This is a genomic window from Planctomycetaceae bacterium (assembly GCA_039680605.1).
Classification (GTDB): domain Bacteria; phylum Planctomycetota; class Phycisphaerae; order SM23-33; family SM23-33; genus JAJFUU01.
On the sequence record JBDKTA010000049.1, the window covers coordinates 115,344 to 171,687 of the forward strand.

Consider the following 56,344-nt stretch of genomic DNA (forward strand, 5'->3'; position numbering starts at 1 on the left):
ACGGAATGATGGAATATTGGAAGAGTGGAAGAATGGGTTCCAGTCGTAGCCAGAGGCTGCGGCGCGACCTCATTCTTCCATCATTCCATCTTTCCATTCTTCCGGTTTCGGGTGGCGGATTGGCGTAGAGAAAAGCAGTCTCCTTCCAGCCGGCGGCGGCTGGACATGAGGTATGAAAATGCTGAGATTCAACAAAGTCAGAAATTTCTGCAGGGTGGGCGACGCGGCCCCGGTGCCGAACCTGAACGAAATCCAGGTCAAGAGCTATGCCCGGTTTCTTCAGGAAGACGTCGAGCCGACCAAGCGCAAGAACACCGGGCTCGAGGCCCTGCTGCGCGAGGTGTTCCCCATCGTCAGCTATGACGAGAACAGCCGCCTGGAATACCTCTACTACGAGCTGAACCCGCCGCGGTACACGCCGCAGGAATGCCGCGACCTGCGCCTGACTTTCGGGACGCCCTTCAAAGTCCACTGCCGCATGGTCCGCAAGGACTCCAAGGAAGTGGTCGAAGAGGGCATCTACATCGGTGAAATCCCCCGCATGCTCGGCGGCGGCGAGTTCATCATCAATGGCGCCGAACGCGTCATCGTCTCGCAGCTCCACCGCAGCCCGGGCGTCGACTTCACCGTCGAGACGCAGGAAACCGACCGCCCGCTGCATGGCGCCCGCATCATCCCCGAACGCGGAAGCTGGATCGAGCTGATCGTCACCAAGAAAGACTCGTTGACGATGCGCATCGACCAGTCCAGCAAGATCCCGGCTACCACATTCCTGCGGGCCATGGACGAACGCTACGGCACCGACTCGCAGATCATCCGCGAGTTCTACCCGACGCGCAACGTGCCTACCGATGAGCTTCGCCCTCAGATGTACCTCGTCGAGGCCTTCGTCGACGCCGACAGCGGCGAGGAGATCGTCCCCGCCGGCGGTCAGATCGGCGAAGCGCTGACCAAGATCGTCGCCAGCAGCGTCAAGAAGATCGAAGTCATCGACGCCGCGGTCGACCCGCTGGTCCTCAACACGCTGTCGGAAGACGCGGCCGATTCGCACGAGTCGGCGCTGCTGCGCATCTACGCCCGCCTGCGTCCGGGCAACCCGCCCCAGCTTGAAAAAGCCAAGACGCTGTTCAACGAAAAATTCTACGACGAGAACCGCTACCGCCTGGGCAAGGTCGGCCGCTTCCGCACGAACCGCAAGTTCCACCAGGACGTGCCCGAGAGCGACATGACGTTGCGTCCGGAAGACTTCCTCAACACCCTCAAGTACATGCTCAAGCTGCGCAGCGGCGCCGGCGGCGTCGACGACATCGACCATCTGGGCAACCGTCGCCTGCGCACCATCGACGAACTGGCCAGCGACGAGCTGCGCAAGGGCCTGCTCAAGCTGCGCCGCACCGTCCAGGAGCGCATGAGCCTCAAGGACCCGCAGGAACTGACCAAGATCGCCGAGCTGATTAACTCCAAGAGCGTCTCGTCGAGCGTGGACTTCTTCTTCGGCCGCGGCGAACTGTCGCAGGTCGTCGACCAGCAGAACCCGCTGGCCATGCTCACGCACGAGCGTCGCCTCTCGGCACTGGGACCGGGCGGCCTGAACCGCAAACGCGCGGGCTTCGAAGTGCGCGACGTGCATATTTCGCACTACGGCCGCATCTGCCCGATCGAAACTCCCGAAGGCAACAACATCGGTCTGATCAGTTCGCTGAGCATCTACGCCAACGTGGACGAGTACGGTTTCCTGACCACGCCGTACCGCAAGGTGTTGCGCGGGCGAGCGACCGGCGAAGTGGCCGATCTGCGGGCTGACGAAGAAATGGAAAGCGTTCTGGCCCCGCCGGACGCCCTGGAAGTCGATTCCAAGGGCGAGCGGGTTCGCCTGCCGGCCGAACACGTGCTGGCCAGGGAAAAGGGCGAAGTGGCCATGGTCAGCGGCGGCGACGTCGGATACGTCGATATCTCGCCCAAGCAGACCGTCGGCATCAGCGCGGCGCTGATCCCGTTCCTGGAGCACGACGACGCCAACCGCGCCCTGATGGGCTCGAACATGCAGCGACAAGCCGTTCCGCTGCTGCGGACCGAGCCGCCGGTGGTGGCCACGGGCATGGAAAGGCCCGTCGCCGAGAACAGCGGCATGGTCGTCCGAGCGCACAGCGCCGGGACGGTGACGTACCTCGACGCGACGCGCATCGTCATCGACAACACCGAAGAGTACGACCTGCGCAAGTTCGACAAGCTCAACGAACGCGCCTGCCTCAACCAGAAGCCCATCGTCGTCGAAGGGCAGAAGGTCAAGCGCGGGCAGATCCTGGCCGACGGCTCGGGCTGCAGCCACGGCGAATTGGCCTTGGGACGCAACGTCCTGGTGGCGTTCATGCCCTTCGACGGCTACAACTTCGAAGACGCCATCCTGATCTCGGAGCGCCTGGTCAAGCAGGACGTGTTCACGTCGGTCCACCTGGAGAACTACGACGTCGAGGTTCGCGAGACGAAGCTCGGCCGCGAAGAGTTCACCCGCGACATTCCCAACGTTTCCGAGCGAGCCCTGCGCAACCTCGACGAGTACGGCATTGTCCGCGTCGGGACGCGCGTCGGCCCCGGCGACATCCTGGTGGGCAAAGTGGCCCCTAAGAGCAAGAGCGAACTGTCGCCCGAGGAAAAGCTGCTGCACGCGATCTTCGGCCGCGCCGGCGAGGACGTCAAGAACGACTCGCTCGAACTGCCCGCCGGCGAAGAGGGCGTGGTCATCGAGACCAAGCGGTTCAGCCGCCGCACGCACCTGTCGGAAGATCGCAAGAAAGAGATCACTCGCCAGACCAAGGATTACAAAGAGGCGATGGAATCTCGCATGGCGAAGATCTTCCGCATGATGGCCGTCGAGATCAACGCCGTGGCGGGCAAGGAAATGATCGACCCGACCACCCGCCAGAAGGTCGGACAGTCTGAACGCGACGACGTCATCCTCGAGCAGATCGAGAACTTCAAGCCCAAGTGGATCAAGGCCGACAAGCCCGCCCAGCAGGCCGCGGCCGAGGAAGTCTACGGCAAGTTCTGGGCCCTGATCGGCGACGTGCGGGCCGAAATGGAACGCAAGCTCGACCACCTCAAGCGCGGCGATGAACTGCCCAGCGGCGTGCTGGAGATGGTCAAGGTCACCGTGGCCACCAAGCGTGCCCTGGGCGTCGGCGACAAGATGGCAGGTCGCCACGGAAACAAGGGCGTCATCGCCCGAATCCTGCCCGAAGAGGACATGCCGTTCCTGTCCGACGGCACGCCGGTTGACATCGTGCTCAACCCCCTGGGCGTGCCTGGACGTATGAACCTGGGCCAGATTCTCGAAACGCACCTGGGTTGGGCCGCGGCGATCCTGGGATTCCAGGCCGTCACCCCGGTCTTCGACGGCGCCAAGGAAGCGGAAATCATCCAGTGCGTCCGCGAGGCCAACGAGTACGTTCGCCAGCGGGCGCAGGACCTGGAAGTGGTCCGCAAGGCCGGCGACACCCGCGAACTGCTGGTGGAGATGCCCGAGGACTGCAAGACGCGCGTCTACGACGGGCGCACCGGCGAGGCCTTCGAGCAGAAGGTCACGGTCGGCTACATCTATATGAACAAGCTCCACCACCTGGTGGACGAGAAGATCCACGCCCGCGCGACGGGGCCGTACTCGCTGATCACGCAGCAGCCCCTGGGCGGCAAGGCCCGCACCGGCGGTCAGCGCTTCGGCGAGATGGAAGTGTGGGGTCTGGAGGCCTACGGCGCCAGCTATACCCTGCAGGAACTGCTGACCGTCAAGAGCGACGACGTGGAAGGGCGCACGAAGATCTACGAGTCGATGGTCAAGGGCACCAACACCCTCGAGGCCGGAACGCCCGTCAGCTTCGACGTGCTGTGCAACGAACTTCGCGGGCTGGGCCTCAACATCCAGCTCGAGAAGAAGCGCCTGATTTAGAACTGTGGAACTTACTCCTTACCGGGAGCATGAATAATGATGCAGGAAAGCGTTTACGATCGCATCAATGACTACGGTGCGGTGACGATCAAGCTGGCTTCGCCCAACGACATCCGAAGCTGGTCGTTCGGCGAAGTCAAGAAGCCCGAGACGATCAACTACCGCACGTACCGCCCGGAAAAAGACGGTCTGTTCTGCGAACGGATCTTCGGACCCGAGCGCGACTGGGAGTGCGCCTGCGGCAAGTACAAGGGCACCAAGCACAAGGGCATCATCTGCGACCGCTGCGGCGTGAAAGTCACCCACAGCCGCGTGCGCCGCAAACGCATGGGCCACATCAACCTGGCCGCGCCCATCGTGCATATCTGGTATTTCAAGGCCCTGCCCAGCCGCCTGGGCACGCTGCTGGCGATGAAGACGGCCGACCTGGAAAAGATCATCCTCTTCCAGGACTACGTCGTGATCGACCCGGGGCAGACGCCGCTGAAGTACAAGCAGCTTCTGACCGAGGACGAATATCGCAGCGCCGTCGAAACCTACGGCGACGCCTTCAAGGCCATCATGGGCGCCGACGCCATCAAGTTCCTGCTGGAGAAGCTGGACCTGGTCGTCGAGGCCGCCACCATCCGCGACGAACTGCAGAAGACCGCCTCCAAGCAGAAGACCAAGGACCTGTCCAAGCGTCTGAAGCTTATCGAGTCGATCCGCAACTCGGGCAACCGCCCCGAGTGGATCGTCATGGAAGTGATCCCCGTGATTCCGCCGGACCTGCGCCCGCTGGTCCTGCTCGAAAGCGGCAACTTCGCCACCAGCGATCTCAACGACCTGTACCGCCGCATCATCAACCGGAACAACCGCCTGAAAAAGCTGATGGACCTCAACGCCCCCGAGGTCATCATCCGCAACGAAAAGCGCATGCTGCAGCAGGCCGTCGACGCCCTGTTCGACAACAGCCGCTGCCGCCGCCCCGTGCAGGGCACGGCCAACCGCCCGCTCAAGAGCCTCACCGACATGATCAAGGGCAAGCAGGGACGCTTCCGCGAGAACCTGCTGGGCAAGCGCGTCGACTATTCCGCCCGCTCGGTCATCGTCGTCGGTCCCGAGCTCAAGCTCAACCAGTGCGGTCTGCCCAAGAAGATCGCCCTGGAACTGTTCCAGCCCTTTATCATCCGCAAGCTCAAGGACCGCGGGCTGGCCGACACCATTAAGAGCGCCAAGCGCATGCTCGAGCGGCGCGACCGCGAGATCTGGGACGTGCTGGAAGAAGTCATCTACCAGCACCCGGTCCTGCTCAACCGCGCCCCGACGCTGCACCGCATGGGCATCCAGGCCTTCGAGCCGGTGCTGGTGGAGGGCAACGCCCTGAAGATCCACCCGCTGGTCTGCAAAGGCTTCAACGCCGACTTCGACGGCGACCAGATGGCCGTCCACCTGCCCCTGTCCGTCGAGGCGCAGGCGGAAGCCCACTGCCTGATGTTGTCGACGAACAACATCTTCTCGCCCAGCAACGGCGCGCCCAACACCATGCCCATGCAGGACATCGTCCTGGGCTGCTACTACCTCACCAGCGACCAGGGCGCCACGTTTGTCAGCGATGCGGTCAAGAAGATCAAGTTCGGCAAGGCCGGCGATTATGCGATGTTTGCCAGCCCCTACGACGCGATCACCGCCTACGAACTTGGCCGCATCGGCATGCAGGCCAAGGTGGTCGTGCGGCTGGACCGCGACTGCGACGTGATCGACATCGATCGCCGCTACACGCCCGAGAACCGGCGCATCATCACCACGGCCGGGCGCTGCATCTTCAACGACATCCTTCCGCCGCAGATGGCGTTCTACAACTACGCCCTGGGTTCCAAGGGCGCCAACCGCGTCATCAGCGACTGCTACCAGGTGATGGGTCGCGCCGCGACGCTGCAGTTGCTCGACGACATGAAGGAACTGGGCTTCAAGTACTCCACGCTGGCAGGCCTGTCGTTCGGGATCACCGACGCGAAGGTGCCCGAGGAGAAGAAGAAAATCCTCGATGACGCGCAGGTCCGCGTCGATGCCATCGAGAAAGATTTCCACGCCGACGCCATCACCGAGGGCGAGCGCAACAACCAGATCGTCGACATCTGGATTCACGCCCGCGAGCAGGTCACCAAGAGTCTGCTGACGGCTTTGCAGACCGACAAGCGCAGCTACGACCCGAACTACCTCAACCCGATCTGGCTGATGTTCCACTCCAACGCCCGCGGCAACATCGACCAGATCCGCCAGCTCGCCGGCATGCGCGGCCTGATGTCCAAGCCGTCGGGCGAGATCATCGAGACGCCCATCAAAGCCAACTTCCGCGAAGGCCTGACGGTGCTGGAATATTTCTCCTCCACGCACGGCGCCCGCAAGGGTCTGGCCGACACGGCGCTGAAGACCGCCGACTCGGGCTACCTGACGCGCAAACTCGCCGACGTGGCTCAGAACGTGGTGATCACCGGTCACGACTGCGGCACCAAGCGCGGCGTGCCCAAGAGCGCCATCTACAAGGGCGAGCAGGTCGACGTGCCGCTTCGCGAAGTCATCGTCGGGCGCATCGCCCGAGAGAACATCGTCAACCCGATCACCGACACGACGATCGTCAAGGAAAACGAAGTCATCAGCGACGTCATGGCCCGCCAGATCGAAGAGCTGGGCATGGAGTCCATCCGCGTTCGCAGCCCGCTGATGTGCGATGCCTCGCTGGGACTTTGCGCCAAGTGCTACGGTCTTGACCTCTCGACGCAGGCGCTGGTCGAGGAAGGGATGGCCGTGGGCATCATCGCCGCCCAGTCGATCGGCGAGCCGGGCACGCAGTTGACCATGCGGACGTTCCACACCGGCGGCGTGGCCACCCGCGCGGTCGTGGCCTCGGACGTCGTCGCCACGGCAGGGGGCACGGTTCACTACCGCGAGCTCAACGCCGTCGAGGCCGGCAGCGGCAAAGATCGCCGCATCGTCGCCCTGAAGCGCAACGGCGAACTGGCCATCCTCGACGACAAGGACCGCGAGCTCGACAAGTACAAGGTGCCCTACGGCGCCACGATCCTGGTCAAGGACGGAGAGAAGGTCAAGATCGGCCAGCAACTGGTGGTCTGGGACCCGCACCGCACGCCGATCCTGGCCGAGGCCGCCGGCGCCGTCAAGTTCCAGGACGTCGAAGAAGGCGAGACCGTCCGCATCGAGAGCGAGAAGGCCGGAACCCGCCGCCTGATCGTCATCGAGCACAAAGGCGAGATGCACCCGCGAATCGTCATTGAGGACAAGGACGGCAAGGTGCTGGACTTCCACTACCTGCCCGCCAAGGCCCGCATTGAGGTCGAAGAAGGGCAGAACGTCAAGCCCGGCGAGCTGCTGGCCCGCCAGCCCCGAGAGGTCAGTGGAACCGAAGACATCACCGCCGGTCTGCCGCGCGTGACCGAAGTCTTCGAGGCGCGCCAACCGAAAGACCCTGCCGCCATGGCGGAAATCTCCGGACGCGTGGAACTGCGCACCGACAAGCGCCGCGGAAAGATGACCATCATCGTCCGCAGCGAGTCGGGCATGGAGCGCGAGCACCACGTCCCGCACGACCGGCACCTGCTGGTGCATACCGGCGACTACGTCGAGGCCGGCGACCCGCTGACTGAAGGCCCCCTGGTGCTTCACGACATCCTCGCCATCCGCGGCGAAGAAGCCCTGCAGCAGTACCTGCTGGGCGAAGTGCAAGCCGTCTACCGCACCAGCGGCGTGACCATCAACGACAAGCACGTTGAGGTCATCCTCGCCCAGATGCTCCGCAAGGTCATGGTCGAGACCGTCGGCGATAGTAATCTCCTTCCTGGAGACGTTGTTGACAAGTTCCAGTTTATCGGAGAGAATAAGCGGCTCGCCTCGTGCCTGAAGATTGTCGATGCCGGCGACACCAAGCTTGTCGTTGACACGACCGTCGTGCGGGAAGAGGTCGAGGTGGCCAACGCGGCTGCCAAGGAAAACGGCGGTCAACCGGCCAAGAGCAAGAAGTGCCGACCGGCCACCGCCAAGACGCTGCTGCTGGGTATTACCAAAGCGTCGCTGCAGAGCGAGAGTTTCCTCTCGGCGGCCAGCTTCCAGGAGAGCACCAAGGTGTTCACGGAAGCGTCGCTGGCCGGGCGTATCGACGAGCTTCGCGGGCTGAAGGAAAACGTGATCCTTGGGCACTTGATCCCGGCGGGCACGAGCTTCCGCCCGTACCTCGAGATGCGGATGAAGCGTGCGGTGGATATCTCCGAGCTCAGCGGTCGCGAGGAAGACACGGCCATGAGCCAGGACGAGATCGCCCGCGCCGTGCAGCAGGCGCTGACCGGGCAAGATTGAGAAAAGCAGTAACCAGTAACCAGTAAAGGCTGGGTGACATGGTGCCCCGGCAAGACTGATAACCGATTACTGATTACCGATTACGGATTACTGATTCCTGATTACGGAAAACCGTTTACGAGGTTTGATAGATGCCGACGATTAACCAGTTGGTGCGGAGGCCGCGGCGAAAGCAATCGGCCAAGAAGAAGAACCTGGCGCTGGAGCATTGCCCGCAGCGGCGCGGCGTGTGTCTGCTGGTCAAGACCGTCACGCCCAAGAAGCCCAACTCGGCGCTGCGGAAGGTGGCCCGCGTGCGGTTGTCTAACGGCAAGGAAGTGACGGCCTACATTCCCGGCGTCGATCATAACCTGCAGGAACACAGCATCGTGCTGGTTCGCGGCGGTCGTGTGCGCGACTTGCCTGGCGTCCGGTACCATATAGTTCGCGGTTCGCTGGACTCGCTGGGCGTGGAAGCCCGCCGCCAGAGTCGCAGCAAGTACGGCGCGAAGAGGCCCAAATAAGCCATGGCATACAAACGATTCACAGCGTCATCGAAGCAGTTGTCACCGGACCCCCGCTACGGCAGCAAGCTGGCCAGCAAGTTCATCAACTGCTTCATGCTGGACGGCAGGAAGTCCACCGCCCAGAGCATGTTCTACGGCGCCCTGGACATCATTGCCAAGAAGATCAAGGACGCCCCGCCGATCGAGGTGTTCGAGAAGGCCCTCGACAACGTCAAGCCGCGCATCGAGGTGCGGTCCAAACGCGTCGGCGGCGCCAACTACCAGGTGCCCATGCAGGTCAGCTCCAAGCGGCAATTGTCGCTGAGCATCCGATGGATGCGCGAAGCGGTGCGGTCCGGCAAAGGCCGCCCCACCTGCGTCCGCCTTGCGGACGAGCTGATGGCCGCGTATCGCGGCGAAGGCGCCGCCATGCAGACGCGCGAGAACGTGCATCGCATGGCCGACGCGAACAAGGCCTTCGCCCACTTTGCCTGGTAAGCTTTTGCAGGGGGCGGCATGGCGACACGGGTTCGTGTTTAGTCCGGTTGCCATGGAGAAGCGTATGTGCGGTGAAGCAGGGCGACGCGCTTAAGCTATCGCCAGGCCAACCGTTTGAAACGTATTATTGTTTTTGTTGCAGTGCAGAGTTTGACACACCCGAAGCCGGGTGGCACAGCCTTTCCAGGCTGTGTGGACACGGGCTGGAAAGCCTGTGTCACTGTCCCGGCCGAAAACGGTGGTAGTTGAATCGCCCGCCGCCGGCGGATGTTCCCCTGGAACCGCTGGCCGAGACGCGACGGGCGACCCCGGCTGGGACGGACCTCGCGAGAGGACGCCCGAGGCCGGGGCTCAGAGAAGGCGACGATGGTTCCAGGACGATCGTCGGCCGGCAGTGCCGGCAAGCGGGCGGCACAGCCTTTCCAGGCTGTGCAAGACACAGGCTGGAAAGCCTGTGCCACCGTATCCGCCTCCGCATGAGATAGGACAACCGGGCCGATCTGCCTGAAGATCGGCGCCTGCCGCCACCTGCGGCAGTGCTTTGGAACGGTCCCCTTGGGGCTTTCCGGCATCGACTTTGAATCGAGTCTGCGCAGGGCAACCTGTCGTCGACCGGTGCAGTTGTGCGCGGCGAGCCACTGAAAGATACAGAACGATACATGGCCAAGAACCTGACAAAACTTAGAAACATCGGCATCATGGCCCACATCGATGCCGGCAAGACCACCGTCAGCGAACGGATCCTCTTCTTCGCCGGTCGCACGCACAAGATCGGCGAGGTCCATGAGGGCACCGCTGTCATGGATTACCTGCCCGAAGAGCAGGAACGCGGGATCACGATCACCTCCGCGGCCACCACGCTCGAATGGGACGACTGCGCGATCAACCTCATCGACACGCCCGGTCACGTCGACTTCACCATCGAGGTCGAGCGCTCGCTGCGCGTGCTGGACGGGGCGGTGGCGGTCTTCTGCGCCGTCGGCGGCGTCGAGGCCCAGACGGAGACCGTCTGGCACCAGGCCGACCGCTACCGCGTGCCGCGCCTGTGCTTCATCAACAAGCTCGATCGCGCCGGCGCCGATTTCGAAAACGTCATGGGCGAGATCGTCTCCCGCCTGCCCAGCAATCCTATCGTCATGCAACTGCCCATCGGCAGCGGCGACGACTTTCTCGGACAGATCGACCTGGTCCGCCGCAAGGCGTACTACTACGACGCCGCCGAGGTGGCCACAGTCATCCGCGAGGAAGACGTTCCCCCGCAATATCATGACGCCGTTGAGAAGGCCCGTCACGACCTGCTGGAAAAGGCCGCCGATTTCGACGAGGTCGTCATGGAGAAGTATCTCCACGACCAACCCGTCAGCGAAGCCGAGATCAAACGCGCTGTCCGCAAGGGCACCGTCGCGGGCAAACTGCACCCGGTATTCTGCGGCAGCGCGCTGCAGCACATCGGCGTGCGCAAGCTGCTCGACGGCGTGGTGGACTATCTGCCCAGCCCGATGGACGTCCCTGCCGTCAGCGGCCTGGCGTCGATGCGCGGCCAGGAAGAAATCGTCCAGCGCAAGCCTGACCCCGCCGAACCGTTCTCGGCGCTGGTGTTCAAGATCACCTCGGACCAGCATGGCGACCTGAACTTCGCCCGGATTTACAGCGGCACGCTCACCAGCGGTACGCGCGTGCTCAACAGCACGCAGGACCGCAAGGAAATCGTCTCGCGCATCTGGGAGATGCACGCCAAGCAGCGCATCCGCCGCGACGAAGCCCTCCCCGGCGACATCGTCGCCCTCGTCGGACTCAAGAACAGCATCACCGGCGACACGCTGTGCGACCCCAAGAACCCCATCGTTCTGGAGAAGCTCGATTTTCCCGACCCGGTCATCACGCTGTCGATCGAGCCGGAAACCAACGCCGACAAGCAGCGCATGGGCACGGCCCTGGAGACGCTGCGGCGCGAGGATCCCAGCTTCAGCTACCGCTACGACGCCGAGACCGGTCAGACGACCATCTCGGGCATGGGCGAGCTGCACCTGGAAATCATCACGCACAAGCTCACGCGCGACATGGGCCTCAAGGTGCGCGTCGGTCGCCCGTCGGTGGCGTACAAAGAAACGATTCTCGGCGCCGCCGAGGCGGAAGGGCGGTTCATCCGCCAGACGGGCGGGCACGGGCAGTATGCCGTGGCGGTGGTTCGCGTGGAGCCCCTGGGCGGCGAGGTGCGCGATCACGAAGAGACGATCGAGTACGTCGACGAGACCAAAGGCGGAAGCGTTCCGCGCGAATATATTCCGTCGGTCGGCAAGGGCGTCAAGGACGCCGCCGGCAGCGGACCGCTGGCCGGATACCCGATGCTCAACGTTCGCGCGGCGCTGACGGACGGAAAGTATCACCCCGTCGACAGCAGCGACATCGCCTTCCAGCAGGCCGGGGCCATGGCGTTCAACGCCGCCGTGCTCAAGGCCACCCCGGTGTTCCTCGAGCCGATCATGCGATTGAGCGTGACGACGCCCGAGGAGTTTCTCGGGGCGGTGACGGCCGACCTCAACCGCCGGCGGGCGGAGATCAAAGAGATGAATCAGCGAGGGAAATTCCGTATTTTGACGGTCTACGCGCCGCTGGCGGAGATGTTCGGATACGCGACGCAACTTCGCTCGCTGACGCAGGGACGGGCCAGCCAGACCATGGAGCCGCACACGTATTCGCCCGTGCCGGCAAGCGTGGCGACCCAAATTTTGAAATCTTATTGTTGAAAAAATAAATTTCCTGAATAAACGAGTTGACAATGAGAAAAATATGCTTAGATTTAGACGACTCTGCACCTTGGTCGGTATCTTCCGCCCATAGAAGGTTCCGGCAGTAGTCCGCCTGCGCCGGTAGACAGGCATTGGAGCAAGCGATCGATGGTTCACGACAAGATACGCATTCGGATGGAAGCATACGACCACCGGGCCCTGGATTCCTCGGCCAAGGAAATCGTCGACCACGCCGAGCGCACGGGCGCCCGGGTCTGCGGTCCGGTGCCGCTGCCGACGCGCATCGAGCGCTATACGGTGCTGCGCAGCCCACACGTGGATAAGAAGTCGCGCGAGCAGTTCGAGATGCGCACCCACAAGCGGATCATCGACATCTACGAGCCGACCGTTCGTACCGTCGAGGCGCTCAACCGCCTGGTGGTTCCGGCCGGCGTGTTCATCAAGATTAAGGCATGACGTGACGCTTACGGCGCTCACGCGAGTTGAGGCATAACCATGATAGCGGCACTGTTAGGAAAAAAAATCGGCATGACCCAGGTCTACGACGACCAGGGCGTGCTGCATCCGGTGACGGTGGTGCAGGCTGGACCCTGCAGCGTGCTGCAGATCAAGAACGCCCAGCGGGAAGGTTACGAAGCCGTCCAGATCGGTTTTGACGACTTCAAGAACCATCGCGAGACCAAGCCCGCCGCCGGGCACGCCGCCAAGGCCGGAACCTCCGCCAAGCGGTTCGTGAAGGAATATCGCCTGGCCGCCGCCGACGCCGACGTCGCCGCCGGCGCCACGCTGACGGTAGAAGTGTTTGAAGGCGTCGGCAAGATCGACGTCATCGGCACCAGCAAGGGCAAAGGGTTTCAGGGCCCCATGGTCCGACACCACTTCAAAGGCATGCCCGCCAGCCACGGTTGCGAACGCAAACACCGCAGCCCCGGCTCCATCTGCTCGCATGCCACGCAGGCCGGCACCGGCCCCAAGCCCAAAAAAGGCAAGCGGATGGGCGGTCACATGGGCTCGGTGCGCTGCACCAGCCGCAACCACCGCATCATCCGCATCGACAAGGAAAACAATCTGCTGCTGATCAAGGGACCGCTGCCCGGACCGGCTGGGGGATACCTGTTCCTCCGTGCCAGCAAAACCGCCGCCGCGGCCCCGGCCTGAACTGGATAATCGACCATGCTGGAAGTACCCGTATACAACATGAAGGGCGAGAAGACTCGCACGCTGGAGATTGACGAGGCGCTGTTCGGGCGCCATGTCAACACGGCGCTGCTCAAGCAGGCGGTGGTCGCTTATCACGCCAACCGTCGCCAGGGCACCGTGGCCACCCGCTCGCGCGGAATGGTCGCCGGTTCGACTCGCAAACTTTACCGTCAGAAGGGCACTGGCAACGCCCGCCGCGGAAACGTCCGCACCAACGTGATGCGCGGCGGCGGCGTGGCCTTCGCCAAGCAGCCCCGAGAGTACCGCCAGAAACTGCCCCGCCAGATGCGCAAGGCCGCTCTTGACTCGGCCATCCTGGCCAAGATCCAGGGCAACAACCTGATGGTGGTCGAGGGCTTGGCCATGGAGAAGCCCAGCACCAAGACGATGGCCGGCGTCCTCAAGAGCCTCCAGATCAACCGCTCTTGCCTGCTGACCATCCCTCAGCGAGACAACTCGCTGTATCTGTCCAGCCGCAACATCGCCGACCTGACTGTCCGGATCACCGAAGAGCTCAACGCCTTCGACGTGGCCACCCGCCAGAAGATGCTGGTGACGGTCGAGGCCATGACCGCCCTGACCAGCCGGGAGGTGCAGGCGTGAAGACTGAAATCCACAGCGTGATTATCCGCCCGCTGGTGACCGAAAAGGGTACCCACCAGAGCGAGACCCGAAACGCCTACGCGTTTGAAGTCGAAGCCACGGCCAACAAGGCGCAGATCCGCCAGGCCGTCGAGCAACTGTACAACGTGAAGGTCGATGAGGTGCGAACGGCCAACCGCAAGGGCAAGCCGCGCCGCACGAAGTTCCGCGTCGGACGCACCCGCCACTGGAAGAAAGCCGTGGTCGTGCTCAAAGACGAATACCGCATCGACCTGTTCTAGCCCAACCAGGATTACCTGACGATGCCTATTAAGATCTACAATCGAACGTCCGCCGGCCGACGAAACAGCTCGGTCAATACGTACTCGGACGTGACCTGCACGAAGCCGACGAAATCGCTGCTGGTCCCGGCCAAGAAGACCGGCGGGCGAAACAACCAGGGCTTTATCACCTGCCGCCACCACGGCGGCGGGCACAAGCGGATGTACCGCATCATCGACTTCAAGCGCAACCGCGACGGTCAGGCGGCCGAAGTCATGACCGTCGAGTACGATCCCAACCGAAGCTGCAACATTGCCCTGGTCAAGTACGAAGACGCGACCGTGACATACATTCTGGCCCCGGCGGGGCTCAAGGTCGGGCAGAAGCTATACTCCGGTCCGGCCAGCGAACCGCGCGTGGGCAACTGCCTGCCTCTGGCGAATATTCCCCTGGGTCTGGAAGTGCACAATATCGAGATGCAGCCCGGGCAGGGCGGCAAGATGGTGCGATCGGCCGGCGGCGTCGCCCGCCTGCAGGCCCGCGAGGGCAAGATGGCCCACCTGATCCTGCCTTCGGGCGAAATGCGAATGGTCAACGTCCAGTGCCGCGCCACCATCGGGCAACTGGGCAACATCGAGCACCAGGGCATCCGCTGGGGCAAGGCCGGACGCAAGCGCCACATGGGCATCCGTCCGACGGTTCGCGGCAGCGCGATGAACCCGGTCGCTCACCCGATGGGCGGCGGCGAAGGGCGGCGCAGCGGCGGACGCCACCCGGTCAGCCCGACGGGCAAGCTGTCCAAGGGCGGCAAGACGCGCCGCCGCCGCAAGACGACGAGCAAGATGATCCTGCGCCGGAGGCGCAACGTCCGCAACGGCCAACTGGTTCTCTAGATTGCGAGATAGACGGCGATGACTCGAAGCGCAAAAAAAGGTCCTTACGTAGACGCCACGCTGTTCGGGAAGGTCCAGAAAGCCCTGGACAGCGGCAGCACCGAGCCCATCAAGACCTGGGCGCGGTCCTGCACCATCGTTCCCGAGTTCATCGGGCGCACGTTCATGGTGCATAACGGCAAGGCGTTCAATAAGGTCTTCGTGACAGAAGACATGGTCGGGCACAAGCTCGGCGAGTTCAGCCCCACGCGTATCTTCCGTGGGCATAGCGGCGGCCGCAGCAAAGAAGCAGCGGCTGCAGCGGGATCGTAATTCCCCCGGAGTTGTGAGATGGCCTGGAAGGCAAAACATCGATTCGCTCGGATCAGCGCCCGCAAGGCGAGGCTGGTGGTCGACGTCATCCGCGGGCGCGAAGTGCAGGAGGCGATGAACCTCCTGGAGTTCATGCCCCACCGCGCGGCGGTGATGATCCGCAAAGTGCTGGCCAGCGCCATCGCCAGCGCCAACGAGGGCGAGGCCGACACCGAGGCGCTGTTCGTCTCCGAAGCGCGGATCGACGAAGGTCCGACGATGAAGCGTTGGCAGCCCAAGGATCGCGGGCGGGCGCATCCGATTCTGAAACGCACCAGTCACATTGTCGTGACGGTCGAGCAACACGCTGCCGCGCAGGCGGCCAGGTAAGGCGAGGCACGCATGGGTCAAAAGGTTAATCCTACCGGTTTTCGAACCGGAGTCACCCTGGGCTGGAAGAGCCGCTGGTTCGCTCCCAAGAGCAACTACGGCGAGTTCCTGGTCGAGGATGAGCGGCTGCGACGGTTCGTCGACAAGATGCTCAACCGTCAGCCGCCATACGCCGGCATCAGCTCGATCGAGATCGAGCGGACGCGGGAAGAGGTCAAGATCATCCTCAAGACCGCCCGTCCCGGCCTGGTCATCGGACCCAAGGGCGCCGAGGTGGACAAGCTGCGCGAGTCGCTGGAAGAGCTCACCGACCGCCGCGTCAACATCAACATCGTCGAGATCCGCTCGCCGGACCTGGACGCGATGCTGGTGGCCGAGGCGATCAGCGACCAGCTCCGCCGCCGCGCCAGCTTCCGCCGCACCATGAAGCAGCGGGCTGAGCAGACGATGCAGGCCGGCGCTCGCGGCATCAAGATCGCCGTCAGCGGACGTCTCGGCGGCGCTGAGATCGCCCGTCGCGAGACGAAGGTGATGGGCAGCGTTCCGCTGCATACGCTTGACGCCGACGTGGACTACGGTTTTACGACGAGTTTCACCACCTACGGCGCCATCGGCGTCAAGGTGTGGGTGTATCGCGGACGATTCGGCGAAGCGCCCCTGGAGCCTCAGCCCGGCGCCGAAGACGCTATGCGTCGTCGTCGTCGCCCCGGTGGCGGCGGACCCGGTGGTGGCGGTGGCGGCGGCGGGCGCGGCGGACGGCCTCGAGGCCCAGGCCAAGGCCGTGGCGGCGAACAGCAGGGCCGAGGCCAGGCGCCCGCTCAGGACCAACCCAAGCAGGACCAGCAATAAAGATCAGGTGTACCCATGGCATTGATGCCCAAACGTATTAAGCACCGCAAGCAGATGCGCGGGAAGATGACCGGAAAGGCCACTCGCGGCCATACCGTGTCGTTTGGCGACGTGGGTGTCCAGTCGATGGACACCTGCTGGGTGACGGCCAGGCAGCTCGAAGCCGGGCGCGTGGCGGCCACCCACTATCTGCACCGCGAAGGGCGCGTATACATCCGGGTGTTCCCGGACAAGCCCATCAGCGCCAAACCGCTCGAGACCCGCATGGGCAAGGGCAAAGGCGAGACGAAAGAATGGGTCGCCCGGGTCAAGCCCGGAACGATCCTCTTTGAGATCGGCGGCGTGGACGAAGAGACGGCCAAGAGCGCCCTGCGGCGCATCGCCCACAAGATGCCCGTCCGCTGCCGCCTGGTTCACCGTCGGCGAATGTAGAGCAGGATACTGTCCCCATGAAGATCAATGATATTCGAGCTTTGAACGGCGAAGAACTCCAGACGGAACTGGCGCGCCTGAGACGGCACGTGTTCGACCTGCATGCCCAGGCCGTCACCGAGAAACTGGAAGACCCGACCCTGGTCACCAAGGCCAAGCGGGACATCGCGCGGATCCTGATGGTGCAGCGGGAGCGCGAGCTTCTGAACACCGCCGGAACCGCTCAGGAGGCCAAGGCGTAGCCATGACCAGTCTTGAACAATCCAACACGCCCACCCTGCATTCGCCCAAGACCGGCAAGGTCCGCACCATCAGCGGAAAGCAGACCATCAGCGTCCTGCTGGAGCAGATGGTGCAGCATCCGGTTTACGGTAAATACGTCCGGCGGCGCACGAAGCTGGCTGTCCATGACGCCGCCAATGCCGCCAAAGTCGGCGACACGGTCGAGATCGTGCCCTGCCGGCGGCTCAGCAAGACCAAGAGTTGGCGCCTGGTGCGCATTATCAGCAGCAGCGCTGCGGCCCAATCGTAGCGGCGAGGTTAACAGACGTGATCCAGCAACAGACACGAATGAGTGTGGCCGACAACAGCGGCGCGCAGGTGGTGGGCACCATCAAGGTGCTGGGCGGTTCCACGCGGCGCGGCGGATTTACCCGCCGCACGGCCAGCCTGGGCGACATCATCATCTGCTCGGTGAAGAAGGCCCTGCCGGGCTCGGACGTCAAGGCCGGAACCGTGGTGCGGTGCGTGATCGTCCGCACGACGTTCCCCGTCCGCCGCAGCGACGGCAGCTACGTCAAGTTCGACGAGAACGCGGCCGTGCTCATCGATGAGGAAGGCAACCCCAAAGGCACGCGCATCTTCGGGGCCGTCGCCCGTGAACTGCGCGAGAAGAATTTCATGAAGATCGTCTCACTGGCGGCTGAGGTGGTGTAGAGCGATGGCATTGCATGTAAAAAAAGGCGACATGGTGTCCGTCATTGCCGGCGACGACCGCGGCAAGAGCGGCGAAGTGCTGCGCGTGCTGCCCGAGTCGCAGCGCGTGATCGTGCAGGGCGTCAACCGGGTGTACCGACACCTCAAGCCCTCGCGCCAGCATCCCAAGGGCGGGCGCATCCAGAAGGAAATGCCCATTCACATTTCCAACGTGCTGCCCATCGACCCCAAGACCAACCAGCCCACGCGCGTGGGATACACCGTTAACCCCGATGGCGCCAAAGACCGCGTCGCTCGCAAGAGCGGGCAGTCGCTCGGCGCCGTCAAGAAGGCGACCAAATAGGTGGTCACGATGACTCCAAGGCTTCTGGAACAATACAGCCAGCACGTGGCAGGGGCATTGACCGAGCAGTTCGGTTACAAGAACCGCATGGCCATCCCGCGCCTCGAAAAGATCGTGGTCTCGATGGGCATCGGCCAGGCCAGCACCGACCAGGCCCACCTGGACACGGCGCTGCAGCAGTTGGCCGACATCACCGGTCAGCGTCCGGTGGTGACGCTGGCGAAGGTCTCGATCAGCAACTTCAAACTCCGCCAGGGCATGAAGGTGGGTCTGAAGGTGACGCTGCGGCGCGAGCGGATGTGGGAATTCCTCGACCGCCTGGTGTCGCTGGCGATCCCGCGCGTGAAGGACTTCCGCGGGCTCAACCCTTCGGCCTTCGACGGACGCGGCAACTACAACATGGGTCTGGTGGAGCAGTCGGTCTTTCCGGAGATCGATCCGGCCAAGCTGACCTTCACGCAGGGCATGAATATCGCGATGCATACTTCGGCCAAGACCGACGAAGAGGCCCGGGCGCTGTTGAGCCTGCTAGGGCTGCCGTTCCGTACCGAAGACCAGTAACAAGGGACCGATTGCATGGCTACCAAGGGACAAGTGGAAAAGTCGAAGCGCCCGCCGAAGTTCAGCACGCGGATCGTGCGGCGGTGTCAGTTGTGCGGCCGGCCCCGAGCGGTCTACCGCAAGTTCCGCATCTGCCGCATCTGCCTGCGGAGCCTGGCCCACCAGGGCAAGATCCCGGGCATGAAAAAATCAAGCTGGTAAAGGGAACGCGAGATGAGTCTTCAGGATCCAATAGCCGACATGCTGACCCGAATCCGCAACGCATTGCGGGCGGGACAGAAAGTCACCAACATCAAGGCCTCGGGAGTCTGCCAGGGCATCGCCCAGACGCTCAAGGACGAAGGGTACATCGACGACTTTCAGTGCGTCGAGGACAATACCCCCCAGGGCCTGTTGCGGGTGTACCTCAAGTACGGCCCCAACGGCGAGGAAGTGGTCACGGAAATCAAGCGCGTCAGCAAACCCGGTCGCCGCGTGTACAGCGGCGTGGGCGAGCTGCCCAAGCCGATGAACGGCATGGGAATCGTCATCGTCTCGACCTCCAAGGGCGTGATGAGCGATCGGCGCTGTCGCAGTGAAAAAATCGGCGGCGAAGTGCTCTGCACCGTCTGCTAAGCGAGTAGTGTTATGTCACGCATCGGAATGAAACCAATAGCGATTCCCAAGGGCGTCAAGATCGCCCTGTCCGGACGCACCGTCAGCGTCGAGGGCCCGGTGGGCAAGCTCTCCTGGGAGCACCGCCCGGAGGTGTCCGTGACGGTCGACGAAGCCGCCAAGGTCGTCACCGTCGCCCGTGCCAACGACGAGCGCCTCAGTCGGGCTTTGCACGGCCTGACCCGCAGCCTTGTCGCCAACATGGTCGAAGGCTGCTTCAAGGGCTACAGCAAGAGCCTTGAGGTCTACGGCGTGGGCTACGGTCTGCAGATGGCCGGGACGAAGCTGACGGTCAACTGCGGCAAGAGCCACCCGGTGGTGTTCAACATCCCCCAGGGTCTGAAGGTGGACGTGACGGTCCCGCAGGCCCGCGGCGACAACGAGCCCGCTCGCGTCACCGTCAGCGGGCCCGACAAGCAGATGGTCGGCGAGTTTGCAGCGCGGGTGCGAAAAGCCCGCAAGCCCGAACCGTACAAGGGCAAGGGCATCCGTTACGCCGGAGAGCACGTGCGGCGCAAGGTCGGCAAGGCCTTTGCCGGCGCCGGGGCCGGCGGCTAGTCCGTCCGTGGGCACAGCCTTTCCCCGCTGTGCCGGTCACAGGCTGGAAGGCCTGTGCCACGAAGGATTCATCAAGCAAGGCATAGACAACCATGAAGGCGATGAAAAAGAAGATAGTTCGGCAGCAGCGGCGCAAGCGTCACGTCCGCAAGCTCGTCAGCGGATCGGCCCAGAGGCCCCGCCTGACGGTCTTCCGCAGCCACAAGAACATCTACGCCCAACTGATCGACGACGCGGCAGGAAACACGCTGGTGGCCGCCTCTTCGCTGGAAGAGGCCCTGATCGAACAGGCCATTGGCGGAAACCGCAAAGCCGCTCAGGTCGTCGGGGCGGCCCTGGCGGCCAAGGCCGTTCAGGCAGGCATCAAAAAGGTCGTATTCGACCGCAACGGTTACGCCTTTCACGGGCGTATCAAAGAACTGGCCGACGCCGCCCGCAAGGGCGGGCTGGAGTTCTAAGTAGACAGGAGCAACCCTAGTGGCGTTCCAAAAACGACAAGGCGGCCGTGACGAGATGGAAGGCGGAATGGAAGATTCCGTCGTCCAGATCTATCGCTGCAGCAAAGTGGTCAAAGGCGGACGGCGGTTCAGCTTCGCCGCCCTGGTGGTCGTCGGCGACCGCCGCGGGCAGATCGGCATCGGCTACGGCAAGGCCAACGAAGTGCCCCAGGCCGTCGAAAAGGCCATCGCCGAAGCCCGCAAGGAGATGTTCACCGTCTCCCTCAACGGGCGCACCATCCCCCATGAAGTCTGGGGGCACAGCGGCGCCAGCCGCGTGATCCTGGTTCCGGCTTCCGACGGTACCGGCGTCATCGCCGGAAAGAAGATTCGCCCCCTGCTCGAACTAGCGGGAATCAGCGACGTACTGACCAAGGCCTACGGTTCGACTTCGCCCAAGAACCTGCTTAAGGCCGGGCTCGACGCGCTGCTGAAGCTGCGCACGCAGGCGACCATCAAGGCCCTGCGAGGAGTGGAACTGTGAAACTCGACGATATCATGAAGACTGCCGGCAAGCACAAGAGCCGTAAGCGCCTCGGGCGCGGCAACGGCAGCGGGCACGGCGGCACGTGCTGCCGCGGACACAAGGGTTATTACTCCCGCGCCGGAAACAAGCTCAACCTGGGCTTCGAGGGCGGCTCGAACCCGATGCTCAAACGCATCCCCAAACGCGGGTTCTCCAACGACCCGTTCAGAAAGAACTTCCAGGTCGTCAATATCGAGGCCCTGGACCGGTTCGAAGATGGCGCCACCGTCGATGCCGCCGCGCTTCTGGCGGCCGGGTTGATCAGTGACGCCGCCCTGCCCATCAAGGTGCTTGGCAGCGGCCAGATGAAGAAGAAACTGACCGTGGTGGCTTCGAAGTTTTCGGCCGCCGCTTCAGAAAAGATCGCCCAGGCGGGCGGGACGGTGCAGGCAGTCTAAGAGCAGCAGGCGAAACCCAATGGCATTCAAATTCTTCAGATTGGCGGTAGGTGTGGTTCTGGCGGTAACGGGCCTATGGCTCATTGCCGGCGGGATCGACACGATCTATCAGTCTCTCACTCGCCAGGCGGGTGCGGAGGTGCTGGTCAGGCCCATTCTGCGGATCGTTGCCGGTTTGGGTGTCTTTGCCGCCTACTACTACTTCCTGTGGTCCTCTTCTCGCATCCGACAGGTGATGGAGAACATCTTTGCCATCCCCGAGCTGATCCGAAAGATCGCCTTCACGATCGGGCTGCTGTGCATCTACCGCATCGGGTTCTACGTGCCGCTGCCGGGTCTGAATCAAGAAGCTCTTGCCGAGTGGTCGAAGAACCTCGGCGGCGGGATCTACGGTCAGGCCATGGCCATCGCAGGCATGCTCACCGGCGGCAACCTCAGCCAGTCGACGCTGTTCGGTCTGGGCATCATGCCGTATATTTCGGCCTCGATTATCATGCAACTGCTGGGCACGGTGGTCCCGAGCCTGGCCAAGCTGCAGAAGGAAGGCCCCGCCGGATATAAGAAGATCCAGGAATACACCCGCTACGGCACGGTGCTGCTGTGCGTGATCCAGGCGATCGTCTGGATGCGCATCATGGTGGCCCCCGGTTCAGCGGGCAGCGAATCGCTGGTGTACGGGCAGTACGAAGGCAGCATCCAGATCTTCATCATGGGCGTGATCGGTCTGACAGCCGGCACGATCTTCCTGATGTGGCTGGGCGAGCAGATCGACGAATACGGCATCGGCAGCGGCATCAGCCTGCTGATCATGGCGGGCATTCTCGCCCGCCTGCCCAGGGCCATCGAGATGCTGATCACGCAGGCGGACCTGAGCCTGACCGGAAGCTCCGGGGCGGGCAAGATCGACCTGATCCGCCTGCTGTTCCTGATCTTCTCGTTCGTGTTCGTCGTCGCCGGTGCGATCCTGATTACCCAGGCGCAGCGTCGCATTCCGGTGCAGCAGGCCAAGCATGCCCGCGGGCGGCGGGTTTACGGCGGACAGCGCCAGCATCTGCCCCTCCGCGTCAACCATGGCGGCGTGATGCCCATCATCTTCGCCTCGTCGTTGATGATCTTCCCCGGAATCATCTTCAAGTCGATCGCGCAGTCATGGCCTCACCCGGTGACGCAGGCGCTGGCATCGGCGTTCGAGAGCCATAGCTATGTCTATGCCGTGGTGGAAGTGGCGCTGATCTTCTTCTTCGCGTACTTCTGGACGACCGTGCAGTTCAAGCCCAAGGAAATGGCCGAGCAACTGCGCGACTACGGCAGCTTCATTCCGGGCATGCGTCCGGGCAAGCGGACGGCGGAGTACCTCGAGAAGGTCATGGAACGCATCACCTACTGCGGCGCCGCATTCCTGGCGGTCATCGCGGTGTTGCCCACGACCATCGCGGCCGTGCTGGACATCGACTATCAGATTGCCGCCTTTCTGGGCGGCACGGGTCTTCTGATCATGGTCTCGGTGGCGCTGGACCTGGTGCAGCGCATCGAGGCGCAGTTGGTGATGCGAAACTACGGCGGCTTCCTGGGCGGCAGCACCCGCATCAAGGGAGCGTACTCATGAGGATCGTCCTGATGGGGCCCCCTGGAAGCGGTAAAGGCACGCAGGCCAAGCGCCTGGCCGACCGCTACGGGATGAAGCACTTGTCCAGCGGCGACATCTTCCGGGCCGAGAAGTCCTCGGGCTCGGAACTGGGCAAGGCGCTGGCGAAGTACATGGATGCCGGGCAACTGGTGCCCGATGATGTCGTCGTCGAGATCATGGCCAAGGCCATCACCGCCGTCGACAGCAAGCGGGGCCTGCTGCTGGACGGGTTCCCCCGGACGGTCGCCCAGGCCGAGGCGCTGGACCGGACGCTGGCCAAGGCCGGTTCGCCGCTGGACGCGGTGGTGGAGATCCAGGCCGACGATAACGCCATCGTGCGGCGGATCGTCGGGCGGCGAAGCTGCCCGGCGTGCAACAAGGTGTACCACACCGAGTTCATGCCGCCCAAGGATGACAAGAAGTGTGACGCCTGCGGCGCCGAACTGGTGCAGCGGGATGATGATACCGAACCGGTTGTCGCCAAGCGGCTGGATACGTACCACCAGCAGACCGAACCGGTGATGGGTTACTATCGCAGCCGCGGCGAGCTGCCAGTGCTGACCGTCGATGGGAACAAGGACGTCAAAGACGTTACCGCGGACCTGACGGACGCTCTGGAGTCGCTGGGGAACGTGTAGAAAGGTGCGCATGGCGATCCGGCTCAAGACTGCCGAGCAGATCGAGAAGATGCGCCGCGCCGGGCGAATTGTCCGGCAAGTGCTCAAGGCCCTGGGCGAGCGAGTCGCTCCGGGCGTGACAACTAAAGAGTTGGACGACCAGGCCGAGCGGATCATGCGCCAGGCCGGTGCGGAAGGGCTCTTCAAGGGCGTCCCCGGAAAAGACGGGGCCGGTCCTTTTCCGGGCTACATCTGCGCCTCGATCAATGACGAGGTCGTCCACGGGATACCTTCGACGCGGGCCATCCGCTCGGGCGACATCGTCAGCATCGACTTCGGCGTGCGCCTGGACGGTTGGTGTGCCGACGCGGCTGAGACGTTTGTCGTCGGCCCGGTGCCCCCCGACGTGCAGCGCCTGGTGGATGTGACGCGGAACACGCTGGCGATGGCGCGGGAGATGGTTCGTCCGGGGCGGCGCTGGTCGGACGTGGCGGCCGTCATGCAGCAGTATGTCGAAGACGAAGGTTTCTCGGTGGTTCAGGAGTTTGTCGGTCATGGGATCGGCGAGGCGATGTGGGAGGACCCCAAGGTTCCGAACTTCGTCTCGGGCGATTTGCGGCGTCGGGACATCGACCTGGTGGAGGGGCTGGTGCTGGCGGTGGAACCGATGGTGAATCTGGGGCGTCGCACAGTGCAGTACGCCCGGGACGGGTGGACTGTGGTGACGCGTGACGGGAAACCGTCGGCTCACTTTGAAGACACGCTGGCAGTGACGGCAACGGGCTGCCGGGTGTTGACGGCGGAGTGACGGAAAGAGCGGTACGAGGTTAATCATGAAAGTGAAATCGTCAGTGAAGCGGATGTGTGAGAATTGTCGCGTCGTGCGCCGCAAGGGCGTGGTGCGCGTCATCTGCAGCAATCCCAAGCATAAACAGCGCCAGGGCTGATGCCTGGCTCGGCGGCGCCGCGTGCGGGGCCGCCAAGGAGTATCGTATGCCGCGTTTGGCAGGTGTGGACATTCCGAACGAGAAAGCGACGTTGATCTCGCTGCAGTACATCCATGGGATCGGGTCCAAGATCGCCCTGGACATCTGCACGAAACTGCAGATCGACGTCAACAAGAAGGCCAAGGACCTGACCGAAGACGAAGTCTCGAAGATCGCCACGATGATCGACAACGACTTTGTGATCGAAGGTCAGTTGCGCCGCCAGGTGCAGCAGCACATTGCCCGCCTGCGGGACATCGGCTGCTACCGCGGTCTGAGGCACCGCCGCGGCCTGCCCGTGCGCGGACAGCGCACCAAGACCAACGCCCGCACCCGCAAGGGCCCCCGCAAGACCGTCGCCGGCAAGAAGTCGGTTAAGGAGATGCGTTAGACCATGGCAAAGGAACAGGAAAAAGAACAGGCCCCCGAGCAGGCTGGCGCGCCCGCGGCATCGGGCGAGGCCCCGGCCGCCGATACCGCCGCGGCCCCCAAGAAAAGCAAGAAGTCCAAGCGCAGCGTCGCCAAGGGCATCGTCCACGTCAAGGCCACCTTCAACAACACGCTGGTGACCATCACCGACATGGACGGGGAAGTGCTGGTGACGGAGTCGGCCGGCACGGTCGGATTCAAGGGCTCGCGCAAGAGCACGCCCTTTGCCGCCCAGCGCGCGGCGGAACAGGCGGCCATCAAGGTCCGCAAGATGGGACTTAACGAAGTCGAAGTGCGAGTGAAAGGCCCCGGCAGCGGGCGCGAAAGCGCCGTGACGTCGCTGCAGGCGGCAGGGTTACGAATTTCCTCGATTGAAGATGTCACGCCGATTCCTCACAACGGGTGCCGCCCGCGTAAGAAACGACGTGTCTAAAGCGCCGCGGCGCTCAGGATAGGGAGCTTAGTCAACGATGGGACGCTACACCGGACCGTCATGCAGGTTGTGCCGACGCGAGGGCATCAAACTGATGCTCAAGGGAACTCGCTGTGAAACCGCCAAGTGCGCCATGGAAAAACAGTGGCGCAATATGCCTCCGGGCCAGCACAGCTGGCGCCGCGGGCGCGGTAGCGAATACGGCGTGCGCCTGCGCGAAAAACAAAAAGTGAAACGCTACTACGGCGTCTTCGAAACGCAGTTCCGCAAGTACTTCGCCATGGCCGAACGCCAGCGCGGAAATACCGGCGCGGCCCTGCTGAGCATCCTGGAACGCCGCCTGGACAACGTCGTGCAGAAGTTGGGCTTTGCCCTCTCCCGCGCCGCGGCCCGACAGGCGATCTCCACCGGACACATTCACGTGAATGGCCGCAAGCTGGACATCCCCAGCTACCTGGTGAAGGTAGGCGACCGCGTGACGGTCAAGCCCGCCGATCGCAGCCAGAAGCTGATTCGCCGGTCGCTGGAAGTTCGGGGCGAGGCGGGTCTGCAGAACTGGTTGAAGCTGGACATGGCAAAACTCGAAGCGGATATCATCGCCCTGCCGACGCGGGATGACGTGATGATTCCGGTGGAAGAACAATTGATCGTTGAGCTGTGCAGCCAGTAAGCACGCAGACGACAGGCGATAGCGGAGCCGGAACGCGATTTTCGGCGGAAGGAGCACGGATCAATGAGAGTCAGGTGGCGCGGTCTGGAATTGCCCACGCGGGTCTTGAGCGATCAGAGCGTTTCCACCCCGACGTACGGACGGTTCATGATCGAACCGTTCGAGCGCGGGTTTGGAACAACGGTCGGAAACTCCCTGCGACGCATCCTGCTCAGCAGCTTGGAAGGCGCCGCGGTCACGAGCATCAAGATCGCCAAGGCGGATCATGAATTTACCTCCATCAAGGGCGTCCTGGAAGATGTCACCGACATCGTCCTGAACATCAAGAGCCTGGTCGTCAAGAGCCACTCCGACGAGGCCAAGATCGCCCGCATCCACAGCGAAGTCAAAGGTCCGGTCACCGCCGGGATGATCGAGGCCGATCCGGCCATCGAGATCATCGACGTCGACCACCACCTGTTGACGCTCACCGACAACGTCCCGCTGGACATGGAACTGATCATCCAGAAGGGGCGAGGCTACCAGGCCGCCGACGAAATGATCGACCCCGATGCCGACCAGGAACTCGGTCGCATCTACGTCGACGCGTCCTTCTCGCCGGTGACCCGCGTGCGATACCGCACCGAAGACACCCGCGTCGGGCAGAAGGTCAACTACGACCGGCTCGTGCTGGAGATCTGGACCAACGGAACCGTCACGCCCGAGATGGCGATGGTCGAGGCCGCCAAGATTCTCCGCAAGCACCTCAACCCGTTCGTGCAGTACTTCGAGCTGGGCGAGCAGATCGTCGAGTCGGCCCCGTCGGCCGGTCCGCAGGAGATCGACGCCGAACTGCAGCGCAAGCTCAACATGAGCGTGCATGAGATGGAACTGTCGGTGCGGAGCAACAACTGCCTGGAAGCGGCCAAGATCGAGACGGTCGGTCAACTGGCCCGCCTGACCGAGGCCGAACTGCTCCAGATCCGCAGCTTTGGCAAGACCTCGCTGCGCGAGGTGAAACGCAAGCTCGATGAAATGGGCTTGTCGCTGGGCATGAACCTGCCCCCCATGGGCGACGAAGGCCCCGGCGGCGCCGGCGAATAAGGCACTGCGTCTGTAACACTAGCGGAAGGCAAGACAATGCGTCATCGTGTATCCGGAAGACAACTAAGCCGCAACAGCGCCCACCGAAAGGCCTTGAGACGGAATATGGCCGCGTCGCTGCTGCAGCACGAAACCATTCGCACCACCGAGCCCAAGGCCAAGGAGCTTCGCCGATTCGTCGAGAAGCTCATCACCACGGCCAGGAAGGGCACCCTGCACGCGCGACGGTTGATCATCGCCGAACTCGGCCATGACCGCGCGATGTTCAACGTCGAGGAAGAGATGGAAGACAAGACCGTCGTCCAGAAGCTCTTCGACGAGATCGCCCCGCGCTACGCCGACCGTCCCGGCGGCTACACCCGCATCATCCGCATCAGCGACCACCGCATCGGCGACAACGGCTCGCAGGTCATCCTGCAACTGGTCGAGACGACCAAGGCCGTCGAACCGAAAAAGCGCGGCAAGAAGAAAGCGGACCAGACCGACGCCAAGAGCGAGGAATAAGCCTCCTCGTCTCGAAGTTGCATGATTTTCCCAAGCCCGGGCGAACGCCCGGGCTTGTTTTTAAAACGGTTCTTGTCGCCTCCGCTGCCGGCGCCGTGGCGGCAGGGCGAAGCCGGCGATCGCTGCCACAGTTCAAAGACCGTGCCTTCCTGGATCTTCAGTCCGGCGCCGCGGCACCGTCTTGTTGTTGGTGCCGCCAGGCGCGCGGTCCGGCGCCGCTTTGGCGGCGAAGGACCCCGCGCAAGGAGTTGGCGTCGGCAAAGCCGCAGCGGGAAGCCACCTGCAGCACCTTCAGCGGCGTCGTCGCCAGAAGCTCCCGCGCGTGTCGAAGCCGCAGGTCCAGCAGCACTTTGGTGATCGTGCGGCCGAGGCATTGCTTGAACGCCCGCGTCAACGCCGTGCGCGATAAGCTGGTGGCGGCCACCACTTGCGGTGTGCCCACGCCGGCGTCGGCATAGCGGTCCCACATGAACCGAATGGCCTTGGCGACCTGTGGGTGGTCGGCGGCGAGGATGTCGCTGCTGCGGCGGGCGACGAGGCCGCGTGGCGCCACGGCCACTCGTCCGGGCGGGATGTTCTTTCCCGCCATTCGGTCGGCCAGGATCGTGATGGCCTGGCGGGCCATTTCGCCGTAGTTGAGGTCCACGCTGGAAAGCGGAACGCGGGCGTTGACGCAGATGGTGGGGGAGTTGCCCACCCCGACGATCGCCACGCGGTCGGGCACCTCGAGTCCTTCTTCGCGGCAGGCCTCGACCGCCTCCAGCGCCGTCCAGTCCTCGTCTACCATCAACCCCACCGGTGGACCCATAGCCGCCAGGGTATGGGCCAGAAACCGCCGCAGTCCCGGCGGCCCCTCCCCAAACTCCCTCCATTTGTCGTACCAGTCGACGGAGACGGCATCGATTCCTGCCGCCGCGGCGGCAGAGAGAAATCCCTCGCGCTGGCCCATCACATATTCCTGAGCGCCCATCATGAGGTAGACCAGGCGGCGAAATCCATGTTCGATGAGGTGTTCTGCCGCCATGCGTCCGGCAGCGCGGCAGTCGGGAATGATGGCGTTTCGCGCGGCAACCCATCCGCTGACGTGAACCACCGGAACGGGGCAGTCATCCCAGTAGTCGTGCGGGGCGTCGTCGGCAGCAGGGCCGACCAGCACGCCATCGGCGCCCCACCATTCGATGCACTGCCTGGCCGAGGTCCCATGGTAGTAGCGTGACATCGAGAGGATCCATCCGGCCTTGCCCGCCTGCTCGAGAATCGGGTCGGTCATACCGACGGGCATTTCAATAGCCAGTACGCGAAGGGGCGCGGTCTTGTCCGTTTTGCGCGGCTTGTGTTTGCGGGTCGTGGCGATCTGTCGCTGTGCGGCCATGTCATGAAGCTTAATATCCGCCGCGGGCTATGACAAGCACGTGGTGTCAAAAATGCGCACTAGAGAGTTAAAAACGACGATTGCGCAATTTCGGGATGCATGATACATTGAGGACGCTTTCAGATGTCCGTTATGAGAATGGCGTCGTGTGGGTGCCGGATTTCAAAACTCTGATAAGGAGCTGGATGATGAAACACCTCGTGATGACTGGAGTAACCCTTGTACTGGCTCTGTGCCTGGCCGGGGCTGCCTCGGCGGCGGTGATCACGCCTGCAAGTTACTCGTATGTCCCGGGCAACGGGCCCAACGACCCATCGTCTTTGGACTCGGCATGCACCAAGTTGACCAACGGGATCTACGGGCCGTTCACAGAAGCGCAGGCTCAGCTGGGCGGGGATTTTGAAACCGACACTGTCCGCGTGATCGGTTGGACCGAGGGCGCTACCGGCCACCTGATTGCTGACTTCAACCTCGGTGGTACCTGCACGGTGGACTCCGTTACGCTTCACTATGTGACATACAGCCCGTACTGGGGCTACGCGCCCGACTCCGTGACGGTCTCCTTCAGCTCTGATGGCCTGACCTATTCCGGCGAGCAGACGCTCGCTGGCGGCTGGGCCGCCAACGACCAGTGGTGGGGTGGTGACAATAGCGGCACCGTGACGTTGACAGGCAGCCCCACGGCCAACTATGTTCGCGTAGACATCGCCATCCAGTCTGAGCCCAATGGCAATAGCAGCCTTTTTCTCAACGAAATTCAACTGGATGGCACCCCCATCCCCGAGCCGGTGACGATGAGCCTGCTGGCGCTGGGCGGCCTGGCCGCCTTGATCCGCCGCCGAAGGGCGTCGTAGGTTCGCAAGGACACGGCAAGGCGGAGGCTTCACATTGGGGAAGGAGCCTCCGCCTGATGATAACACCTGTTCGGGAACCTCCCTCGCAGCAAGTCGTTGCGAGTCTCGTGAACAGGCCGGAGTGGAAAAACATGCGAGTTGGCCTCATCTCAGCAATGCTGGTCCTGGCGATCCTGCCCGCCATGGCCGCAGCGGAACCGCAGCTGCTCAATGGCGACTTCGAAAGCTACGGCGCGGCCTACACCTCGACCGATTTCGGGGAGTGGCGCACGCTGCGGGCGGTGAGCAACTGGACGAACCTGTCGGGTCTGAACTACCAGGCCTCCAGCGCGATGGCGGGATTTGAAGAGACGCCTTCGATCAGCCGCTATCTCAGGCTCGTCGATGACGTCGGTCAGACCGCGCCCCAGAACGTCGGGCACATCGTGCAGGATTTGGGCGTGATGACGGCGGGCGAGACGTACATCTTCACCGCCGACGCGTTCCGGTCAGCCAACACCCACTCCTCGATCACCGACTACGGCGTGACGGCCAGCTTCGTCACCGCCGCGACGACCACGGCCGACATTCTTGGCGGCGGCTTGGCCAGCCAGACGCTGACGATCGCGACCCCCGGCGTCAGCGACACGTTCAACTTCCAATATACTGCCACCGAGGCCGACACGGGCAATCGCCTGTACCTGCGCCTGGACGCGACGCCCGTGGCGGCAGGCCATTGTACGCGCGGCGGCATCGACAACGCCGATCTGACGGTGCTGGTCGACGGAAAGATCAACGTCGCCGGCAAGAACAACCTGGGCACGCGCGACCAGACTGGCTCAAAGATCGAGACCGAGTACGTCTATCGTCAGGATGCCCCGATCACCATCAATGGCGTCGCCACCAGCACGGTCTACACCGGCACGCATGATACGACCGTATACGAAGATGACGCGGGCAAGGCCGAAGACGACCCGACGCGCATGCACGGCGATTCGGCGGGACTGGTGATCGACCCTTCATGCACCAGCCAGAACGGCAACCAGGGGCAGTCGTTCCTTCGGTTCGGCGACTTCGTGGGAACGGGCGAGGGGCAGGTCTCCCAGGGCACGAAGATCACCCGCGCGTACGTGGGGATCTCGCAGACCGACGGCATCGACTACGCGCCCTTCTGGGTCTATGCCCGCCGCCTCAACGGCGCCTGGGACGAAGCCTCTTTGACGTGGGATACCGTCACCTTCAACGGCAATGTCCAGGGCGGCCTGCAAGTGGATGGTGTCGAGTGCTCCACCGATAGCGCCTTTATCATTCCGGCTGGAGTGAACCTCGTCTACCAACGTTACAGCCTCGACGCCACCGGAGATATCCAGTATTTCATCGATCATCCTGAACTGAACAACGGATGGGGCCTGCCGCCGACTGCCGCATGGGACTATAAAGGCATGGACCTGGTTTCATCCGAAGGCGGCGAGGCCGACCGTCCGACGCTTACCGTCTATGCCGACATGGGGCAGACCATGACGACTCTGGCGGTCGACCAGACCTATGTCTTCGAACTTTCCACGCCGGCCGATTCCGACCGACTCAAAGCCTACCAGTTCGGCCTGACAGCCGAGGCCATTTTGGACCTCAACGGCGCGATTCTGGAAGTGAATATCTTCGCTGGCGCCACGCCCGTCAGCGGCGCTTATCGCCTGCTGCAGGCCGACACGCTGGTGGGAAACTTCGCCGACATCATTCTGCCTGACATTGCCGGGGCGGTCTGGGACCTCAGCGGCCTGTCAGCCGGCGGCGATGGATACCTGCGCCTGAGCGTGCCCGAGCCGGCGACCCTGAGCCTGCTGGCGCTAGGCGCCACAGCGACGATGATCCGCCGGCGACGGCGGTAGAGGATTAGTTCCGCGGTCACTGAAGTGACCCCCGAAAATAACGAGTGCAGCCGGCGCGGTCTCCCTCCACCGACGCTGGTAGCCAAGAGCGGCTGGTTGGTCTCCTCATCCAGCCGCTCTTTCTTCCGATATTCCACTATTCCATCATTCCATTTCTCGTCTATATTTCTGTGGTTCATCCATCAAGGAGCGTGGACATGAGCGACTGCATTTTCTGTAAGATAGCGGCGGGGCAGATCCCTTGCGCCAAGGTGCTCGAGGACGACGTGTGCGTGGCGTTCATGGACATCGGCCCGCTGGCCCAGGGGCATGTGCTGCTGATCCCCAAGGCCCACGCCGAGCAGCTTGACGAGATGGACCCCGCCGCGGCCGGGGCGATGCTCGCCCATCTGCCGGCGCTGGTGGGGGCGGTCAAGGCCGCCACCGGCTGCGAGGGCGTCAACGTGCTGCAGAACAATGGAGCGGCCGCCCATCAGGAAGTCATGCACGTACACTTCCACATCATCCCTCGCAACGCCGGCGACGCGTTCCACTTCAACTGGCCCGCGGGAAAATATCCCGAGGGCAAGGCCCAGCAACTGGCGATGGCGATCAGGGCGAATCTGTGACTGTGGAGTGCGGCAGCCTCAGCTGCCGCTTTGGTAGTTTCTGGCAATCGAACAACGTCCAAAGCGGCAGCTAAGGCTGCCGCACTCCATATATCCTATTGACGGCGGGGGCGGGTATGGCTACTATTATCCGACGTTGCACTGGGGCACGGCGCCCTTTGAGGCCTCATATGAACTTGCTGGAACTGGCACAATCGTTTTTGATTACCGTATACACCCTGGCGTTGGTGGTGGTTTCGATCTACGGCCTGCACCGTTGGGTGCTGGTGATTCTGTATTTCCGCCATCGCAAGAACGTGCCGACGCCGCCGTCGACGTTCGACCCGCTGCCGCGCGTGACGGTGCAGTTGCCGATGTTCAACGAGAGCCTCGTGGCCAAGCGGATCATCGAGCAGACCTGCCAGATCGACTACCCGCGCGATCGCATGCAGATCCAGGTGCTCGACGACAGCACCGACGAGACGACCGAAATCTGCCGCCAGACCGCGGACGCCTGCCGAGCCCGCGGATTCGACATCAGCTTCGTCCACCGGACCAACCGTCAGGGCTATAAGGCCGGGGCGCTGGAGAACGGTCTCAAGACCGCCACCGGCGAGTTCGTCACGATCTTTGACGCCGACTTCATTCCCCCGCCGGACATTCTCCGCCGCAGCGTGCATTATTTCACCGATCCGAAGGTCTGCGTCGTGCAGACGCGGTGGGAGCATCTCAACCGAAACGACAGCCTGCTGACGCGCAGCCAGGCGATGTTCCTCGACGGGCACTTCATGATCGAGCACGTCGCCCGCAACCGCAGCGACCGCTTCATGAGCTTCAACGGCACGGCTGGCACGTGGCGCATCCGGGCCATCGAAGACGCCGGCGGCTGGCGCAACGACACGCTGACCGAAGACCTCGACCTGTCCTACCGAGCGCAGCTTAAAGGGTGGAAGTTCGTCTTCCTGCCCGAGTTGGCCAGCCCGGCGGAGCTGCCGCCGGAGATGGACGCGTTCAAGGCCCAGCAGTTCCGCTGGACCAAGGGCGGCGCGCAGACGGCCCTGAAGATGCTCCCGCGGTTGCTGCTGTCGAAGGCGCCGCTGAAGGTCAAGGTCGAGGGGTTCTTCCACCTGACCGGTTTCACCCTGCACTTCTACATGGCCATGCTGGTGCTGCTGCTGTTTCCCGCCTCGTGCCTGCGGGCCGCCTCCTACGGCCAGGCCAGCATCTGGTTGACGCTGTTCGACATGACGGTCTTCACGCTGGCGACGCTGTCCGCTACCGTCTTCTACGCCGCCAGCCAGTTCCAGCTCTTCCGCGACTGGCGTACGGCATTCAAGTTCATGCCGATGCTGATGGCGTTGGGCGTGGGCATGTGCATCTCGAACACCAAAGCGATTTTTGAGGCGGTCATAGGCAAGCGCAGCGAGTTTGTGCGCACGCCGAAGTACGGGCGCAGCGTCGATGGCGGTGCAGCAGCGCTGCCCGGCGCGGTCCGTCCCAAGCGGAAGAACCACTGGCTGCCGTATGTGGAGATGGGCTTCGGCGTTTACCTCGGACTCTGCGCGCTGCTGTCGATGGCCAGCGTCTGGGGCATGCTGGGCAGCCCATTCCTGATCATCTTCTCGTTTGGATTCTTCTATGTCTCGGTGCTGAGCTTCCAGGCCCGCCGCGAGGTGGTGGTGGAAAAGACCGCTGCGCCCCAGGTCGTACGCGAGACGGTTTGATCGCCTCAAGCCCAGGGACTGCAGTCCCTGGGCTCGTGATGAACGCCGTCCTTCGACTCGCTTCGCTTGCTCAGTAGATAAAAATAACCGCTCCATGGAGCGGTTATTTATTGCGAGGGGAGGGACTCGAACCCACATCCCTTTCGGGACCAGGACCTAAACCTGGCGCGTCTGCCAATTCCGCCACCCTCGCGGGAACTTTTCTGAAACTGCCGCGTCTAATCATACGAAACGAGCGGCCGCCGGGCCATAGCGAAAACGCCCGCCGCCGCCCATGCCTGAAAAACCCGGGCGATCCCTCCGCCGCTTGCGGCTTGGCAGTTGTTCGGTTACCAGAAAAACTGCCAAGCCGCAAACGGCGGAGGACGCAGAGGACCTGCCGTTGGGAGTCATGCCATGAAGATTCCAGTTCAGTGTGACCGATGCGGGCGGAAGATGGCGATCGAGTCACAGCCGGGGCGCGGGCGATGCGTCTGCGGGCGCGAGGTGCGTATTCCCTCGGCCATTGCGGCTATGCCCGTGACGCGGATCGAACCGGCCGCCGCGGTGGCGGCGGAAGATCGCGCCGTGCAGAAATGCCGCGAGGCCGAGGGCGTGTTGGCGCGGGTGTTTCCGTGGCTGGTCAGTGGACTGCTTCACGTGGCGCTGGGGCTGGTCATGATGCTGCTGGTTATCATGGTCGCCCAGAAGCCCCAGTCGCCCATCACGGTGCAGAGCGGGTATAGCGACGCCCTGGTGATGCGCATGGCGGACCCGGAAAGACCGAATACCCACGCCCTTGATCCAGCAAGGAACGCGCCTCCCTCGCAGCGGCTCTGGAAGGGGCCCGTCGCGCCAGACCCGGGGCGCCCTGACAAACCGCAGATCAGGACGATCCTGGGGCCGAGTCTGGCCCGGACGAGTGAACCATCGCCCAGCGAGGGGCCGATATTCCGCACGGGGCCCCCGCAGAGGGATCGCAATGACAGATCGTTCCCGCCCCGCGGCCTGCCGGCGGACGACACGGTATTCGTGATCGACCGCAGCGGGTCGATGTCGGACTCGTTCGGCTACCTCTGCGATCAGATCAACCGAGAGGTGACGCGCCTCAAAGCAGGTCAGCGTTTCGCCGTGATCTTGTTCGACAGCGGTGCGCCCATCGAGTTTCGCAAAGGTCTGGCGGCGCCCACCGCCGAGGTGCGGCTGGCCCTGGCGAGGTTCCTCTTTCAGGTCAAGCCCCTGGGACAGACGGATCCCCAACCGGCCCTGAAGCGAGCCTTCGCGGCGCTGAGAACCGACAGCAGCGCCGATCGCAGGCAGCTGGTGCATCTGCTCACCGACGGGGAGTTTCCGGACAACGCCAAAGCCATCCGCCTCGTGACGGCGCTGAACGCGCAGCGGTTCGTGCAGGTCAACACGTACCTCTACGGCAGCCGCTCGGGCGTGGCCGAAAGCACGCTTAAGACCATCGCCGCGGAGAACCACGGCGAGTACCATTGGATTAAAGCGGAATGAGAGCAAACGCCGGTTGCATTGGCGGCGAAACATCCGCTAAAATGAAAACCGTTTGTGCAGGAGTGATTCGAGATGGCTGCAGACTTCCGCTGTGAACATTGTGGACAGATGGTGCGGCTTGAAGGCGATATCGGCAAATCGGCCCGCTGTCCTCATTGCCAGAAGATGACGGTGGTGCCGGCCGGTCTTGCCGCTCTGCCTCGTCCGCACGTTGCGCCCACTGCGGAGCGCGGCGTCGTGGCGACAGTTTCGCAGACGCCGCCCCCGCCTCCAGGGCAAGACGAGGAGCCCGTGGAGGAGGAAGAAAGCCATCGCGAGGAAGCCATGATGATCGTCATGGCCCGCTCGATGCCCTGGGTCGTCAGCCTCTTCCTGCACGCGGCATTGGCGCTGATCATGTTCTTCCTGGTGATCATGGTGTTCAACCCGCCGATGGACCCCAACAAAGTCGTCGTGCCCTCGGCCAACCTCAGCCCCGATCCCGGTGGCAACTTCAATACGCGCGAACAGACGGCCAAGGCCGTCAGCAACCGCACCAAGGCCGCCTCGCCGAATTACTCCAAGAAAGAGTCGGCCTTGATCACCGACGCCAGTCGCACCAACAAGCAGGTCACCGTGTACAACCAAGGCGGCAGTTCCGGCGGGGGCAGTCCGACCGCGGGCCTGGCCGGCGGCGCCGGAGCGCCTAAGGCGGGGCTGTTCGGCACCGGCGGAAATGCCCACCATATCGTGTATGTCATCGACCGGTCCGGTTCCATGAGCGACAGCCTCGAACTGGTCAAGCGCGAATGCGCCGCCTCCATGGGACGCCTGCAGCCCAGCCAGGACTTCCACATCATCCTCTTCGCCGAAGGCGCGCCGCTGGAACCGGTCTCGAAAAAACTCGTCTCGGCCAATGACGCCTCGAAGCTTGAGGCCGTCAAGTTCCTCAGGGGCGTGCAGGCCCAGGCCCAGACCGACCCGCTCCCCGCGCTGAAGCGAGCCTTTGCCGTGCTCTCGGCGGCCAACCCCAAGCTGCCCGGAAAGCTGCTGTTTCTGCTGACCGACGGCGTCTTTCCCGACAACGAAAAGGCCCTGGCGACCATCCGCACCCTCAATGCCCGCAAGGACGTACACGTCAACACGTTCCTCTACGGCAACAGACCGCCCGTGGCCGTTGAAGTGCTCAAGACCATCGCCAACGAAAACGGCGGAAGGTATAAATTTATCTCCGGCGAAGAGTAAGATATGAAACGCAGAGCCATTATCCTGGTGAGTTTGATCCTGACGGCCGCCGGCGCCGCCCCGGCCGACTCGATCACGCTCAAGCTGCCATACCCCGAAGGCATCGTCATCACCAACGTCAAGGACGGCAGCATCTATTTTCGCCTGGCGAACATGAAACCGATGATCGGTCCGCTGGCCGAACTGCAGGAAATCTCCATCAGCGGCATCGCGGATCTGGATGCCGCCGAAAAGCTCCTCAAGTCGCGACAGTACGATCAAGCCCTGGCCGCCTACGAACAGTTGCTCAAGAAGCCTGCCCCCGACGACAAACCATGGTTGGGGCAGTTGGTCTCTTACCGGATTCTCACGACGGCGGTGCGGGCCAAGCAGATCGACCGGGCCGTGGCCGCCTGGCTGTCGCTGATGGACGCCAATGAGGCCTCCGCGCCCATCATCGCGCTGCGACCGGCAGTTCCCACGGAAAAGGGCGACGCCGTCGATCGCGCCATCGACCTGCTGGCCGGCAAAGAAAACCAAACCAGCCCCGCCTATCGTAACGCGGTCGATCCCTACCGCATGAAATTGCTGCAACTGCAGGGTCGCAACGCCGAGGCCGCCACCCTCGCCGAAAAGATCAGCCGCTCCGCCCAGCCTGACCCGGGAACCCCCCAAAGCGGGCGCGTGGCGTTCGTCAGCAAGATCGAGGCCGCCGAGCAGTTCCTCCGGAGCCAGCAGAGCGACAAGGTGCTCTCGACGCTGGATCCGCTGATGGAGCAGTTCAACGAGGCTGAACTGGTTCGGGCCCTGCTGGCGACGGGGCAGGCGCAACTGGCGTTGGGCAAGGCGGCGGGCGAACCGCAGCGTCAGACCCTGCTCTGCCAGGCGACGCTCAGCGCCATGCGCGTGCTGATGCTGGGCAGCGCCGCCGACGACGACAAGGCCCGGGCGCTTTGGGTGGCGGGGCAGGCCAGTGAATCTTTCAAAGACCCCAATACCGCCGCGGCCAAAAAGTGTTACGAGAAGATCATCGCAGACTACCCTCGCACCGTGACGTCCACGGCGGCCCGCCAGGCTTTGACCCGGTTGAAATGACACTCATGACGCAGGCAGAACCCCGCGTCGGCAGCAGGATGAAATACCTTTAGGGAGATTGGCGCATGCTGGCACAAGCACAGGAAATGAAATGGTTTGATGCACTGTTTATCGACTGCGGGTTCGTCGGATGGGTGCTGTGGCTACTGAGCATCCTGGCCGTGGCGCTGATCGTCCAGTATTTCATGATGGTGCGCCGCATGAACATCATGCCCACGGCCCTGCGAGAGCAGGTCCAGCAGATGTTCGAGGAACGTCAGTACCGCGCCGTGATCGACCTGACGGAAAACGAACCCAGCTTCATGGGCTACGTCATGCATGCGGCGTTGAATGAGGCCGCCCATGGATACCCCGCCATGGAGCGCGCGATGGAGGAGGCCGCCGAGGAGCGCACCACCAAGCTGCTGCGAAACATCGAGTGGCTCAACCTGATCGGAAACGTCGCCCCGATGCTGGGGCTGCTGGGAACAGTGCAAGGCATGATCATGGCCTTCTTCGAGATCGTCAAGATGGGCACGGTCGCCCCCGAGCTGATCGCCAAGCCGATCGGTCTGGCGCTGGTGACGACGATGGAAGGGCTGATGATCGCCATCCCCGTGCTCTCGTGCTTTACCTTCCTGCGCAACCGCATTGACTCGCTGACCAGCGAAGCGATGACCGCCTGCCAGGAGTTGATCGCGACGTTCCGTCCCGCCGGGCGCAGCTAAAGGCCCCGGCGGCCGGGAGGAACTGCCATGGCCAAAAAGAACTTATTTGCCGACAGCAAGGCCGACATGAACATGACGCCGATGATCGACGTCACGTTCCAGTTGATCATCTTCTTCATGCTCACCAGCCAGAGCGCCTCGGACGAACTGGACCTGCGGATCAGCCTCTCGCGTCCCAAGGTCAGCCAAGCCTTGACCGATCAGGCCGTCCGCAAAGCAGGCAACCGCGTGATCGTCAACGTGGTGTCCTATGATTCCGACCCCAAGTACAAGGGCAGGACCGTCCCCGAGCATCTGCGCGGGCGAGCGGACTACTACATGATCCTCATGCCCGTGCGACAGGTCGGTGACGAACGCAAGCGGCAAATCAAGCCCCAAAACGCTCAAAACCTCGTGCCCATGCTGCAAGACCGCAAAATAGCCGCCCATGACGCCAAGAACAACGATAAGGAGTTCACCATGGTGGTGCGGGCCGACAAACGCACTCGATGGGATGAGGTCTGGCCGGTGGTCAAGGCCGGCACCGATGCCGATATCCCAAAGATGAATATGTCGGCACTGCCCAAGAAGGGAACGGAATAACCATGGCTAAATCCACCAAACAAATCGCCGGCGAAGAAGCCGTCCATTATGTTCCGCCCCGCAAAAAGCGAGAGCGACCTAAAGCCGCAATGCAGCCGCCCATGACGCCGATGATCGACGTGACCTTCCAGTTGATCATCTTCTTCCTGGTCGGTTTCCAGATGCGCGAGACGGAAGGCCTGATTCCGTCGGCTCTGCCCCAGGGCGATATCGGCAAGAGTGCCGAACCGGAGATTTTCAAGAAGGTGTTCATCCGGGTGCAGGCCCAGGGCGACCTGAAGGACCGCGCCGTCTACCAGATCAAGGAGACGCTGATCCAGACGACGGACCCCGAGGAACTCAGGGTCTATCTGGAAGGCCAGAAGCAAAGCCAGAACTCCGACAAAGTACCCGTGGTCATCCAGGCCGACGGGGATGTGCAATGGGAGTTCATCGTCGAGGCCTTCAACGCCGCGGTGCGCGCCAAGCTCAAGAATGTGGCCTTTGCCTCCAGCGACAGCATCTGACGGGCGCACCGGGGAGAGCCGACATGGATAACGAACGAAAATCAGCTTTGGGCCTGCCTCTGCGTGCCGCCGCGGTCGTCCTGGTCGCCGCCCTGTTTGGCGGCGCCGCCTCCGCCCAGGACGCCGGCGCCGACAGCGGGGCTTTGCAGACGATCGACCCGATCGCCCTGCATCGCCTGATGCAGGACATGGGCATGTGGGAGGCGGTCAAGTACCAGCAGTCGCTGTTGTCGGCACAGGGCGGGGCGGCCCAGGATGTCATCGCCATCGAGACGCTGGTTCGCCAGGCTAAAGACCGGGAACACAACTTTTCACACGAGCAGCGCGTCGCATGGCTCAATGAAGCCATCGTGCGGCAGCTCCGCGTGGTCGAGGCCGCCAAGGTCGACGACAAGGCTGATTTCAAGACCCGGCTCAAGTACGCCGAAGCGCGGTTCCAATTAGCCGCCATGAGCGGGCTCGACCGCGTGCAGAGTCCGTACGGGCTGGATATGATCTTCCTTCGCGGCAGCGAGGAAGACCGGCGGATGATCGTGCTGCTCACGCGCAACGCCGCGCCGCTGGTGGTGGACCTGCTCGATCGCCTGCGCGACCAGATCAACAACTGCACCACGCTGGAACAGATCACCCTCGAAAAGCCCCGCCTGGAAGACCTGCGCAGTAAAGTGCTGCCGATCGGCATGTGGATCCTGCTCTATCGCGGGCTGGCTCTGCCGCAAGACCACCCGGAGCGGGCCTACTATCTCTCGCAGGCACAAGGCGCCGGCAACGAGTGCGCCAAGAAAGACATCGACGTACACCGCGGACTGCTGGTGGAAGGCACCGCCGCCGGAGCGCTGGGGCAGACCGAGCGAGCTCTCAAGCTCCTGCGCCAGGTCGACGGCGAAGATTACGACCCGGATCTCGTGGGGCCGCGCGTCCAGGCCCTGTTCGAGATCCCGCGCGTCCTGGCCGGCGGCGGGCAGTACACCGAAGCCATGACCGCCATCGACGAGTTCTACAAGAAGTCCGTCGCGATGATCAAACGAGGCTACACGCCCGACGACCTCGCTCCCCTCGCGACCGCCATCGAGGTGGAGCAGGATGTCAGCGCTGTGATCTTGCGCAGCTACGTTTATGACGCCGCCGCGGCCAAGAGTTCCGACGCCGCCAAGGCCGCCGACTACCGCGGCCAGGCCCTCAACGTTCTGGTGGAGTTCATCAACAAGCACAGCGGGCGAGCGGACGTGCAGGAGACGCTCTACAAGGTCATCGTCCGCAAGTACGCCGCCAACATTAAGCTCGAGGACCCCGAGACGCTCAAGAAGGCCAATCCCGTCGTGCTGATGGCCTTGGCGATGGGCAATTATCAGACCTGGAACGACCCGAAGCTCTCCGAAGCGCAGCGCCTGCAACTGATGGCCGGTCCGGAAAAGGCTCTCAAAGAGTTGCTGGCCCGCAAGGACGATCCGGCGGCCGTCAAGATGCGCCCCCAGGCGCTGTGGTATCTGGCCAAGATCGAGCTGGTCAAGCGGGAGACTCTGTCGGCGGCGCGGACGTACTTTGAGATCGCGTCCAAGCACCCGGCAAACGGCCTGGCGCCGGGCAGCGCCTTCAACAGCGTCGTCTGCTATTCGGGACTGGTCGGCGAAATGCAGGAGAAGAACCAGTCGATCAGCCCGAACCTGCGACGCGAGTACGTCAAGGCCCTGGAGGCGCTGCTGGAGAAACCCGAATGGGTCCAGGCCGCCCAGCAGGCGGCGAAGGCGGCGGGGGAGGATCCCAACAGCGTTCTGACACACTACTACGAGTTGGGCGTGGAACTGCAGCGGCTGGCCGAAGCCATCGGCAATTCGGCGGAAGTGCTCAACGAGAAGATCGCCCTGCGCAAGCGCGCGGCGGCAGCCTATCGCAGAGTGCCCCCGATCGACCTGGGCGCCTACATGGAGGCGCAGTATTGGGCGCTCGATATGGAAGCGGAGAACGTCGACGCTTCCAAGGAAAGCACCACCCCGCCGAGCATCAAGGAAATCGGCGACCTGGTCTCCCAGGCGATGGAATACAGCAATAAGGCCGCAGCCGAAGCGGCCAAACCCACGGCGGCGGCACAGGCGAAGATGCTGCGGGAGTACGGTTCGCGGGCGGCGTACCTGGCGGCCACCGTCAAGTACAATCACCAGGGCATCGTGATCCAGGCGCTGAAGGAACTGGATGAGCTGCCCAAGAAGTGGCCGGGGACGACGGTCATCGAGGCCAGCAAAGAGTTCCGCATCCGCAAGCTGATCGAGAACGGGAACATCGAGGAAGCGCGGGTGAGCCTGAACGATTTCGTCTCGCAATACAGTGATCGCAGCGGTCCGCTGATCGACCTGCTCATCGCGAACATTCAGAAGACGATCAAGCAGCTCGATCAGGGCGCCCGAGGCCCTACCACCGAGGCACGCCTGAAGTCGTATCGCGACGGCTACGCCAAGTTCGCCAGGATGCTGTACGAAACCAAAGACAACGCCGATGCCCAGACGCTGCTGGATCGCAAGCAGCTCTACGGCGACGCCTTGATTATGGCCGGTCAGTTCGCCGAGGCGCTGACGTTGTTTGAGGAGATCTCCGCCGCGCAGACGGCCGACCGGGAGGTTAAGGAAAAGGCCATCAGCAGCAAGTTCGATGCTCGCCACCAGGCCCTCGTTCAAGTCGGCGCCGATCCCGAACAGGTGTATGCGATCTGCCGCAAGGCCCTGGACGACCTGTCGGCAGAGTTCGTGCGATCGACGTTCGTCGCGCGCGATCTTCAGAAGGTCGTCGTCAGCCTGGGCAAGGCCTTGGGCAAGGACGGCTCGCCCGCGCAGTCGAAGCCTGGCGAGGCCCAGACGAAAGAGCAGTTGGCCAGCCTGTGCCTTCGGGGGCATCGAAAGTTGATGGACCGGTTGGCGGCGGACGAGAAAGAGGGGATCGCCTTCGACGCCAAGACGTTCTGGGGCTTGGGGCGCAGCTATGAAGGGCTCAAGAAGTTCGACGAGGCCCTGAAGATCTACCAGCGCCTGACTCAGGGTTTCGACAAGGCCCGCCAGGCGGAGCAGTACTGGGAGTCGGAACTGGCCAACTGCCGCTGCTGGCTGGAAGCGTTCCGCTCCGATCGCGGTAAAATCGAGAACCTGAATGTGTACGTCAAGAAGCTGGAGGACGCCGATAAGACCTTCGGCGGCAAGTACCCCGGATTCAATGCGATCAAGGCGGACATCCGCCAGATCCTGAACTGACGGGCCGTGCTTGATATCGAGGGCGGCAGCTAGTATTCTCAAGAGATGTTCGGCGGCATAGCCAAGCGGACCAAGGCGACGGATTGCAAATCCGTTATTCGTGGGTTCGAATCCCACTGCCGCCTGTCGAATGGGCTTCATGACGAAGCCCGCAGTTGCGGCGCCGGCGGGCGGGCTTGGGGCTCGGTCCCCTGACGCATCAACGAGGTGCGGCATGCTCAAACACGTGATGGCAGGATGCGCGATCGTGGGCCTTCTGGCGGCGATGGCGGCAGGGGCCTCCCAGCTCCTGGTGCTCAAGGACGGACGCTCTTTCAAGGGCGAAGTCACCAAGACCCCCGAGGGATACCGCGTCGCGACGCGCATGGCGGTCTTGACCTTTACCGACGAGCAGGTCGAGAAGGTCGTCGAACAGGCCGACCCCATCGACGAGTACAACCAGCGGGCCGCCAAAATCGACGCCAAGGATGCCCGGGCGCATCTGCAACTGGGCCAATGGGCCCAGCAGAAGGGACTGCTCGATTCGGCCAGGACCGAGTACGAAAAGACCCTCGAAATCGATCCCTCCATCGAAATGGCCAAGACGCTGCTGGCCCAGGTCAACGAGAAGCTCAATACCCCCGCCGAGGCGCCCCAGGGCGGCGTGGCGGTCGCTCCGCCAGGCGCCACCGTGCCCGCGCAGACGCCCCAGGAGTGGCTGGTAACGAACGAAGGCATCTACAAGATCCGCATGGGCGAGTTCAAGCCCGGTCGCGACTCGCTGCCGGTCCGCTTCCGCAACAACGTCCTGGAAAAATTCGTCAACGTGATGCGAGGTCGCAAGGACATCTCCGGCGCGACCTTCGACGAGAGCCGCTTCAACGTCCTGTCCGCCGCCGACAAGGCCAAGTACATCGTGACCAACACGCAGTGGGACGACCCGCTCCGCAACGACATCCTGCTGCTGGGCGACCCGCAGCCGCTGCGGGAGTTCCGCGGTCGCATCTGGGCGGTCATGCAGTCTCAGTGCGCCGCCGTTCAGTGCCACGGCGGACCTCAGGGCCAGGGCAGTTTCAGGCTCCTGTCAACGCCCGCCCGCAACGAGCGCGTCGACTACACCAACTTCCTGATCCTCAGTTCGATGCGCCACGGTCAGTGGTCGCTGATCGACCGCCAGCAGCGCGAAGACTCGCTGCTGCTGACGTACCTTCAGCGCAAAGACGCGGTTCGCCCCACGCAGGTACACCCCGGGCGCGATCTGGCCCCGATCTATGTCGACGTCAAGACCGGGCCTTACAAACAGATGCTGGACTGGATCGCATCGCTCAAGGGCCCGCCCGAGGGCGGCGAGTATGGCGTGACGGTGACGTTGCCCGCCGGCAAGGCGGCCGAGCCCGCCGGGGCCAAGGGCGCCCCGGTCACGGAGTAATTCGATCGACCGACTCCTAAGCTGGGATCCGATGTGCAGTACTTGTTGATCGTGGTGCTGGCTGTAGCGATGGGGGGATCCGTGGTGTCATTCCTGGTCATGGCTCGCCGCCAGCGGCGGCGCTGCGGGGCCCTGACCCGCCAGGCCTGCCAGTTGAACCTCCGGTTCTCGCGCGACGACCCGTTTGGTCTCGACGCGCTTTACGGACGATTTGCTCTGATCGCCGGCGGGCACAGCCCCCATGCCCACAACGTGGCGTATGGGCGAGTCAACGGGCACGCGGTGAGGGCGTTCGACTTCCACAACGAGTGTGGACACGGGATCAGCCGCTTGGCGCGACACTACAGCGTGCTGGTCGTCGAGATGGATCGCGACCTTCCGTCGGTACTGATGTGGCACGAACAGGATGTCGCCGCCGCGCCGCTGGCGCTTCAGCGGCATCACTGGCGGCTGAACAGTTGGCTCTGTCGCGGGGATCGCGCCGTCGCCGGGGCATTGAGCGTGATCGGCGCCGATACGCTGGCGCCGCGGAGCATGGAGTCGCACGGCGGTGCGGTGATGGTGTGGCAGGCGGTGGACAGCAAGGGCCAAGCCTACGCCGGGCAGTTCATCGACCTGGCGCGCGTCAGCGACCTGGTGGTGCGGGCGCTGAGCGAACCGGCGACGCCGCAACAGGAAGATTCCATAACGTGATGATTTCTCGCATGCCGAAGTGTCCCTGTAGTAGAATAGTGCCAAGCTATCTTTTGGAAAGGTTTCATCATGACCGAATCCCATAAGGAATCCGGCGCAAGGCCTGGCTCCCCCTCGCCGAGCAAGCAGAAACTCCTGCTGGTCGTCGGCGGCATCATCGCCGCGGCGGTGCTGGCGATCTGGTTCATCTACTTTGTGACGCGCACTGAAGAAGGGCCCAACAAGGCCCGCGCGGGGGTCATGGCGGCCGTCGATAGCGCTGACGCGCTCTATCATCGGGCGCTGGGCTTGCTCTCCAGCCCCGTGTATGAAGATATCGCTACCGGAAAGCCCGGACCCTATACGGTCGACGGAGATCCGGTGGTGACCAAGGACACGATCCGGCTCAGGCCTCCGGGGGCCGTCAATCCCCAGGCGATCGAGGCGCTGACGCAGGCCAAGGCGATCATTGAAAAGGGACTGGCCGACAACGCCGAGGCCGACGCCAGCGTCAAGGCCATCGCCCATCACGTCAATGCCCGCGTGCTGTGGCTGCGGGGCTTTTACTTCGACCAGAAAGCCCTCAATCAGCGATGGGACGCGCAGCGGGGCGCCAGCGGAATCGACCGCATGGTCAGCGTCTTGCAGGCGCAGTCGGCGTTCCTGGCCCAGTACGACAAGATGCTGAACCTGCCCGACGGCGACGTGCGGCAGATCATGGAGACGACGCAGGCCGAACTGACGGATGTCGAGAAGGAACACGAGGCCGCCTCCAAACAGATCATCTACCTGGGCAACGAGGTGGCGTCGCTGCGCGACCAGATCGCGACGTTGTCGCAGAAGGCCCGGGAGAGCCGGACTCAGAGCCGCCTTGTCAACGGACCCAAGAGCCTCGAGATGGTCGAGCAGGCGATCGCAGATGAAGCCCAGATCCGCCAGATCGAAGGCAAAATCGCCACCAACCAGGACCAGGTGCAGCAACTGCTCGAACAACGCCGCATGCTGGGCGTGCGGATCAATTCCGGACGCGGCAAGATCAAAGCCGCCCAGGATATGCTCGCGCACCGAAAGGAGCAGTTGGGACGCCGCAGCCAGCAACGAGAGGACTGCCTCAAGCTGATCAACGAGTCCCAGCAGGCCATCGTCAAAGAAGTCAGCGGGGTCAACAAGGCGGCACAGGGCGCCAAGGCCGACGAAGCCGAGGCGATGAAAGAGTACGCCGACTCCCAGAAGGAACTGGACCAGTCGTTTACCCAGGCCCAGGCCACCTCCGCCGAAGCCCTCGCTGAAAAGGGCAACGTTCTGGCCCGTGTGGCGGGGTTGCAGTCGACACAGGCGGTCTTCGCCCGCCGTCTGCTGGCCCTGAAGACGTCCATCGCCGAGGTGTGGTCCAAGACCGGCGCCGAGGCGGCCGCGCCTGATGAGGTCGGGCAGCTCGGGGCGTACCTGGCGGACCCCGAGGCGACGGCCAACGAATCGCTGAAGAATTACGACGAGGTCATTCGCAATTACCAGTTGGCGATTCAGAGTCTCCAGGACAACGAAAAGGTCTATCGGTGGATGTACCAGGGCGAACTGGCGGCGGCGTATCTGGGATACTCTCAGGTGAAGAACGACCCGGACAAGCTGCGCAAGGCCAACGAGATCATCACGGACGCCCTCAAGGATAAGGAAGCATCGCCGTACCTTCGCCCGGTGGTGCGTCTGCGAGATTCCGTCGCGGCAGCCACGACGCAGCCGACCGATTCGCCGGCGCCCAAGACGCCCGCGACCGCGCCTGAGGTTTCTCCGGCAGCGCCGGAGGCTCCGCCGATCGAGCAGTGACGCGATAGCGCTTGTGGGCGAAGGCGGCGGATATTGTTCAGAGGCGCGAGCCTGCGACGAAGGGCACTGGCGTGGGCAAATATACCTACAAAGCAATGGAGGAAATGGCGGCGGAATTGGCCGCCGGCCTTGCGCGCCTGAGAAAGGGGTATGTCGACGCCGCCGAGTCGCTGGCGATGATCCTCGATGACGATCAGGAGTATCCCTACGATTTCGTCGTGTTCCGCCTGACCGGGTATCGCCCCAGGAGCATCGACAAGTCCACCCCCCGCCCGATGCTCGGCTCGAAATTGCGACAGGATCTTCTGCTGATGATGATGAAGATCTGCGACAGCTTCGACCTGCGCCCGTCCGAATACGAAGAGCCGGTCGTAGACAGCCAGGCCGTGGCCAATCGCTTCAACGTTTCGACCAAGACCATCCAACGATGGCGCCAGCGCGGCCTGCCCACGCGCAAAATGCTCTTTCCCGACGGGCGACGCCGCGTCGTTTTTCTCGAAAGCTCGCTGCAGCGGTTCATCGGGTTCCAGGAAGGCGACGTGAGCCGCTCGGTGCGTTTCACGCAGATCAGCGAGCAGGAACGCCGCGACATCTTTCGCCGCGCCAAGCGGATGGCCACGTTCACGCACTGCTCGCTCGGCGACGTCGCCAAACGCCTCGCGGCCCGCACCGGGCGAGCCGTCGAGACGATTCGCTATACGCTGCGAAACCACGATATCGAGCACCCGGAGGACCCGATCTTTCCCTTCCTGTCGGCCCCGCTCAACGACCAGGAAAAGATCGCCATCTACCGCGGATATCTGCGGGGCTTCGCCGTGCCTGCGCTGGCCGAACGCCACCACCGCACCCGCGGAACCATCTATCGCGTTGTCAATGAAGTGCGGGCCCAGCAACTGCTCAAGCGACCCATCAGCTACGTCTATAGCTCGCAGTTCGACCTGCCCAACGCCGATGACATCATCATGTCCGCGGTGCCCCTGGACGCCGAGGCCACCAAGCCCGCCCCGCGCCCGCCGGCCGACCTGCCCCCATACCTGCGAGCGCTCTACGACGTGCCGCTGCTGACGCCCGAAGGCGAGAAAGACCTCTTTCGCCGGTACAACTTTCTCAAGTACCAGGCGGACAAACAGCGAAAGCAGATCGATCTCAACCGCATCCGCACGCACAAGCTGCGGGAGATCGAGGACCTCCTGCTGCAGTCCAACGTCGTCAAGAACCAGATTATCCGCTCGAACCTGCGCCTGGTGGTCTCGATCGCCAAGAAGCACATGGGCAAAGCCCAAACGCTTTTCGAGCTGATCAGCGACGGCAACGTGTCGCTCATGCGCGCGGTGGAGAAGTTCGACTACACGCGAGGCAACCGCTTCAGCACCTATGCCTCGTGGGCCATCATCCGCAACTTTGCCCGCAGCGTCCCCAAGGAGCAGTACCAGCTCGACCGCTTCGCCACCGGAAACGAAGAAGTGCTCGATATCGCCGCCAGCCTGCGCACGTACGACCCCAATGAACTGAACCTGCGAGAACTGCGAGAGAGCATCGACGCTGTCTTGACCCGCCTCAACCCGCAGGAACGGGCCATCCTCATTGACCACTACGGCCTCGACCCCTCCGGCAAGGGCAAGACGCTCGAGCAGCTCGGCCGCCAGTTGGGCATCTCGAAGGAACGCGTTCGTCAGATCGAACTGCAGGCGATGAAGAAACTCCGCGGGTTCATGCAGCCCGAGCAGTCAGACCTGATGGCCTGAAGACCGTTGTGAGAGAACTCGCAACTCACAACTCACAACTTATAGGGTCGTTGTCTGCACGTCGGTGTCTTCCTCTTTCTTCCTGCGACGGGGCAGCGGGGGGGAGAAGAGGCAGCACGCGGTGATCACCGTGCCCAGCGCCAACACAACCAGCCCGCGCCGGGTGGGGGGATTGCTCAACCGCCGGCTGATGTGCAGCAGCCATGGCGGCGGGGGCTGCGGGCGTGGGTGAGGCGTGGGGCGCAGCAGGTCCGGGGGGTCGGCCGGTCCGACGGCGGGCATGACCTCTTCAGCCTCGGGAACGACGGACAATTGATTTTCCGCCAGGCGTTTGGTCAGCACCTCATCGACGGGCAACTGGGCGATGAGCTTGTCGTTGGCGGCGACAAGCACTTCCATATCCTGCACCTGGGCCTTCTTGGTATCCAGCAGGTACTGGTTGTGGTATGCCTGATTGACAATCATCGGCAGCAGTACGGCAGAGCCGAACACTGTCACCGCCGGCACGGTCAGCATGAGAAAGCCGACCATGCGTCCCGACGCATGGAGCACCCGCCGCGCGGGGGGGCTATCGCTTGTTCCAGGTTGCAGCGCCATAGACCGCCTTGTCTTTGAGCGCCTCTTCGATTCGAAGCAGTTGGTTGTACTTGCAGACGCGATCGGTCCGGCAGGCGGACCCGGTCTTGATCTGCCCGGTGTTGCGGGCGACCGTCAAGTCGGCGATGGTCGTATCCTCCGTCTCGCCGCTGCGATGGCTGACGACGGCAGTCCATTGGTTGCTCATCGCCAGGTCGATTGCCGCCAGGGTCTCGGTGAGCGTCCCGATCTGGTTGAGCTTGATCAGGATGCTGTTGCCGCATTTTTCCTTCAGCCCGCGCTGGAGGAACTTGATGTTGGTCACGAACAGGTCGTCGCCGACGAGCTGGATCTTGTCGCCCATCTTGGCCGTCAGCTTCGCCCAGCCGGCCCAGTCGTCTTCGGCCAAGCCGTCCTCGATGCTGCGGATGGGGTACTTCGCGCACCATGACGACCAGATGTCGATCATTTCGTCGCTGGTGGCCACGCGCGACGGGTCGCTCTTGAAGAAGCAGTAGCCGGTCTTGCCGATCTCCTTGGCGGCGTTGGCCATCTCGCTGGCCGCCGGGTCCAGGGCGATCCAGATATCCTTGCCGGGCTTGTAGCCGGCCTTCTCGATGGCCTTGCAGATCAGCTCCGGGGCCTCGTCGTTACGCTTGAGGCTGGGGGCGTAGCCGCCCTCGTCGCCGACGGACGTGTTGTATCCGTTGTCCTTGAGCACTTTCTTGAGGGCGTGGAAGACTTCCGTCCCCATGCGCAGGCCTTCGGAGAAGCTCTTGGCGCCCCAGGGCTGAACCATGAACTCCTGGAAGTCGACCGTGCCGTCGGCGTGCTTTCCGCCGTTGAGGATGTTCATCATCGGCACCGGCAGGGTGACGGCCTTGTCGGAGCCGATGTACTGGAACAGCTCCTTGCCGGCGGCGTTGGCGGCCGCCCGGGCCACGGCCAGCGAAACGCCCAGCAGGGCGTTGGCGCCGAAGTTGCCCTTGGTGGGCGTTCCGTCGGCCTTGATCATCGCATTGTCGATGCCGGCCTGGTCGGTGGCGTCTTTGCCGACGACCAGGGTCTTGAGTTCTTTGTTCACATGGCCGACGGCCTTGAGGACGCCCTTGCCGAGGTAGACCTTCTTGTCGCCGTCGCGCAGCTCGACGGCCTCGTTCTCGCCGGTGCTGGCGCCGCTGGGAACGGCGGCGCGGCCCATGATTCCGCCATCGAGATAGACATCGACCTCGACCGTGGGATTGCCGCGGGAGTCGAGAATCTGTCGCCCAACTATGTTGCTGATCTTTGTAGACATCGACGCTTTCCTTCTTCCTTTATCGGTTCACGATTTCAAAGGCCCTTAGCCATTCACAGGTATCGCAATTTTCTACAGAGCCCCCACCGCCCGCAGCCATGCCTGGGTCATCAGGGCGTTGCCAGCGGGGCTTGGGTGTACACCGTCGCCGGCCCAGAAGGCTGGTTCGCGCTGCGTTGCCGCAGCGGCGAAGAGGCCGTCAAAGGGCACGAAGATCGCGCCAAACTCGCGGGCGAGCTTTCTGGCAGCATTGATCTTGGCATCGAGATCGAGCCGCCATTTCTCGCGGTCGGCAGGGCAGGGCAGCACGAACGGTTCGCACAGGATGAACTTGGCGCTGAGCTTGGCACGCGCGTCGGTCAGGATCGCGCGGTAGTCGACCTCGTACGCCTCTGCCGTGGTGGGGCTGTTGCTGTCAAACGCCCGCCACGTGTCGTTGATGCCGATCAGGATCGAAACCCAGTTGGGTTTCAGGTCGATGCAGTCCGCCTGCCAACGGGCCTTGAGATCGCACGCGCGATTACCACTGATCCCGCGGTTGAGGAACGTGATCTTCCTGGCCGGATAGGCCGCCGAAATCCACGCCGCGCACGCGGCCGCGTATCCGCCGCCGAGATTATTGTCGTCGGTGCGGCTGCGCCCCCAGTCGGTGATGCTGTCGCCCTGGAACAAAACACGATCATTGTCGTTGAAAACCAATGCCACGGCTGAACTCCTTTTCTTGGCGGATATTTTGCACAACCGCGCGACAATAACAAGCCCAAAAAGCTTTGCCACAGAGATCACAGAGGCCACGGAGAAAGAGGATGAAGGTCGCCATGGCGACACCGGTCGCGCGGGTGCCGTGGCGCGCAGGGCCGCAGGCCCGGAGAGCCACGATCCCCGAACTCAAGGCAGAGCGAAATGTCGCAAACTGCGCGTGGTCGTGGCTGTCGGGCCAAAGCCCTCCCGCCACGGCACCCGGCACTTCTTACTGGCTACTATTCTGCCGCAAGTAGTACGGCAGGTCTTCGGGCTTGACCGACTTCCACAGCCCGCGCCCGGCCGAGCGCGCCTGCCGCTGCAGCCGCGCGAACTCGGCTTTGAGGTGGTGGTCGAAACGCGGATCGGCGTAGGCGTAACCTTCCTCCACCAGCACGCGATTGAGCAGCCGCCCATCGGAGAGGTAGATCCACGCCAGCAGGCGGTCGTACTTGTCGCGAGGCTTCTTTGCCGGTTCGAGTTCCAGCCGCACGTACTGCCCCTGGATGAGTCGGCGCGTGAAGGCGGCGGCCTCGGGTCCAAAATGGGTTCCCGGCTTTGCTCCATGGACGATCTCGGGGGTGTCAACGCCCCAGAAACGAATGCGAGTGTGCGTCTGTGAGCGGGGCGGGTCGGGCGCCTCGATGTCGATCGTGTCGCCGTCAACGACTTTCGTGACGCGGAAGCTCTTGCCGCCGTACTGGGCGAAGTCGCCCTCAGGCGCTCTGCCGAAGAATCCCCCGCGGTCGGCGATGGCCAGCGCCGCCGCTATCGCCAGGGCGATCAGCGATGCCGCGGTCAGGCGGATCCGCCGCTGTCGGCGCCATCGCACCGAGACGGGCACCATCGGGTTGGGGAATCGTTTCACGCCGACAGTCTACAGAAAAGCCCAGGGATTGGAATCCCTGGGGCGTTGGGGGTTCATAATCGCGAGCCGCTATTTCTTCCGGGCGCGTTTGGCGGGTTTGCCCAGGTCGAAGGCGTCGTGGACGCTACGGAGGGCGTCGCGGCCTTGCTTCTGGCTGACGATCACCGAGATCTTGATCTCGCTGGTGGTGATGTTGTCGATGTTGATCTTGCCCTTGGCCAGGGCGGCGAACATCCGCTCGGCCACGCCGGTATGCACCCGCATGCCCACGCCGACGGCTGAGACCTTGGCCAGGTCTTTCTCGACGCTGTAGCGGCATTTCATCTTTGCAGCCAGCGCCGAGACCACTTTCTCGGCGTCGGCCAGGTCGCCCAGGTCGACGGTGAAGGAGATGTTGGCGGTGCCGGATTCGTTTTCGGTCTGGATAATGTCGTCGATGACCACTTTGCCCTGGGCCAGGGCGTGGAAGATCTGCGCGGCGCTGCCGGGGCGGTCGGTGACGTCCTTGAGCGACAGGCGGGCGATGTTTTCCTTCAGCGCCACGCCGCTGACGACAATGCGCTCCATGGATTGTGTTTCGGCCACGATCATCGTTCCTTTGCTGGTGTTGAGGCTGCTGCGAACGTGGATGGGCACGTCATATTTCTTGGCGAACTCGACGGCCCGGTTGTGCAAGACGTTGAAACCCTGGCTGGACAGCTCGAGCATTTCGTCGTAGCTGATGCGGTCGATCTTGCGGGCGTTGGGGACGATGCGCGGGTCGGCTGTGTACACGCCATCGACGTCGGTGTAGTTCTCGCAGACTTCGGCCTTGACCGCCGCCGCCACCGCCACCAGCGTGACGTTGCTGCCGCCGCGCCCGAGCGTGGTGACGTGCCCGTCGGCCGTGACGCCCTGGAACCCGGCGATAATCACGATCCTGCCGGCATCGAGCTGCGCGTGGATGCGCTTGGCGTCGATGCGGTGAATGCGGGCCTTGGTGTGCGCCTCGTCGGTGATCATGCCGATCTGCCCGGCCGTGAAGCTGATCGCCGGCGTGCCCATGTGCTCCAGCGCCATGGCCACCAGCGAGATGGTGACCTGCTCGCCGGTGGCGAGCAACTGGTCGCGTTCGCGTTTGGAGGGTTCGTCGCCGCGGCAGACCGCCTTGGCGAGTTCTTCCAGGCGGTCGGTCTCGTGTCCCATCGCCGAGACGACCATGATGACCTGGTAACCCTTCTTCTGCGCGTCGATGGCGCGCTGGGCCGCCGACCGGATCTTCTCCGGCGTGGCCACGCTCGTACCGCCGAATTTCATGACGATGATTGCCATATCAAGGCGGGAATATTAATGCCTTTGAGGCGGCGTGTAAAGAGGTGCCTTCTTTTGCCGTCAGCCCGAGGATATGAGTTTCTGGTCAACGGCGTCTCGTAATGCTTCCGCTGTCCTGAGAAGCGTGTTGGTGTGTTTGACCATGTCGGTTCTGTTGCGAATATTGCGAAGGCGGCCTTGCTGGCCAAAACCGACGATATCCAGTTCATGAATGATCTTGTTCCGAAGATTGAAGATAGCCTGTAAGGCGCTCTTGTCCATTCCAAGGCTTGAGCCTGAAAGACCGAGAGCTTCTGCAATATGGAAAAGCTCTGTAGCCGACTGGAGGCTGCCAGCGGTCAAAGTCTTGATGTATTCTTCAATCACCTGGGTCTGGTGTGAGGGAGCCGCGAGAATCCTTGCCAGGAAGTTCCTCGCGCCGCCAGACTCCAGTAAATCAGAATCATCTCGAATCTGGCGGGCGATGAACGTCTCGAGACCTGCAGCAACATTCGGATAATTCCGTACCAGCGTCGGTAGAGAGTCACGGATAAGTTGCTTGGCCATCGCGTCAACGCCAGCCGCAGCCATCACCAGCATCGCCCTGAGAAGATCCTGTTGTTCGTCAGTTGGTCTGCCAGGGCTCGTTCCCGCATCAAACGCCTTTAGCAGCGCCGATACAGAATCAAATGTTCGCTCGAGGATCAGAGACGCGTTGTTGCATTCCTCGGCGGATACAGGCATGGAGGACAGTATGTGTATAGCCGGCTTGGCCAAATGCTCTTGTCCTTAGGCCTTCTTCCCAACTGGCGGCCCGTATTGTTCCCGGATACGATCTTCGAGCTCACGGCGATTGCGGGGGTCGGATGCTTCGTAAACACAGACCCATAAGTTCTGGTTGGGGCATGCGGGACTCCACTGTGCTTTTCTGGCGACAATCTTAGACTCTCCAACATCAAGCACAGTCCAACTCCCACCAGGAGCAACACATATGACTACATAAAGCGCATTGGAATTATTGAAGGTTTCCTCGGCAAGTCGCGAGCATGCAAAGGCTTGGCCAACAATTTTCACTGGAACGGTTCTAGACATTCTCTCTTCTCCGGGTGTCCCACACCCTCTGACTGGCCAATCCTCTTGAAAGTGGGCGACCATGTCAAGAGTCTTCGTTACGACATTCTATACCTACCCTTCCTCGGCAACTTGGCGGCGCGCCGGGGGCAAACGCCTTACGGCGTCATTACTAGCGATGCGAACGGACTTCTATTGCCCCGCTGCGGCGCAATCTGGTACAAGACACGCTCTGCAGAAAGGACCGCCATGCCCGCTCGACCGAACGTCCTGTTCATCCTGGCCGACCAGCACAACGCCAAGGTCCTCTCGTGCAAGGGCCACCCGCATGCCAAGACGCCGTACCTGGACCGCCTGGCCGCCCAAGGCGTGCGGTTCGACAATGCCATCGTGCAGAACCCCATCTGCACGCCCAGCCGCGTGTGCTATATATCGGGCCAATACGCCCACAACCATGGCTACTACGGCCTGAGCGGGCCAAAGCCCAAGGGGCTGCCGACGATCTTCGGGCACTTCCGCCGCGGCGGTTATCGCACTGCCGCCATCGGCAAGATCCACTGCCCGGAATACTGGGTCGAGGATGACTGCGATGAATTCCACGACACCTGCGACACCAGCGTCGGCGGGCGGAGCAAGGAGTACGCCAAATACCTCGCCGATCGCGGCCTGACCGACAAGGAAGACCACGCGGCGATGCAGGAGTTCGGCGCCCGTGGCCGCCAGACCATCGAGGGCCGTCCCTCCATGGTCAGCTACGAAGACGGCCAGGAGGGCTGGTCGGTCCGCAAGGCGTGCGAGTTCATGGGCAAGGCGACGACCGAGGGAAAGCCGTTCTTCATGCACGTCTCGCTGCCCAAGCCTCACCAGTGCTACACGCCGGCGCGACAGTTCTGGGACCTGTACGACCAGGGCAAGCTCACCCTGCCGCCCAATGCGGATTACGACATGGAAGCGGCCGGCAAGGCCCCGCACCTGGTCGCCTCGGCCAAGCGATACCGCCAGGACCCATGGCAGCTCTTCGAGCCCAAGACGTTCGAGGCCGGGCGGCTGCGCAAGCTGCACGGATACCTGGGCAACGTCAGCCACGTCGACCACGCGGTGGGGGAACTGCTGGACTGGCTCGACAAGAGCGGCCTGGGCGAGGACACCATCGTCGTCTATGCGGCTGACCACGGCGACTACGCCTGCGAGCACGGCCAGCTCGAAAAGGCCCCGGGCATCTGCTCCGATGCCATCACGCGCGTGCCGATGATGTGGCGCTGGCCGGGGCGGTTCAAGACTGCCCACGTCGAGCGCGAGATCGTCGAGACGGTCGACGTTTCCGCAACCCTGTGCAGCCTGGCTGGCCTGGAGCCCTTCGAGACTTCTGACGGCAAAGATATTTCGCCGCTCCTGGCCGGGCAGAGCCGGTCCATGCACCGCGTTGGCGTGACGGAGTTCGCCCTGAGCAAGTCCATCCGCAAGGGCAAGTGGCGGATGGTGTTCTATCCGGAAGGGTTTTTCGATGAGGGATCGGGCGCCAAGATTGGGACAGTCCCAAACAACGGGACAGTCCCCATTTTCGGCGAGCTTTACGACCTCGACGCCGACCCCTGGGAAATGAAGAACCTCTACTTTGCCCCGCAGTGTCGCGACGTCGTGGCCGACATGACCCGCGAGCTGGCCGACTGGCTGGCCTCGACCACGCGAGTGGCCACGGTGCTGCCGATGGCCGTGTGGGACAGCGATCAGGCGACGACGCGCTACCAGAACACCGTCAACGCCGACGGGAAGATCTCGCCCGATCGCGTCGTTGAAGCAAAGAGGAAGTGGCCGAACTACATTTGACGCGCGACTGGTCTGCCGCATGTGGAGTGC

At 63.1% G+C, this 56,344-nt stretch carries 57 protein-coding genes and 2 tRNA genes; 51 read left to right on the plus strand and 8 right to left on the minus strand.

Going from position 1 to position 56,344, the window contains the following annotated elements; genetic code table 11:
- The first annotated feature begins 172 nt into the window (after positions 1-172).
- From rpoB to rplQ, 34 genes are all read left to right on the plus strand, one after another.
- Positions 173-3,943, plus strand: a complete 3,771-nt coding sequence (rpoB, locus tag ABFD92_15290) for a DNA-directed RNA polymerase subunit beta (GenBank protein ID MEN6505902.1) — start codon at positions 173-175, stop codon at positions 3,941-3,943.
- 39 nt (positions 3,944-3,982) lie between these two features.
- Positions 3,983-8,293, plus strand: a complete 4,311-nt coding sequence (rpoC, locus tag ABFD92_15295; GenBank protein ID MEN6505903.1) for a DNA-directed RNA polymerase subunit beta' — start codon at positions 3,983-3,985, stop codon at positions 8,291-8,293.
- 131 nt (positions 8,294-8,424) lie between these two features.
- Complete coding sequence (gene rpsL, locus ABFD92_15300; protein MEN6505904.1) at positions 8,425-8,796, plus strand: 30S ribosomal protein S12; 372 nt, start codon at positions 8,425-8,427, stop codon at positions 8,794-8,796.
- A 3-nt stretch (positions 8,797-8,799) separates the two neighbouring features.
- Positions 8,800-9,276, plus strand: coding sequence for a 30S ribosomal protein S7 (gene rpsG, locus ABFD92_15305; protein MEN6505905.1), 477 nt, complete (start codon positions 8,800-8,802; stop codon positions 9,274-9,276).
- Between the two features lie 659 nt (positions 9,277-9,935).
- On the plus strand, positions 9,936-12,023 hold the full coding sequence (fusA, locus tag ABFD92_15310; protein ID MEN6505906.1) for an elongation factor G: 2,088 nt from the start codon (positions 9,936-9,938) through the stop codon (positions 12,021-12,023).
- 150 nt (positions 12,024-12,173) lie between these two features.
- Positions 12,174-12,482: a 30S ribosomal protein S10 gene (gene rpsJ / locus ABFD92_15315; GenBank protein ID MEN6505907.1), complete on the plus strand. Its 309-nt coding sequence runs from the start codon at positions 12,174-12,176 to the stop codon at positions 12,480-12,482.
- A 39-nt stretch (positions 12,483-12,521) separates the two neighbouring features.
- Positions 12,522-13,184: a 50S ribosomal protein L3 gene (gene rplC / locus ABFD92_15320; protein MEN6505908.1), complete on the plus strand. Its 663-nt coding sequence runs from the start codon at positions 12,522-12,524 to the stop codon at positions 13,182-13,184.
- A 15-nt stretch (positions 13,185-13,199) separates the two neighbouring features.
- Positions 13,200-13,829, plus strand: coding sequence for a 50S ribosomal protein L4 (rplD, locus tag ABFD92_15325; protein MEN6505909.1), 630 nt, complete (start codon positions 13,200-13,202; stop codon positions 13,827-13,829).
- Positions 13,826-14,110, plus strand: a complete 285-nt coding sequence (rplW, locus tag ABFD92_15330) for a 50S ribosomal protein L23 (protein MEN6505910.1) — start codon at positions 13,826-13,828, stop codon at positions 14,108-14,110. Before rplD ends, rplW begins: the two co-directional genes overlap by 4 nt.
- A 21-nt stretch (positions 14,111-14,131) precedes the next feature.
- Positions 14,132-14,983: a 50S ribosomal protein L2 gene (gene rplB, locus ABFD92_15335; GenBank protein MEN6505911.1), complete on the plus strand. Its 852-nt coding sequence runs from the start codon at positions 14,132-14,134 to the stop codon at positions 14,981-14,983.
- 18 nt (positions 14,984-15,001) lie between these two features.
- A complete protein-coding gene (rpsS, locus tag ABFD92_15340; protein MEN6505912.1) occupies positions 15,002-15,295 on the plus strand; it encodes a 30S ribosomal protein S19 in 294 nt (97 codons plus the stop codon).
- Between the two features lie 18 nt (positions 15,296-15,313).
- Positions 15,314-15,664: a 50S ribosomal protein L22 gene (gene rplV, locus ABFD92_15345; protein MEN6505913.1), complete on the plus strand. Its 351-nt coding sequence runs from the start codon at positions 15,314-15,316 to the stop codon at positions 15,662-15,664.
- A 12-nt stretch (positions 15,665-15,676) separates the two neighbouring features.
- Positions 15,677-16,513, plus strand: coding sequence for a 30S ribosomal protein S3 (gene rpsC / locus ABFD92_15350; protein ID MEN6505914.1), 837 nt, complete (start codon positions 15,677-15,679; stop codon positions 16,511-16,513).
- Between the two features lie 15 nt (positions 16,514-16,528).
- Complete coding sequence (gene rplP / locus ABFD92_15355) at positions 16,529-16,945, plus strand: 50S ribosomal protein L16 (protein ID MEN6505915.1); 417 nt, start codon at positions 16,529-16,531, stop codon at positions 16,943-16,945.
- 17 nt (positions 16,946-16,962) lie between these two features.
- The gene (rpmC, locus tag ABFD92_15360) at positions 16,963-17,187 is read left to right on the plus strand and encodes a 50S ribosomal protein L29 (GenBank protein MEN6505916.1); all 225 of its coding nucleotides are present in this window, start codon (positions 16,963-16,965) and stop codon (positions 17,185-17,187) included.
- A gap of 2 nt (positions 17,188-17,189) precedes the next feature.
- Positions 17,190-17,477: a 30S ribosomal protein S17 gene (rpsQ, locus tag ABFD92_15365; protein ID MEN6505917.1), complete on the plus strand. Its 288-nt coding sequence runs from the start codon at positions 17,190-17,192 to the stop codon at positions 17,475-17,477.
- 17 nt (positions 17,478-17,494) lie between these two features.
- The gene (gene rplN / locus ABFD92_15370; protein MEN6505918.1) at positions 17,495-17,881 is read left to right on the plus strand and encodes a 50S ribosomal protein L14; all 387 of its coding nucleotides are present in this window, start codon (positions 17,495-17,497) and stop codon (positions 17,879-17,881) included.
- Positions 17,882-17,891: 10 nt separating this feature from the next.
- On the plus strand, positions 17,892-18,224 hold the full coding sequence (gene rplX, locus ABFD92_15375; GenBank protein MEN6505919.1) for a 50S ribosomal protein L24: 333 nt from the start codon (positions 17,892-17,894) through the stop codon (positions 18,222-18,224).
- Between the two features lie 9 nt (positions 18,225-18,233).
- Positions 18,234-18,785: a 50S ribosomal protein L5 gene (gene rplE, locus ABFD92_15380; GenBank protein MEN6505920.1), complete on the plus strand. Its 552-nt coding sequence runs from the start codon at positions 18,234-18,236 to the stop codon at positions 18,783-18,785.
- A gap of 15 nt (positions 18,786-18,800) precedes the next feature.
- On the plus strand, positions 18,801-18,986 hold the full coding sequence (locus tag ABFD92_15385) for a type Z 30S ribosomal protein S14 (protein MEN6505921.1): 186 nt from the start codon (positions 18,801-18,803) through the stop codon (positions 18,984-18,986).
- Positions 18,987-18,998: 12 nt separating this feature from the next.
- Positions 18,999-19,400, plus strand: a complete 402-nt coding sequence (rpsH, locus tag ABFD92_15390) for a 30S ribosomal protein S8 (protein MEN6505922.1) — start codon at positions 18,999-19,001, stop codon at positions 19,398-19,400.
- Between the two features lie 12 nt (positions 19,401-19,412).
- Positions 19,413-19,997 (plus strand): 50S ribosomal protein L6, encoded by a 585-nt coding sequence (gene rplF / locus ABFD92_15395; GenBank protein MEN6505923.1) that lies wholly within the window; start codon positions 19,413-19,415, stop codon positions 19,995-19,997.
- 101 nt (positions 19,998-20,098) lie between these two features.
- Positions 20,099-20,455: a 50S ribosomal protein L18 gene (rplR, locus tag ABFD92_15400; protein MEN6505924.1), complete on the plus strand. Its 357-nt coding sequence runs from the start codon at positions 20,099-20,101 to the stop codon at positions 20,453-20,455.
- 55 nt (positions 20,456-20,510) lie between these two features.
- Complete coding sequence (gene rpsE, locus ABFD92_15405; GenBank protein ID MEN6505925.1) at positions 20,511-20,978, plus strand: 30S ribosomal protein S5; 468 nt, start codon at positions 20,511-20,513, stop codon at positions 20,976-20,978.
- A complete protein-coding gene (gene rplO, locus ABFD92_15410) occupies positions 20,975-21,418 on the plus strand; it encodes a 50S ribosomal protein L15 (GenBank protein ID MEN6505926.1) in 444 nt (147 codons plus the stop codon). Before rpsE ends, rplO begins: the two co-directional genes overlap by 4 nt.
- A gap of 235 nt (positions 21,419-21,653) precedes the next feature.
- Positions 21,654-23,024 carry a preprotein translocase subunit SecY gene (secY, locus tag ABFD92_15415; GenBank protein ID MEN6505927.1) on the plus strand — a complete coding sequence of 457 codons (1,371 nt, stop codon included), beginning with the start codon at positions 21,654-21,656 and terminating at the stop codon, positions 23,022-23,024.
- Positions 23,021-23,683, plus strand: a complete 663-nt coding sequence (locus tag ABFD92_15420) for an adenylate kinase (GenBank protein ID MEN6505928.1) — start codon at positions 23,021-23,023, stop codon at positions 23,681-23,683. The genes secY and ABFD92_15420 overlap by 4 nt, the downstream gene beginning before the upstream one ends.
- Positions 23,684-23,693: 10 nt before the next feature.
- Positions 23,694-24,470, plus strand: a complete 777-nt coding sequence (gene map / locus ABFD92_15425; GenBank protein ID MEN6505929.1) for a type I methionyl aminopeptidase — start codon at positions 23,694-23,696, stop codon at positions 24,468-24,470.
- Between the two features lie 25 nt (positions 24,471-24,495).
- Positions 24,496-24,609, plus strand: coding sequence for a 50S ribosomal protein L36 (gene rpmJ / locus ABFD92_15430; GenBank protein ID MEN6505930.1), 114 nt, complete (start codon positions 24,496-24,498; stop codon positions 24,607-24,609).
- Positions 24,610-24,655: 46 nt separating this feature from the next.
- The gene (gene rpsM / locus ABFD92_15435) at positions 24,656-25,039 is read left to right on the plus strand and encodes a 30S ribosomal protein S13 (protein ID MEN6505931.1); all 384 of its coding nucleotides are present in this window, start codon (positions 24,656-24,658) and stop codon (positions 25,037-25,039) included.
- Between the two features lie 3 nt (positions 25,040-25,042).
- A complete protein-coding gene (rpsK, locus tag ABFD92_15440; protein ID MEN6505932.1) occupies positions 25,043-25,510 on the plus strand; it encodes a 30S ribosomal protein S11 in 468 nt (155 codons plus the stop codon).
- A gap of 37 nt (positions 25,511-25,547) precedes the next feature.
- A complete protein-coding gene (gene rpsD / locus ABFD92_15445) occupies positions 25,548-26,180 on the plus strand; it encodes a 30S ribosomal protein S4 (GenBank protein ID MEN6505933.1) in 633 nt (210 codons plus the stop codon).
- 63 nt (positions 26,181-26,243) lie between these two features.
- Positions 26,244-27,263 carry a DNA-directed RNA polymerase subunit alpha gene (locus tag ABFD92_15450; protein ID MEN6505934.1) on the plus strand — a complete coding sequence of 340 codons (1,020 nt, stop codon included), beginning with the start codon at positions 26,244-26,246 and terminating at the stop codon, positions 27,261-27,263.
- Between the two features lie 36 nt (positions 27,264-27,299).
- On the plus strand, positions 27,300-27,767 hold the full coding sequence (rplQ, locus tag ABFD92_15455) for a 50S ribosomal protein L17 (GenBank protein ID MEN6505935.1): 468 nt from the start codon (positions 27,300-27,302) through the stop codon (positions 27,765-27,767).
- 157 nt (positions 27,768-27,924) lie between these two features.
- On the opposite strand, the gene ABFD92_15460 is transcribed toward rplQ, so the two are convergent.
- Positions 27,925-29,139 (minus strand): substrate-binding domain-containing protein, encoded by a 1,215-nt coding sequence (locus ABFD92_15460; GenBank protein MEN6505936.1) that lies wholly within the window; start codon positions 29,137-29,139, stop codon positions 27,925-27,927.
- Positions 29,140-29,327: 188 nt separating this feature from the next.
- On the opposite strand from ABFD92_15460, the gene ABFD92_15465 reads away from it, so the two are divergent.
- The 4 genes from ABFD92_15465 to ABFD92_15480 all read left to right on the plus strand — a co-directional run bounded on the left by ABFD92_15465 (position 29,328) and on the right by ABFD92_15480 (position 34,172).
- The gene (locus tag ABFD92_15465; protein MEN6505937.1) at positions 29,328-29,993 is read left to right on the plus strand and encodes a PEP-CTERM sorting domain-containing protein; all 666 of its coding nucleotides are present in this window, start codon (positions 29,328-29,330) and stop codon (positions 29,991-29,993) included.
- A gap of 131 nt (positions 29,994-30,124) precedes the next feature.
- Positions 30,125-31,861: a DNRLRE domain-containing protein gene (locus tag ABFD92_15470; protein MEN6505938.1), complete on the plus strand. Its 1,737-nt coding sequence runs from the start codon at positions 30,125-30,127 to the stop codon at positions 31,859-31,861.
- 197 nt (positions 31,862-32,058) lie between these two features.
- Positions 32,059-32,469, plus strand: a complete 411-nt coding sequence (locus ABFD92_15475; protein ID MEN6505939.1) for an HIT family protein — start codon at positions 32,059-32,061, stop codon at positions 32,467-32,469.
- A 170-nt stretch (positions 32,470-32,639) separates the two neighbouring features.
- On the plus strand, positions 32,640-34,172 hold the full coding sequence (locus ABFD92_15480) for a cellulose synthase family protein (protein ID MEN6505940.1): 1,533 nt from the start codon (positions 32,640-32,642) through the stop codon (positions 34,170-34,172).
- Positions 34,173-34,283: 111 nt separating this feature from the next.
- On the opposite strand, the gene ABFD92_15485 is transcribed toward ABFD92_15480, so the two are convergent.
- Positions 34,284-34,365: transfer RNA gene (locus ABFD92_15485), tRNA-Leu, on the minus strand.
- Between the two features lie 203 nt (positions 34,366-34,568).
- On the opposite strand from ABFD92_15485, the gene ABFD92_15490 reads away from it, so the two are divergent.
- The 12 genes from ABFD92_15490 to ABFD92_15545 all read left to right on the plus strand — a co-directional run bounded on the left by ABFD92_15490 (position 34,569) and on the right by ABFD92_15545 (position 48,644).
- Positions 34,569-35,666 (plus strand): vWA domain-containing protein, encoded by a 1,098-nt coding sequence (locus ABFD92_15490; GenBank protein ID MEN6505941.1) that lies wholly within the window; start codon positions 34,569-34,571, stop codon positions 35,664-35,666.
- A 291-nt stretch (positions 35,667-35,957) separates the two neighbouring features.
- Complete coding sequence (locus ABFD92_15495; GenBank protein MEN6505942.1) at positions 35,958-36,890, plus strand: VWA domain-containing protein; 933 nt, start codon at positions 35,958-35,960, stop codon at positions 36,888-36,890.
- A 3-nt stretch (positions 36,891-36,893) separates the two neighbouring features.
- The gene (locus tag ABFD92_15500) at positions 36,894-37,964 is read left to right on the plus strand and encodes a hypothetical protein (protein ID MEN6505943.1); all 1,071 of its coding nucleotides are present in this window, start codon (positions 36,894-36,896) and stop codon (positions 37,962-37,964) included.
- Between the two features lie 65 nt (positions 37,965-38,029).
- Entirely contained in the window at positions 38,030-38,671 is a 642-nt protein-coding gene (locus tag ABFD92_15505) for a MotA/TolQ/ExbB proton channel family protein (GenBank protein ID MEN6505944.1), read from the plus strand.
- A 27-nt stretch (positions 38,672-38,698) separates the two neighbouring features.
- The gene (locus ABFD92_15510; protein MEN6505945.1) at positions 38,699-39,253 is read left to right on the plus strand and encodes a biopolymer transporter ExbD; all 555 of its coding nucleotides are present in this window, start codon (positions 38,699-38,701) and stop codon (positions 39,251-39,253) included.
- A 2-nt stretch (positions 39,254-39,255) separates the two neighbouring features.
- On the plus strand, positions 39,256-39,759 hold the full coding sequence (locus ABFD92_15515; GenBank protein ID MEN6505946.1) for a biopolymer transporter ExbD: 504 nt from the start codon (positions 39,256-39,258) through the stop codon (positions 39,757-39,759).
- Positions 39,760-39,782: 23 nt separating this feature from the next.
- On the plus strand, positions 39,783-42,995 hold the full coding sequence (locus ABFD92_15520; protein MEN6505947.1) for a tetratricopeptide repeat protein: 3,213 nt from the start codon (positions 39,783-39,785) through the stop codon (positions 42,993-42,995).
- 51 nt (positions 42,996-43,046) lie between these two features.
- Positions 43,047-43,120 (plus strand) — tRNA-Cys (locus ABFD92_15525).
- An 89-nt stretch (positions 43,121-43,209) separates the two neighbouring features.
- Positions 43,210-44,403: a hypothetical protein gene (locus tag ABFD92_15530; GenBank protein ID MEN6505948.1), complete on the plus strand. Its 1,194-nt coding sequence runs from the start codon at positions 43,210-43,212 to the stop codon at positions 44,401-44,403.
- A 33-nt stretch (positions 44,404-44,436) separates the two neighbouring features.
- Complete coding sequence (locus tag ABFD92_15535; protein ID MEN6505949.1) at positions 44,437-45,096, plus strand: hypothetical protein; 660 nt, start codon at positions 44,437-44,439, stop codon at positions 45,094-45,096.
- A 69-nt stretch (positions 45,097-45,165) separates the two neighbouring features.
- Positions 45,166-46,899 (plus strand): hypothetical protein, encoded by a 1,734-nt coding sequence (locus ABFD92_15540; protein MEN6505950.1) that lies wholly within the window; start codon positions 45,166-45,168, stop codon positions 46,897-46,899.
- A 71-nt stretch (positions 46,900-46,970) separates the two neighbouring features.
- Positions 46,971-48,644: a sigma-70 family RNA polymerase sigma factor gene (locus ABFD92_15545; GenBank protein ID MEN6505951.1), complete on the plus strand. Its 1,674-nt coding sequence runs from the start codon at positions 46,971-46,973 to the stop codon at positions 48,642-48,644.
- 39 nt (positions 48,645-48,683) lie between these two features.
- Here ABFD92_15545 and ABFD92_15550 read toward each other — a convergent pair whose 3' ends face one another.
- From ABFD92_15550 to ABFD92_15575, 6 genes are all read right to left on the minus strand, one after another.
- A complete protein-coding gene (locus ABFD92_15550) occupies positions 48,684-49,241 on the minus strand; it encodes a hypothetical protein (GenBank protein ID MEN6505952.1) in 558 nt (185 codons plus the stop codon).
- Positions 49,213-50,517: a phosphopyruvate hydratase gene (gene eno, locus ABFD92_15555; protein ID MEN6505953.1), complete on the minus strand. Its 1,305-nt coding sequence runs from the start codon at positions 50,515-50,517 to the stop codon at positions 49,213-49,215. The genes ABFD92_15550 and eno overlap by 29 nt, the downstream gene beginning before the upstream one ends.
- Positions 50,518-50,589: 72 nt before the next feature.
- The gene (locus tag ABFD92_15560) at positions 50,590-51,216 is read right to left on the minus strand and encodes an SGNH/GDSL hydrolase family protein (GenBank protein ID MEN6505954.1); all 627 of its coding nucleotides are present in this window, start codon (positions 51,214-51,216) and stop codon (positions 50,590-50,592) included.
- A 271-nt stretch (positions 51,217-51,487) separates the two neighbouring features.
- Positions 51,488-52,126 carry a thermonuclease family protein gene (locus ABFD92_15565; protein MEN6505955.1) on the minus strand — a complete coding sequence of 213 codons (639 nt, stop codon included), beginning with the start codon at positions 52,124-52,126 and terminating at the stop codon, positions 51,488-51,490.
- 69 nt (positions 52,127-52,195) lie between these two features.
- The gene (locus tag ABFD92_15570) at positions 52,196-53,437 is read right to left on the minus strand and encodes an aspartate kinase (protein ID MEN6505956.1); all 1,242 of its coding nucleotides are present in this window, start codon (positions 53,435-53,437) and stop codon (positions 52,196-52,198) included.
- 60 nt (positions 53,438-53,497) lie between these two features.
- The gene (locus ABFD92_15575; protein ID MEN6505957.1) at positions 53,498-54,193 is read right to left on the minus strand and encodes a hypothetical protein; all 696 of its coding nucleotides are present in this window, start codon (positions 54,191-54,193) and stop codon (positions 53,498-53,500) included.
- 543 nt (positions 54,194-54,736) lie between these two features.
- Between ABFD92_15575 and ABFD92_15580 the strand changes: the two genes are divergently transcribed.
- Positions 54,737-56,314 (plus strand): sulfatase-like hydrolase/transferase, encoded by a 1,578-nt coding sequence (locus ABFD92_15580; GenBank protein ID MEN6505958.1) that lies wholly within the window; start codon positions 54,737-54,739, stop codon positions 56,312-56,314.
- Positions 56,315-56,344 lie beyond the last annotated feature (30 nt).

What these genes read in the sequence shown, in the direction of transcription:
- rplV (MEN6505913.1), top strand. Translation starts at nt 15,314, where the DNA reads ATGGCCTGGAAGGCAAAACATCGATTCGCTCGGATCAGCGCCCGCAAG.
- ABFD92_15465 (MEN6505937.1), top strand. Translation starts at nt 29,328, where the DNA reads ATGAAACACCTCGTGATGACTGGAGTAACCCTTGTACTGGCTCTGTGC.
- ABFD92_15510 (MEN6505945.1), top strand. Translation starts at nt 38,699, where the DNA reads ATGGCCAAAAAGAACTTATTTGCCGACAGCAAGGCCGACATGAACATG.
- rpoB (MEN6505902.1), top strand. Translation starts at nt 173, where the DNA reads ATGAAAATGCTGAGATTCAACAAAGTCAGAAATTTCTGCAGGGTGGGC.
- map (MEN6505929.1), top strand. Translation starts at nt 23,694, where the DNA reads ATGGCGATCCGGCTCAAGACTGCCGAGCAGATCGAGAAGATGCGCCGC.
- ABFD92_15385 (MEN6505921.1), top strand. Translation starts at nt 18,801, where the DNA reads ATGGCTACCAAGGGACAAGTGGAAAAGTCGAAGCGCCCGCCGAAGTTC.
- ABFD92_15480 (MEN6505940.1), top strand. Translation starts at nt 32,640, where the DNA reads ATGAACTTGCTGGAACTGGCACAATCGTTTTTGATTACCGTATACACC.
- ABFD92_15570 (MEN6505956.1), bottom strand. Translation starts at nt 53,437, where the DNA reads ATGGCAATCATCGTCATGAAATTCGGCGGTACGAGCGTGGCCACGCCG.
- rpmJ (MEN6505930.1), top strand. Translation starts at nt 24,496, where the DNA reads ATGAAAGTGAAATCGTCAGTGAAGCGGATGTGTGAGAATTGTCGCGTC.
- rpsE (MEN6505925.1), top strand. Translation starts at nt 20,511, where the DNA reads ATGGAAGGCGGAATGGAAGATTCCGTCGTCCAGATCTATCGCTGCAGC.
- ABFD92_15530 (MEN6505948.1), top strand. Translation starts at nt 43,210, where the DNA reads ATGCTCAAACACGTGATGGCAGGATGCGCGATCGTGGGCCTTCTGGCG.
- rpsQ (MEN6505917.1), top strand. Translation starts at nt 17,190, where the DNA reads ATGACCAGTCTTGAACAATCCAACACGCCCACCCTGCATTCGCCCAAG.
- eno (MEN6505953.1), bottom strand. Translation starts at nt 50,517, where the DNA reads ATGTCTACAAAGATCAGCAACATAGTTGGGCGACAGATTCTCGACTCC.
- rpsK (MEN6505932.1), top strand. Translation starts at nt 25,043, where the DNA reads ATGGCAAAGGAACAGGAAAAAGAACAGGCCCCCGAGCAGGCTGGCGCG.
- rplC (MEN6505908.1), top strand. Translation starts at nt 12,522, where the DNA reads ATGATAGCGGCACTGTTAGGAAAAAAAATCGGCATGACCCAGGTCTAC.
- secY (MEN6505927.1), top strand. Translation starts at nt 21,654, where the DNA reads ATGGAGAACATCTTTGCCATCCCCGAGCTGATCCGAAAGATCGCCTTC.
- rplE (MEN6505920.1), top strand. Translation starts at nt 18,234, where the DNA reads ATGACTCCAAGGCTTCTGGAACAATACAGCCAGCACGTGGCAGGGGCA.
- rpmC (MEN6505916.1), top strand. Translation starts at nt 16,963, where the DNA reads ATGAAGATCAATGATATTCGAGCTTTGAACGGCGAAGAACTCCAGACG.
- ABFD92_15460 (MEN6505936.1), bottom strand. Translation starts at nt 29,139, where the DNA reads ATGGCCGCACAGCGACAGATCGCCACGACCCGCAAACACAAGCCGCGC.
- rplB (MEN6505911.1), top strand. Translation starts at nt 14,132, where the DNA reads ATGCCTATTAAGATCTACAATCGAACGTCCGCCGGCCGACGAAACAGC.
- rpsG (MEN6505905.1), top strand. Translation starts at nt 8,800, where the DNA reads ATGGCATACAAACGATTCACAGCGTCATCGAAGCAGTTGTCACCGGAC.
- ABFD92_15505 (MEN6505944.1), top strand. Translation starts at nt 38,030, where the DNA reads ATGCTGGCACAAGCACAGGAAATGAAATGGTTTGATGCACTGTTTATC.
- rpsJ (MEN6505907.1), top strand. Translation starts at nt 12,174, where the DNA reads ATGGTTCACGACAAGATACGCATTCGGATGGAAGCATACGACCACCGG.
- rplF (MEN6505923.1), top strand. Translation starts at nt 19,413, where the DNA reads ATGTCACGCATCGGAATGAAACCAATAGCGATTCCCAAGGGCGTCAAG.
- rpsS (MEN6505912.1), top strand. Translation starts at nt 15,002, where the DNA reads ATGACTCGAAGCGCAAAAAAAGGTCCTTACGTAGACGCCACGCTGTTC.
- rpsC (MEN6505914.1), top strand. Translation starts at nt 15,677, where the DNA reads ATGGGTCAAAAGGTTAATCCTACCGGTTTTCGAACCGGAGTCACCCTG.
- ABFD92_15450 (MEN6505934.1), top strand. Translation starts at nt 26,244, where the DNA reads ATGAGAGTCAGGTGGCGCGGTCTGGAATTGCCCACGCGGGTCTTGAGC.
- rplD (MEN6505909.1), top strand. Translation starts at nt 13,200, where the DNA reads ATGCTGGAAGTACCCGTATACAACATGAAGGGCGAGAAGACTCGCACG.
- rpsL (MEN6505904.1), top strand. Translation starts at nt 8,425, where the DNA reads ATGCCGACGATTAACCAGTTGGTGCGGAGGCCGCGGCGAAAGCAATCG.
- ABFD92_15420 (MEN6505928.1), top strand. Translation starts at nt 23,021, where the DNA reads ATGAGGATCGTCCTGATGGGGCCCCCTGGAAGCGGTAAAGGCACGCAG.
- rpsH (MEN6505922.1), top strand. Translation starts at nt 18,999, where the DNA reads ATGAGTCTTCAGGATCCAATAGCCGACATGCTGACCCGAATCCGCAAC.
- ABFD92_15470 (MEN6505938.1), top strand. Translation starts at nt 30,125, where the DNA reads ATGCGAGTTGGCCTCATCTCAGCAATGCTGGTCCTGGCGATCCTGCCC.
- ABFD92_15550 (MEN6505952.1), bottom strand. Translation starts at nt 49,241, where the DNA reads ATGGCGCTGCAACCTGGAACAAGCGATAGCCCCCCCGCGCGGCGGGTG.
- rpoC (MEN6505903.1), top strand. Translation starts at nt 3,983, where the DNA reads ATGCAGGAAAGCGTTTACGATCGCATCAATGACTACGGTGCGGTGACG.
- rplQ (MEN6505935.1), top strand. Translation starts at nt 27,300, where the DNA reads ATGCGTCATCGTGTATCCGGAAGACAACTAAGCCGCAACAGCGCCCAC.
- ABFD92_15500 (MEN6505943.1), top strand. Translation starts at nt 36,894, where the DNA reads ATGAAACGCAGAGCCATTATCCTGGTGAGTTTGATCCTGACGGCCGCC.
- ABFD92_15490 (MEN6505941.1), top strand. Translation starts at nt 34,569, where the DNA reads ATGAAGATTCCAGTTCAGTGTGACCGATGCGGGCGGAAGATGGCGATC.
- ABFD92_15520 (MEN6505947.1), top strand. Translation starts at nt 39,783, where the DNA reads ATGGATAACGAACGAAAATCAGCTTTGGGCCTGCCTCTGCGTGCCGCC.
- fusA (MEN6505906.1), top strand. Translation starts at nt 9,936, where the DNA reads ATGGCCAAGAACCTGACAAAACTTAGAAACATCGGCATCATGGCCCAC.
- rpsD (MEN6505933.1), top strand. Translation starts at nt 25,548, where the DNA reads ATGGGACGCTACACCGGACCGTCATGCAGGTTGTGCCGACGCGAGGGC.
- ABFD92_15540 (MEN6505950.1), top strand. Translation starts at nt 45,166, where the DNA reads ATGACCGAATCCCATAAGGAATCCGGCGCAAGGCCTGGCTCCCCCTCG.
- rpsM (MEN6505931.1), top strand. Translation starts at nt 24,656, where the DNA reads ATGCCGCGTTTGGCAGGTGTGGACATTCCGAACGAGAAAGCGACGTTG.
- ABFD92_15580 (MEN6505958.1), top strand. Translation starts at nt 54,737, where the DNA reads ATGCCCGCTCGACCGAACGTCCTGTTCATCCTGGCCGACCAGCACAAC.
- rplP (MEN6505915.1), top strand. Translation starts at nt 16,529, where the DNA reads ATGGCATTGATGCCCAAACGTATTAAGCACCGCAAGCAGATGCGCGGG.
- rplR (MEN6505924.1), top strand. Translation starts at nt 20,099, where the DNA reads ATGAAAAAGAAGATAGTTCGGCAGCAGCGGCGCAAGCGTCACGTCCGC.
- ABFD92_15475 (MEN6505939.1), top strand. Translation starts at nt 32,059, where the DNA reads ATGAGCGACTGCATTTTCTGTAAGATAGCGGCGGGGCAGATCCCTTGC.
- ABFD92_15515 (MEN6505946.1), top strand. Translation starts at nt 39,256, where the DNA reads ATGGCTAAATCCACCAAACAAATCGCCGGCGAAGAAGCCGTCCATTAT.